Origin of the sequence: Kamptonema formosum PCC 10802 (assembly GCF_000332335.1) — a bacterium.
GTDB lineage: Bacteria > Cyanobacteriota > Cyanobacteriia > Cyanobacteriales > Oscillatoriaceae > Oscillatoria.
Map to the genome: position 1 here is coordinate 6505439 of NZ_KB235948.1, position 57671 is coordinate 6563109.

Genomic DNA, 57671 nt, shown 5'->3' on the forward strand with positions numbered 1-57671 from the left:
TGAGCCCGATGCGCATGAGCCCCATAAGCCATGTCATTAATGTCTTAACCAATATGACTGCTGCTATAATAGCGCTTCCCGCCAATAATATAGCAGTAGCCACTTAGATTAGGACATTAGACCTTCAGGCTCGGCGGACGCCTGCCCTACGTCTATATCCCAGTAGTAATATGGGTTAGGACATTTTATACGAGGAACAATCCGCAAGAAAAAGCGGGCAATATCGCGAGCTCGCAATTTGACACATCTACGACTTTCATCCCCAAATTTTCAATCGGATGCTTGTAGGGAAAAGACATGCTCTCAAAAATAAGAGCCGGTTTGTCAGGGAAGAGACGGCTCCCCCGATCCACATTTTAAGCTGCGTTCATTGAAAGTCCCTCAGATGCGCAAAAACTTCCCCAACAGCTCCCACAGTCAGCCCCTCAGCCGCAATGTCAGCAGCGATTGTGGCAATATATTCGTCCAGGAACTGGTCGCTGTCGTCCCAAATTAAAGGCCGGTCTGCCGAAGGCGGCTTGCCGGCTACCTCGCGCACAGCATTATATAAAAGTGCAGTCGCTTCAGACAGGCACTCGCGAGCGTCGTAATGGCCAGCGACTTGATACGTCCGCAAATCTGCTGCCTGCACCCCAAAAATCAGGGCAATGGCCATATACTGCTGAAAAATTTCGATAGAGCGCCGCGCCAAATTCGCCGAGTTAAACCCCTGGCTGTTGATATTCTGGTTGAACTGTTCCGCGTGCGTGGGAAAGCGATCAGCGATAGAATTCCCGTAAAAGATCAGGAGCGGCATCATGGAATTGCCGGCGATTTGCAACCCCTTCAATCCCATGTTGACTTTCCGCTCTGGGTTGCCGGCTAGAGATGCCGGCAGGCCATTATTAAACTCCGGTGCAACCAGCAAAGCAATTTGTACGTCCAAATGTTGGGCAAGCAGTCCCAACGCATAGCGCAGCTTGTCCATCCCCACGCCCACATACTGTCCGAGAAAATTCCCCCTGTGGTAGCTGGTTTGATTTTCCGCATCAATCAGCGGATTGTCGGTAGCCGAATTTATTTCTATTTGAATGGCGCTGGCAACATGAGCTAAGTCATCCACTATCGGGCCCATGTACTGGGGCAAACAGGACAATAGGAGCTTCGAGAGCGGGGGAGCAAGGGAGGCCGGAATGTACCTTCTTTAAATGCCTACTGCTATATAGACGTAGGCCAGCGTCTGGCTGCCCTGAAAGTCTAATGTCCTAATCTAAGTGGCTACTGCTAGTGCCGACTTAATGCAAAATATAAAGAAATTGAAGTTAATTTACAAGCGATAGATCAACTGCCGGCGGACTTATATGCCGGCAATAAACGGCTGCGGCAAGTGCTGATTAACCTCCTGGGCAATGCCATGGAATCTACAGGTGCCGGCGGCGCGATCTTTAAAGTGGGTGTCCTGGAAAGCCGCACCCCACAAGAAAGCGGACAGGGGAAAATTTACAAACTTCGGTTTCAAATTGAAGATACGGACACCGGCATGAGTCCGGAACAGCTGGACAAGATATTTCAGCCCTTCGAGCAAGTGGGGGACAGCTCCCGCAAAGCGAAAGGCACCGGCTTGGGATTGGCAATTACCAAAAAAATTGTTAACATTATGGGGGGCATCTCCAAGTCAGCAGTCAGAAAGGAGCCGGCAGCACGTTTTGCTTCGATGCGGATTTCCCGGAATCCCCAAACTGGATTCAGTCCGCCCCTGACTGCCCCGCCAACAATATCATTGGATACCGGGGTGAGAGACAGAGAATCTGAGTGGTGGACAGCCGCTGGGAAAATCGCTCCATATTTGTTAATTTTTTAGAACCCGTCGGGTTTGAACGAAGCCGTTGCCGGCAGCGGGCGAGAGGGTTTAGAGCCAGAGGCAGAATTCCATCCCCCTCTTATTATAATAGATTTGGTCATGCCAGAGATGGATGGCTTTGAGATGGTGCCGCAGTTGCGTTCCTTGCCGGCATTCAAACACGTGCCGGTCATCGCCTCCAGCGCCAGCGTGTTTAATTTTAACTCTCAGCGGAGCCGGCCAGCCGGTTGCAGTGACTTTCTGCCCAAACCTGTCCAAGCTGCAGAGTTATTTGAGCCGTTGCAGAAATATTTGCAACTGGAATGGATTTATGAAGCCGAAGAACAAGGGGGGAGAGAGAAGGGAGAAGCAAGCCAGAAGGACGAAAAAATAGTCGCCCCTAGAGCGTGTTCATTTTGTACAGAGCCGCTGAGATTGGCGATATTGAGGCTGTAGAGCGGGAAGGCAGCCGGCGAGCGCCAGTTGGAGCCCAAACGCGGGTCTTTTGCCGCCAGGGTGGTACAATTTGCAGAAGAGTTTGAAGACCAAAAAATCGTGAAGTTGAGCGAGCCGTACTGGAGGAATTATGATTGAAACAGGGCAACACCAAACGGTTTTAATAGTTGACGATAGCCCCATCAATATTAAGGTGCTCTTTGACTTTCTCAAACAATGCGGATATAAGGTGATAGTGGCCATCAGTGGGGAGAGTGCCATTGAGAAGGCGCAACAAACCTTGCCAGATATCATTTTACTGGATGTTGTAATGCTGGGTATTGACGGGTTTGAAACTTGCCAGAGGCTGAAGGCATCTCCTGTCACAGAAGGCATACCCATAATTTTTATGACGTCCCTGTCGGACGCACTGGATAAGGTTAAAGGTCTGCGTTTGGGAGCGGTTGATTATCTCACTAAACCCTTTCAAGAGGAAGAATTGTTTGCGCGCATTCAGATGCATTTAAAAATAAGCAGCCTGACGAAAAAGCTCGCGGAACAAAATGAAATTCTCGAACAGCGAGTGGCAGAGCGAACAGCTAAATTGGCCCAATCTCTGAAAGAACTGCAACAGACTCAACTGCAGCTCGTGCAGAAGGAAAAAATGTCTGTCCTCGGCCAGCTAATGGCGGGACTCGGGCACGAAATCAACAATCCACTCAACTTTATATCTGGAAACATAAGCCTCGCTCAGGAGTATGTCGAAGCCCTCCTGCAGCACCTGCAACGCTATCGCGAAGCCTTTCCCAATCCGGGAGAAGACATTGAGGAACATGCCGGAGAAATTGACTTGGAGTACCTGCTAGAAGACCTGCCCAAAATGATTTCCTCGCTGAAAGAGGGAACTGACCGGCTGCGCCAAATTAGCAGTTCTATGAGACTTTTCTCTCGCGCGGACACCTTGGCGAAGGTAGCCTGCAACATCCACGAAGGCATAGACAGCACATTAATTATACTTAAGCACCGGCTGAAAGAGAACAGCAAGCGCCCCGCGATTGAGGTCATCAAAGAATACGGCGACTTGCCTCCCGTTCACTGCTTTCCCGGCCAGCTCAATCAGGTGTTTATGAATCTGATTGCTAATGCTATTGACGCCCTGGAGGAGTCGAGTGAAGAGCGCTCCTACCAGGAAATTAAAGCCCATCCAAATCGCATTACAATCCGCACCTCTGTGGTGAGATCGCACGAAACAGTTGCCATTTCTATCAAAGATAACGGAGCGGGCATGTCACCGGAGGTGCTCTCTCAGCTGTTCGACCAATTATTCACGACCAAACCAGTAGGCAAAGGCACGGGGTTGGGGCTGTCTATCAGCCAGCAGATTGTGGTGGAAAAACACCAGGGCAAACTGAGCTGTATTTCCGCCCCCGGACAGGGGGCAGAATTTGTCATACAGATTCCCATAAATCCGCCCAACCGTAGCGAGACTGCCCCCGAAACCGCTGCCGGACTCGCAAACTAGCAGTCAGGGATTCCCTCAGGACTGAGCTTTGGGCCAGGGAATTGTCCGGTCTTGGGCTAGCTGGCGAGACACAGCTGCCGCCCCATAGCGGTTGATGTGGCTGGGGTCAGCAAAATAGTCATTGCGGGCGAGAGCCGGCTGGGACAGGTTGCGAAAGAGAAAACCTGTTTGTTGGGCGCGGCGCTGCATGTCCCGCACGAATTGTTGCTCAGCCGACCGGCGCTTGGCGTCCAAGTAGTCCGGGGTGAGGGGCAGATTGACAAAAACCAGGGGAATGTTGAGCGACTTGGTGAAAGTCACAGCTTTATTGAGGGCTGCAGCTTGCTGGCCCCCCAGCTTAAACGATGCGTAGTCGCCGTCGAACGGCCCCGCCACTCGGGGATTTTGCCGGTAGTAGGTGCCTGGACTGAAGCGGGCGGATACGGGGAGGAACCCATTGGCATCGATCGCATTGAACAGCGCCCTCTCCCGACTCGTGGCTTGTGCGACAGTAAATTCAGGCTGACCGTGATCGCTCTCGTTCCCAGTTTCGGGCTGGGAAGGAAGTGACTCTGGGCCCAGAAACCCAGGGGACACAGATGCTGCCTTAGAATATTTTGCCAGAGTCACTGGGCCTTGCCCAACCTGCCTGGAAGCGTTTCCCGGACCTGCCTGCTTCCAAGGGCTAGCAGCGGTAGCTTCTGGCAGTTCTGTCAGACTGGGGCGGATTCCAGCCTGTAACTGCTGGTAGCCTGGGGAACTGACAATCCCGTTGTAGGTCCTGTCCGCACGACCGTTATTAAACGCCCGCACCCCATCAGCCCACAGAATCAGCCGGGGCAGCTGATCTTCGCTCAACAGCTCTCGCAGCTTGAAGTCTACGACTCTGGCCGTCGCGCCATTCACCGAAAAATTAAAGATTTCCAGCCCCCTGTAGCCTCTAGCGGCCAAGGCTTGCTTGAGGGCTTGCGGATCGACGCCCTGCAAGGCGCGCGAGCTCCCCACAATCAGGATATCCGGCGGGCCAAACGCTTCCAAGTAGGACAGGTACAGCAGCAACTGCTGGTCGAGCAAATCGCTGCCAAACGTGGCGAAGGGCAGGCGAGAATCCAGCACGGCTGCTTTTTTTTGGGCTGCGGAAAAGTTCCGCAGATATTCAGCGACCTTCTTCTGCGCGATGGCCCGTTTGGGGCTGCCCGGAGGGACGGTTTGCATCCAAGCAACAGCCTCAAGCCACGCTACGGCTACTTGATTCCATTCCAGCGGAGTTTTCGCAGAGCGGGCCAGATTGGCGGCCCTCGCCGCCCTGCTCATCCCTTCACTAAAGGGATCGGTTTGCTGCGCGACGGTTACAGAAGCGGCCACTGCGGGCCCGGACGCTGGTGTGGCGGCGGAGGCGCGGCTGGCATAGAAACCGCAGCCAACGGCTAGCGCCCACGCAGCCACGCCGGCAGCCCAACGGTTGAGGTGGCTTGATACTGGCATATCGGTCAATAGGGATTTGAGAGTTGAGATTTCAGAGAACAGCCGATGATTCTTTAGCAGCTGAAAGGGGAAATCAATTGTGGATTTTTAATTTTAAGTTGAGTTTCCCTTCCATTTGACTGAGCGTTTTGACTTATCAGGGTGTTTGACGGTTCTTACCCCCCTCCCCAACCAACTTTTAAGCGCATTATATAGCGTTTCTCATATTCGTGAGGTACTGAGAAACCCGGTTTCTTTAAGAAACCGGGTTTCTGGGCAAACACGTTCATCCAACTGAGAGCCGCTATCATCTTACAGCCCGCAGCGGCAAGCCCGCTTCTCAAAGGCCCGACTTGCTCCCAGCTAGCATTGTACGGGGTTTTGCCTTAAAAGCAGCGATACGCCTGGTAGTCGTAGCCATCCACCGCCGGCCAGGACTGAAAAGATTTTTCCGGAGGATCCTTGACAGGAAAGCATTTTTGTGCTAATAAATCTCCCGGCGTGCGGAAATTCACCAGCCACAGCGCAGCCGGTCGCGGCAATTCAGCCAATACCTCCCCCAGGGTGGTGGGGGCGCGACAGGTGGCGTCCTCACAAGAGAGCCGGTCTTCATGCGCCAAGAGAAACTGCGGGGCGGCTGTTCCGCCGAGCGCTGGGTGCTGGCGTCTGAATTCCCAAGCCAGCCCCATCAGTTCGCCGGTCTGGACGTGAGTGAGCTGGGTTGTGGCAATCAGCACCGGCACCCCCGATTTTTTGCTGTCACTTTTATCAGCTGCGGCTTCAAAAGATTGAGAGACTTCTTGAATCACCGGCACCAACAAGTCAGGGCGATAGTATTTCTGATACCCCAAATCGCACACCACCGTCAGCCCGCTCAGCAGCCCCATCAGCCAAATGATCGCCACAGCTTTTTTGCCGCCGATTTTGACCTCACCCCCCACCCCCCTCGTTTCCGAGACAGTGTCCCAACTTTTCGCGAGACTAGCTCCTGCCAGAGCGATAACCGCTGGGAAGTACACAAAATTATACCGAGCGCCGCGCGTGATGTCAATACCAAAAAAGTACGAAATCCCAAAGAACAGGGCAATGGAGCTCAAAACAAAGCCACCCAAAACGCCGGTCGCCAATTGATTTTCCTGCGAGATGAATTGCGCTTTCAGCCCCCGCCACAGAATGGGTGACGCCCATATGAAAAAAATCAGCATTACCAACCCAGAGGCAATCACCACCGGCAGTGCCGGTGACTCCACCGGCAGCAGCGACAGCATCGTGATCCAAGCCGCCAAAGCTTGAAAAATCGGCTCGAACCACGCCCCCCCCGCGTCATTGCGAATCCATTCCGTCAGCCGGCTGTCAGAACCCCCCAACCACACCGGCAGCCAAACCAATCCAGAAGCCAAAGTGCCCAATGCCACCGCGCACACGCTCCACCAATGTCTCATTTTTGTAGAGACACGATAAATCCCCTCGTTCCCAGGCTCCGTCTGGGAAGGAGAATCGGGAGCCTCCGCCTCCCCCTGGGTGCGAGAATTGCTAGGCTCCCCCTCCCTTTTCTTCAGAGAGATTCCAGATATCGGCTTGCCCCAAATTCCCAAATCCCCAACCCACAACCCAAACAAAACCAGCGCTTCCGCGCAGAGGGTGAGGGCGAAAAAGTAGTGGGAGGCAATGCCGAGAGCGTTAACGGCCACCCAGGCTGTGGCCAGCTTCCCAGGCACCGGCTTCCCCTGCTGTAGCGCCCGCGCCGCCACAACCAGACAGCCAAGCGAGCAGATAACCAGTAAAATCGCCAAAGTATAGTGGCGGGCTTCTTGCGCCAGATAGATGCCGTAGGGAGAAACCGCCATCATCGCCGCCGCCAGATGGCCAGCCGAGCGAGAGCTGCATGCCAACAGCCCAAGGGCAAACATAGCTGGAACAGAGGCGACGCCGAGAAGTGCCGGCAGAGATCGCGCCACCCACAGCGAGACGCACTCCCCCGGTGCCGGTGGAAACAGCTGCATCCAGAAGTTCGCCAGCACGAAATAAACCGGCGGGTGGTTGCTGTATGTCAGCAAGTTGTGAGTGACATTTTGTGCCGAGGCGATTAATCCACCCGCAGGGGGTGGCGGAATCAGCGGCTGCAAAAGGGCGTCCAGCCGCACAAGCCGGTCCAGGGGCACTGAGCCATAGTTATTGCCCAGGCTGAAAACCATTGTAGAGAACTCATCCGTCCAGGGGGGCTTGGCGTCGAGCGCCGCAAACCGCAAGCCGGCACCAACCGCCACCCAGAACAGCAGAAGTGTGAAGTCTGAAGGTTGAAAGTTGAAGAGTTTTTTCATACTTTCTATTTATACTTCATCCTTCATCTTTAATTCTGCCAGGGTGCGTCCCCCCCCCAGGGGAACGCACCTAAATATCCTCTTGCCTCAATGCCTGCTCAGCAACAGCTTTTTTACGCTTTGATAAGATTGGGGAAGCGCTTAAAAGTGATTTTTTTCCCGCCAAGACGCCAAGAGCGCCAAGAAAGCTAGAGGTAAGATTTCACAATAATTTGATAAGTCCTGGATTTAGTAAGCGGGTGAAATAGTATTTTGGCCTGCGGCTGAAAAGGCTTTCCTGCTGCCTTGTTCAATCCAAAATCCAAAATCCAAAATCCAAAATCCAAAATTTGCAGGACTGCCCGCTCCTCAATCCTTGACTTCTGTCACACGCCAGCTGAGCTTGAGGTTAATCCAGAAATTCCAGACAGTAACAGCGGCGATGGCAATCAAGTTAGCCAAATACCTGCCATAGGGCAAATATTGGAAGCCCAGCAGATTGAACAGCAAATTCAGCAGCAGTACGTTCAAGACCAGACCGGCAAGGCAAATTATGTTGAATTTCACAAAGCGTTTGACGCGCTTGCGCCACCCTCGCTGCTTGCTGGCAATGTCGCCAAAAGTCCACAGGTCATTCCACAAAAAGTTGTTGACAATCGCCACTTCAGATGCTATAATCTTACTCCGAGTCAGACCCCAACCCAGGGTGGTGGGGTCGCTGAGCAGGAAAAGGATTGCCATATCGACAAATACGCCGCTAAAGCCCACGGCACCAAAGCGGAAGAAGCGGGCAACCGGCCAGCGGGCGAAGCGCAAGCGCAGCAGGTGGCCAATATATTCGACATACTGCTTCCAAGTGACTTTACTTTCGCCTTCTTGGCGCTCTTGAAACACATAGCCGACTTCGCCAATCCAGCGGATATTCCCCCTGCCGATCACTTCAATCAGAATTTTGTAGCCCAGTGGGTTCATGGTTTTGCCTGCAATCGCTTCGCGGCGCACCAAGAAATAGCCACTCATGGGGTCGGAAACGCGCCCCACCACTCCGGGGAGGATAATTAACCCCAGGGTTTGGGCACCGCGAGAGAGAAACCGCCGGATCGGGCTCCAGTCGCTGACGCCGCCGCCTTCTACGTGCCGGCTGGCTGCGGCCAAATCCGCTCCCCGCTGGATTTCTGACCAAAGTTGCAACAGTGTCTGTGGCGGGTGCTGCAAGTCAGCATCAATGACGCCGAGCACCTCTCCGCGCGCCACTTGCCATCCGCGAATCACTGCACTGGAAAGCCCCCGCTCTCCCTGCCGGCGCATGACTCGCAGCTGGGGGTATTCTGGTATCAGTTCTTGGGCGACTTTCCAGGTGAGATCTGGGCTGTCGTCATCGACGACAATCAGCTCGTACTCGTTGGGGATGACTGAATCGAGCAGCTGGCTCAATCGCTCGACGATCTGGGGGATGTTTTGGCTTTCTTTGTAGGTGGGAATCACCAGGGAAAAGCGGAGGGGGGGTTCGTCGGTGCCGGCGGGTGCCGGTGCCAGAGGCGGAACTTGCAAAGGGCCGGCGGGCACCGGCAAGAGTGTGTTAGGCTGGCTCATATTCATTGTTGGTGTTTCCAGTAGCGGAATAGCGCTTGTAGAGCTTGAGGGTAAATTCGTCAAGATCCATAGTTCCCGACAGGGACTGCTGCTGGCTCAGTTGAAATTGATTCTTTAACACCTCTTCAATTTTCTGCCTTTCAGTGTCAGTTGCCGGTGGCGACCACACCGGCGCGGCGCTTTCCAGCCAGACAATCTGAGAATAGGCGGGCTTGCCAGTCTTGAGGGCTTTTTCTAGGGCAGGAGCCAGCTGGGCGGACGGCTGAGCCAGCAGGCTGACCGGCACATCAGGAGGGATGTAATAAGCCAAACGCATAACGTGACCCCACGCTTGGGAGTTCATGGCGATTAAGGTTGGCGCTGCCGGTTCTCTGGCGACGACATCTGCAATTTTGTGAAACATCCAGCGGGATCTGGCACTGAAGTCTGCAATGCTGGCGGACAGATATAGCAGCAGCAACGCCACAGCAGCCGTTGAGCGCCATCGCTGCGGTGTTTGTTCCAGCCAGACAGCCAGCAGCAGCAAGCAGCCCGGTAGAATTACAATCATGCTCCGCCCCCAGCCAAACCCGAGGGTGAACTTGCCGGTGGCGATGTCTGCGCCGAGGGCTAGCAACAGGGGAAAAATTCCCAGGAGCAAAGCTAAGCCTAAACTCTGGCGCTCTCCGTTACGCCAGAGGCTGGCAGAACCTGTGGCGAGCAGCACTATTATGGCGCACCCAGCGATCGCCGCGCTCGTCTGGGGCAAACTGGTTATCCAGTCGCCGAAGAGCAAGTGAATTCCCAAGGTTTGGGCGAGATCTTGCAAGTGCTGCAGTGTGGCGGCGAAAAATCCTGCCGGTGGGGCAAATCGCTGCAAGTCAGCATTGCGCAGCTGCTGGGGGATGCCCCACAGCCCCCAGGGAAGGCACAGCGCCACGCCTGCGCCCAAGCGCAACCCGTGCTGCCACCAGCGCTGCCGGTCGAGGTAGATGGCCACACCGGCCAGAGCGACTGCCCAGTAGGCAAATAGATAAAATGTCAGGCATCCAGCTGCTACTGAGCCAATCAGGAGGATGTCCCAGAGAAATGGGGGAAAGTGAGTGCCGGAGCCGGGATTTGGGGATTTGGGGATGGGTGTTGGGATTTTTGGCTCTTCTGTAGAGATGTTGGGCTTGTTGTTTTGAATTAGCTGCAGCAGCGCCCAAGCGCTGAGGGTTGCCCACAGCACCACTGGGCCATACATGCGCAGGTTCAGGGAGTGAAAGAAATAGAAGGGATTGGTGGCTAAAAGGGCTGCCAGGAGAAGACCGCCGCGATGGCCCAGGACATAGCGACCTAAGCCGTAAGCGCTGCTAATCGCCCCAATGCTGAGCAGAGTGCCAAGGGAGCGCGTGGCGGTTTCGCTGTTGCCGAACAGGCGCAGCCAAAGGTGCTGGCTGAGGAAAAATAGGGGGGGGTGGGGTTCGCCGCCGGCTAAACCCCGCAGGAGGTTTGTTAGGGTTTTTAGGAGGTTGGGAATCCCTGACTCAGGGGGCAAGTTTAATAGAATGGTGTAGTCAGCTAGGGCGACGGGTGTGTCTTTTGGGGTTTGGTAAGCGATTTTTTGTCCGGTGGAGAGCAGCAATGATAGAACTTCGTCGTACCAAAATTCTCGGGAACCCAGATTGAGAATGCGCAGGGCAACGGCGATGGCGATGGCGGCGATGGCTAGCTGTTTTATGGTTAGGGAAGCCGGCGGTTTTTTGCTGGGTGAGTCTTTGTTCATGGGCAGTTTTTAAGTGGAATTATGGTTGGCACAGGTGAGGGCACAGGCGAGACGCCTGTGCTACGGGGGAGCAGAGTTTACCTTCTGTAGGACAGGCATCTTGCCTGTCCCCACTGGTAAGCGAGTTCAAACACCCCTCCCAAGGCGCAGGCAATTGCTGCCACTAAACTCAATCGCAGCCAGTAATTGGAAAGGATTGGGGTCAAGACTGCCCAAAGACCGGCCATGAAATTCATGTGTGTGAGATAGATGCCGTAGGAATAGTCGCCTAAGAGCTTTAAGCTTGGTTTTGCCGGCTCGATGAGATTGAGCAGCTGAAACAACAGGCAAAATTCTCCGACACCTGCAAGGGCGTCGGATGGAACTCTGAAAGTATGCCAGCCGGCATCTGAAGCCCAGTCGAATACTAGACCGGCAGCATAGAGCAGCGCACTCAGCCACAGCCACTGTTTTTCTAGCAATAAGTTTTTGCAAAAGCAGCTGACGCCACTGAAAGGATGCCCCGGCTTTTGGGGTGCCGGTTCAAGCATTGCAACCGCCAGGAAAATGCCGAAGACAAATTCAAATAACCGCGATGGAAACAGGGCACCTCGCAGCAATACATCTGTGGCCATTTCGTTGAGGGGGAGCGCCACAATTATCTCCCGGTCAACTATCTCGATTAAAAGTGAGCTGAGGAGTAAAACCGTCCATCCCCAACGTTTCCCCACTGTCACCAGCAGCGGAAATATCAGGTACAGCTGGACTGCCAGACCAACATACCACCAAGCGGCGTTTAGAAAAAAGTAATAGTCTGGGATAAAATTGCGCAGGGTGGTGAGGCTGGCAACAGTGGCGGCGGTTGCGTCAGTGGCACCGCGATTGAGCACCTCTCGCCCAAACGGCACCCAAGCCGGCTGCACCACCGCCTGCAGCAAAGCTACCCCGTGCGCCAGCCAGTACAGGGGCAACAGCCGCAACAGTCTGCGCCGCCAGAACCCTATGATTTCAAAGGGGCGAGAAACTTTGCCAGGACTTGAAGTTTTGCGCCACCAGGATGACGCCAGCCCAAAACCGCTGGCAATTATGAAAATCGCAACCCCCTGCTCTCCCAGGAGGCAAAAAATATTCAGGATTCCTTCCAAAAATCCCTTGACACCTGAACGAAAAGATGATATAGCGATTTCAGAGGCTAGCTGGTAGCCTTTGGTATATCCCCACAGATGGTAAACAACCACGAGGAAGATAGCCAACCCTTTGAGAGCCGGTAGGCTTTGGCTGAGACGTTTGCAGTCTTGCGGGACAGGTTGAGCCGTCATCTTACATCCGTTGGATTTATTTTGGTTGCAGCAGATATTTCTCCCCTCACACCCCCAGCTCCCCCACCCCCCTCTCTCCTCGCGGGAGAGGGGGAGAGTGAGAGTTTTCTGAAAAAATCTAGCACCCCGTATATAGCAGTATGCACTTAGGTTAGAACATTAGACCTTCAGGGCAGCCAGACGCTGCCCTACGTCTACATAGCAGTAAGCATTTAGGAAACCTACATTCCGGCCTCCCTTGCTCCAGAGCTCCCGAAGCTTCTATTGTTCTAACCAATATGACTGCTGCTATAATTGTAGGAATGGCAAACTGCGAGATTTTGCTTGAGGATACAAAATCTTCTTACAATCTGCCGCGATCTTTAGCGAATCTTAATAATTGAGGCCAGGGGAGGGCAGGTCTTGTACCGTGCGTGCCGGTGGAAATGACGCCTGTCTCTCAGCAGTCATCCCGCTTGAGAGTGCGCTTGAGAAACCCGGTTTCTTAAAGAAACTTTTGCAGTTTAGCAAATTTCTGAATTCCTGACTGTAGGGGGGATTTTATCCTAAAAAGAAGGCACAAGGCTTCTATTTTTTTAGCTCCGAAGTCATCGAGAAAGTCCTCAATGCTGTTTATAGCGTTTCTCATATTAGTGAGACATTGAGAAAGCCGGTTTCTTAAAGAAACCCGGTTTCTGGCCCATAGTTCATCCAACTGAGAACCGCTATATTGAGATGTGTTCCTGTGGGGAGCGCACCATACTTCTTTACAGTTGTTTATAATAACTGCAGATTCCTTCTGTCGTGTAGCTCGCCTTCACTCATGCCCTGTGACTGCCAAAACTGTTGACGCCATTCTCAACCGCGCCAATGCCGGCGCGGATATCTCTCCTGAAGAAGCAGCCGTGTTGCTGCAGCAGACTGAACCATCCGCCATAGAAGCCATTCGCTGTGCAGCTGACGCTCTGCGCCACCGGCAAGCCGGCGATCCCGTCACCTACGTCATCAACCGCAATATCAACTTTACCAATATCTGCGAGCAGCACTGCAGTTTCTGCGCGTTTCGCCGCGATGCCGGTGAGGAGGGCGCATTTTGGCTAGATACCGCCAAAATCCTGGAAAAAGCAGGGGATGCGGTGCGCCGTGGGGCTACGGAAATCTGCATGCAGGGGGGGCTGAACCCCAGCGCGAAGCTTGCCGGCGCTTCATTGCCCTTTTACCTGCAATTGGTGCGAACTATCGCAGATGAATTTCCCCAGCTGCACCTGCACGCCTTCTCCCCCCAGGAGGTGCAATTCATCGCCAGGGAAGACGGGCTCAGCTACGCACAGGTGATAGAAGCGCTGCGGGATGCCGGTGTTGGCTCTATGCCGGGAACGGCAGCAGAGGTATTAGATGATAGCATAAGACGGATTATTTGTCCAGAAAAAATTGACACCGGCACTTGGCTGGAAATTGTGGGAACGGCGCACCGGCTAGGGCTGCACACAACCAGCACCATGATGTGCGGGCACATTGAAAGCCCAGAACAGCAGGTGCGCCACCTGAACCACTTGCGCCAGCTGCAGCAAACCGCCACAGAGCGGGACTATCCGGCGCGGATTACAGAATTTATCCTTTTGCCCTTTGTGGGCGAGCTAGCACCGGCAGCCTTGCGGCGGCGGGTGGGGCGGGATCAGCCGGTGCTGGCTCCCACCCTGCTGCTGACGGCAGTATCGAGAATATTTCTGGGAAATTCCATCCCCAACCACCAGCCGAGCTGGGTGAAACTGGGGCTAGCCGGCGCTACAGTTGCCCTCACCTGGGGCTGCAACGATATCGGCGGCACCTTAATGGAAGAGCACATTACGGCAATGGCCGGTGCTATTGGCGGCAGCTGCATGGAAGTGGAGCAGTTGCAGGCGGCGATCCGTTCCCTGGGGCGTCCCTACCGGCAGCGGGACACGCTGTATGGGGGCGCAGGGCATCGGGCGCAGGGCATTGGGCGCAGGGCATCGGGCAGCGGAAATGCGTTATGGAGCCAGTCGGGGAAAAAATAATAAGTTTTGCTTATAGCCAGAAGTCCGGGAGAGCTGTAGGGTTGACTGAGTGCTGAGGATCGGGGGATGGGACAAGATAGCCGGGCTCCCGGCATTCTTGATTGGCTATGATGCAGGGGTGTCCTGAAGACAGCCGGCAATCGGTTTCAATCCCGTTTCCTTTGATTCGCTGGCCAAAAATCTTCTCCTCCTACCCCCTGCTGAAATCATTATCGCATTGATATGGGCTTGTTTGCACAACCGGGATGCTCCCGGCAATCGCACCCAGCACCCGAGACGGCTGTCAGTCAAATTAAGGGTGCAGGTCGCGATTTGGGCTCAAAACCCGGTTTTTTAAAGAAATCGGCGGTCTGGAGCCAGTTTTTTGTGCCTCCCTTGCCTGTCAGCCTTCAGGGATTGCGGAAAAGCAGATTTGGGATTTCCAGAAAAAAATTGAATCTAAAAGATAAAATCTGCTTGTCTAAAATCCCGCGAGCCATCCCCTGGTAAATTGACCCTTTGGTAAATTGGCTTTCCTCACCGGCTACCCTGTTCCCTTGCAACCATGTTTGACACCATACTTGATAAAACTAAATCCGCACTAGAGAAAACGAAATCGGCGGTAGAGAAAATTGAACCGCAAAAGCGGCGAACCGCAGGAGCTGCCGCCCTGGTGATTGTTGGCGGCGTCGCGATTGTGTGGGCCCTGATTCCCAAAAACCCTGCAGAGAATTACCCCGTCGGTGCCAGCGCTGTCCCCCAAGATGCCTGGATAGCCGTCTCGCTGTCCACCAACTCCGGACAGTGGGAAAAACTGCAAAAGCAAGGCACCGCAGAAAGCCAAAAGCTTCTCAAACAGCAGCTGTTGGAGTTGAGCGAGCGCTTCCTCACCCCTTATGGCCTCGACTACCAGAAAGACATCCAGCCTTGGGTGGGCCGGGAAGTGATGGTGGCCTGGCTGCCGCCGCAGGTGGGTGTGGGGGCGGGGGGCACCAGTCCCTCATCGGGCCAGACAACTGTCCCGAAAGCCAAAGAGCCGGTGGTGGTGCTGCTGCCGGTAGACAATCAAGGAAAGGCCAAGGAGCTGCTGGAGAAGCCCAAGCCGCTGCAGCAGGGCCAGTGGGTGAGCCGGACTTACAAAGATGTCCCGATTAGAGAAATCCAGGGCGCACCCGGAGAGAATTACTCAGCCGCACTGCTCGACAACCGGTTCTTGGCAGTCACCACAGATGCAAAAGCAACGGAGCGCGTCATTGACACCTATAAAGGTGGCCAGTCCATAGCCAAAACTCCGGGATACAAGGAAGCCGTCGCTAAAATTGAGGCTCCCGATCCTTTGGCCCGGGTGTACGTCAACTGGCCCAGTGCTACCAATATGGCCGCGATGAATGCGGTGCGACTGCTTCCCCCCCAAGGGAAAAATCAGCTGCAGAAGTTTCAGGGCTTTGCCGCAACCGTCACCGAAGAGCCAGAAGGCATCCGGTTGCAGGGAATTTCTTGGCTGAAGGCGGATAGCGAGAAAAAGCAGGTGGTGGAAAACAGGGCCAAAAGTGCGCTCAGCCGGCTGCCGGCGGACACTCTGATGATGTGGTCCGGCAGCAACCTGCAGCGGTTGTGGCAGGACTACGCTCTGGGTGCCCAGGGGAATCCCTTCGCGCCCATGAGTCCGGAGTGGCTGCAGCAGGGCGTGGCGTCCAACACGGGGCTGAACTGGGAGAAGGATTTGCTGGCGTGGATGGCGGGGGATTTCTCCGTGTCCCTGATTCCCGCTACTCCCGGATCTTCGACGCAGTTTCCAGCAGCGCTGGTGCTGATGGTGCAGTCCAACGATCGCCGCAGTGCCGAGAACTCTCTCGTGCAGCTGGATAAGGTGATGAGCCAGCGATATAAGTTTAAGGTCGAACCGGTGAAAGTTGCCGGTCAGCCGGTGGTTAACTGGACTTCGCAGTACGGTGGGGTGACGCTCAGTCGCGGCTGGCTGAATGGGAATGTGGCCTTTTTGACCCTGGGAGCGCCGGTTGCCGGTGCCATCAGCCCCAGGCCCAAAGCCCCACTGGTGCTCAGCGAGTCATTCAAAAAGGCTGTCCCTTTAGAATTCGATGCCAGCAACAGCATCTTTTTTATAGATGTGGAGCTTCTGCTCAACTCCAAGCAATTTACTTTGCCTCAACTGCCGCCGGTGCCCCAAACCCTGATCGGTGCCATTCGCACCATTGGCCTCACCTCATCGATCGTCAGTGAGCGCAGCACCCGCTACGAGGTGTTTATCCACCCCAAACAGGAAGGGACACCAGGGGCGTCGCCCAGTCCAAGCCCCCAACCGCAGGCCAAACCCCCTGCCACCCGCAGCCCTGCCCCCTCCCGGTAGGTTCATAAACCCGGTTTCTCCAAGAAACCGGGTTTCTGGCATGGCGGGAAAAGCTGTTACGCATTTAATTTGCGCTAATTCATATATTTTATATATTTTTAATTGCTTAAATAAAGCCTCATTATAAGATATCGCTGAATTCTGAAAACAGCAGATTAAAAGAAAGACATGGCTTCGGGTTCTCAAAGAAACCGGGTTTCTGGTATGGGCTGCGCTGTGGGGTGGATTTTCACCGGCCCCTATCTGGTGGGGGGCTCTGTATCCCTGCAGTCTGGCGGCTGGTGGGGCTGAGGGCTGTCACGCCCCACACCTAACACCTAACAGCTGAAAAAGTTTGCAAAAGAGCTGCGGCTGACTCAGAGGACAAGGTAACAAGGGCATGTACAATTCTGTAATGACCTAGCACAGCATTCCAGGGACCGGCGGCATTGCACCGCTGCGGGCAGCGGTTGACACTCAGGCTCGCAAGCGGCAGCTTTTGGCGTCGGCAGAAAAGTAATCCCGAGCGCAGTTGACGCTCTCCAGTCAATCGTGCCTAGGGATAAGGGATGTCTGGCAGTACATCCAAGGCGTCACACTCCAGCTGAAGGGCGTCAGCCCAACAGCAGAGTTGCTTAAACCCGGATTGAGTAGCCTGTCTATATTTGGCTATGAGAAAGGGAACTGTTTTCAGATTGGAGAATTTCGCGTTCCGAGATTGAGATTGACCATGAGATATCGCGCTATTATCGTTGCTTTCCTAGCCCTGTGCTTGGGTGTGCTCACAGCTTGCAGTCAAGGGCCTGAGACTAATGGCCCCCTGACCTACGATCAGATCAAAGGCACCGGGCTCGCCAATAACTGTCCCACACTGCAAGAAACTTCTCGCGGTGCTATTGCCCTCGAATCGGGCAAGTCCTACGTCTTGTCCGATCTGTGCCTGCAGCCCACTAGCTTTTTTGTTAAGGAAGAACCGGCCAACAAGCGGCAAGAGGCAGAATTTGTTCCGGGCAAGCTGCTGACTCGGTACACCTCCACCCTGACCCAAATCCAAGGGGCACTGAAATTTGGCTCCGATGGGACTCTCACCTTTGAGGAAAAGGATGGGATAGACTTTCAAGCGATTACGGTGCAGCTGCCAGGGGGCGAGGGAGTGCCTTTCCTGTTCACCATCAAAAATTTAGTGGCCACAAGCCAGCCCGGGCTGACCGAGATTAACACTTCCACTGACTTTGAAGGGCAGTTCAAAGTCCCCTCCTATCGGGGCTCTTCTTTCCTCGATCCCAAAGGTCGCGGGGAAGCCACCGGCTATGATAACGCCGTGGCCACCCCAGCCGGTGCGGACCGTGAGGAGCTCATTCGCGCTAACGTCAAGCGTGCTGAGGTCAGCAAGGGCAAAATTTCCCTGCAAATCTCCAAGGTGGACAGCTCCACGGGTGAGATTGCCGGCATCTTTGAAAGCGAACAGCCCTCCGATACGGACCTGGGAGCCCAAGAACCTCTAGAAGTCAAGATTCGTGGCGTGTTTTACGGTCGGGTCCAATCCCCGTCGTAACCGCTGCTCTCTCAATGCTGAGGGTGCTTGCGCGCCCCCAGCAGCCTCTGAGCGCCGGTGAAATGACTGGGAAGGGCGGCAGCCGCTTTCAGCCGGCTCGCCCTCCGCAGGCCAAGCTAGCTCCCAGGCCGATTTCCGTCTGGCAGCCCTGGTGACAGACCCCACAAGGCAGCAGCGAGATCCTAAAAAAATTCAGTACAAATACGGTTGTGGCGGGTTTACGAGATTTAATCTAATAAAGGATGGGCCACTCTGATTGCAGTCTCAAAAAGGCTGGATTGCAGATAGAATATCCCATAGAGAACCGGCCACAGCAGCCAGATTGATTCGTTCCTCGCCTAGCTACAGAATCGGGGTGCTGCTGGGAATGTGCTGCGTATCAGCATCATAACGTGCTTCCGGTCACAGCGGTTCCATCAGCACTCAGTCAGACTGAGTTAGGTGCATCCTTTTTGAAGTGCTCTACCCACAAGAATCTCATCATGGCTACTACAGTCACCAACGAACTGAAAAGTGAGAGCTTGGAACTATTGCGCCAGTACCAGAACTCTCGTTCACAGGAAGTGCGCAACAAGTTGGTTGAACTCAATTTTGGACTGGTCAGAAAAGAAGTCCACCACTGGCTCAACCAGTGCGGGGAAAGCTATGAGGACTTGCTTCAGGTCGGCTGCATCGGTTTGATTCGGGCAATTGAGCGGTTTGACATGTCCAAGGGACACGCTTTCAGTTCGTTTGCCATCCCCTACATCCGTGGGGAAATTCAGCACTACCTGCGAGACAAAAGTCCTTCCGTCCGCATTCCCCGCCAGTGGCTGGAACTGCAAAGTCAGGCTGCAGGGTTGATGCCGGCGCTGCAAGCCAAGCTGATGCGCCAGCCCACCGATGCCGAAGTGGCAGATGCCCTGGGAGTTGCTGTTACCGAATGGCAGGAAGTCAAGCTGGCCACGCGCAATCGCGCCCCTCTCAGCCTGGACGCGCCGGTGCAGGATGAGGAAGAAGGCACCACCTCCCTGGGAGAACTGATGCCAGACACCCACTACCGCAGTTTCCAGCTGGCGCAGGAAGACGTAATTCGCTTGCAGCAAGCCCTGGCAACGCTGGAGGAGAAAACTCGCCAGATTCTTGAGTTCGTGTTTCTCTATGACTTGACCCAAAAGGAAACCGCAGATCGCCTGGGGATTAGTGTGGTTACCGTTTCCCGCCGCGTCAAGAAAGGTCTGGACACGCTCAAGCAGTTAATGGGCGTCGGGGAAATTGAACAGTGAAAATTAAACATTAAAAATTGAAGCAAGATTTCTTCAGTTTTAATGATTAATTTTTTAAGGGATTGCGAGGACATAAATTGGCGACCGCACACCGGTCGCAGGCTGGCTTTTTGGCCTCACACACCGTCCGCCCGTGATAGGTCAGGCAAACAAACCAATTTCCCCACTCGGACTGGGGCAGGATTTGCATCAAGTCTCTCTCAACACGCTCCAAATCGGGCTGTTTGCTAAACCCCAGGCGCTCGCTCAACCGCTTCACATGAGTGTCCCCCGGCACACCGGCATCCATCCCGAAAGCCTAATGCAGCGCCATCGCAGCCGTCTTTCGCGCGGCACCCTGCAATGTGACCAACTCCTGAATGCTTTGCGGCACAAGACCTGCAAATCGCTCCACCCGCAGCCGACAAATTGCTTTAATGTTCTTCGCTTTGTTGCAGTAAAACGCCACCGGCTTGACAATCGCTTCTATTTCTGCTATAACAGCTGCAGCGATAGCCGCCGCATCCGGGAGCCGGCGAAACAGGTCCGGCGTGACTTTATTCACCAGCGCGTCAGTGCACTGCGCCGCCATAATCACGCCAATCAGCAGCTGCAGCGGGTTTTCATAATTGAGGGGACAAGGCGCATCGGAATACAAAGGTTTGAGACACTCCAGGATTTCTAACGCTCGCTGCTTGGTGCTGGAGATTTCCGCAAACACTGTCCTGATTATAGCGATTTTACCATGTAATAAGTGTGCATCTGCGAGACGTTCGCAGGGAGATAGTACAGGCTTTTGAGACAGCAGCCCAATGTCAAAGATGCACAGAATTCTCAAACCCTCCCCGATAGCGATTGTAAATTTGTTAGTGCCGGTGTGGTTAGCGGTGCCGGTGCTAGCTCAAAACAGTGACGATCTCAACCGGTTGCTAGACACAAAAGCATGTCCGAGATGCGATTTAAGTCGCGCCAACTTAGAGGGTGAGTATTTGAGAGAAGCCGACTTGAGGTTCGCAGACTTACATCGCGCCAACCTCAAGAGAGCCTCTATCAGGTATGCCAACCTGAGTGGTGCTGACTTAGAGAATGCCAACCTCAAACAAGCGGAATTAGATGAAGTCAAACTCAGGGAAGCCAACTTGAGGGAAGCCAACCTAAAGGAAGCATTTTTATACGGAGCAGATTTGAGCGGCGCTGATTTAAAAAATGCTAATTTACAGGATGCTACCCTATTTCGCGCCAACTTGAGCAACGCCGACTTGAGCCAAACTGACTTAAGGGGAGCTAACCTCAGACATGCGAATTTAAGGGGAGCCAACCTCTGCGACGCCAAACTGGAGGGTGCCGACTTAAAGTATGCCGATCTCCGAAATGCGGCGTGCGCCTATCAGTGGTGATATAGGAGTATGCACTTAGATTAGGACAGTAGGACAGGCGAGACGCCTGTCCTACGCCTTTTATACCTACGCCATTGATGTCTTAACCAATATGACTACTGCTATAAAACATCTTAGATCGTGTCCCCGGTTTCTGGGGGGTTTAAGAAACCGGGTTTCTGAATCAAGGGTTCGGGAGAGAGGCAAAATTTGTCGCAGAAACCCGGTTTCTCGGGGCTTGGGGATAAGAAACCGGGTTTCTCAATCAATGGTTCGGGAGAGAGTTTAAAAAGTCCGCGCAGGCGGACTTCGTTTGTATAGCGGCAGAATTCATTCTGCCGTGCTTGAGATGCTTCCCTACCAATCATCCCGGCGAGGCGGGCGATCTTCCCAATCATCCTGAGGCGGCAAATCCTCCTCCTCTTCCTCCTCTTCCTCCACCACCGGCTCAATTTCCTCAGAACTCACCTTCAAAGGCTCCACCACCCGCGCAATCGCATCCTTAACAAAAGCCTTGACAAATTCATCCTTTCGTGTTAGCTGAAACTGCCGCTGCACCACTTCCGTAATCCCGCCATCCCCCCAATCCTGATCCTGACGGAAATACTCAATAAAACTCTTCCCCGCAATCCGAGTCAGATAAGCAGCCGTCACCCCTTGAATCGCCTTGCCAATTGCAAACGTGCTCACATTCAGCTGCAGCGCCGCGCTCAGCAAATCAATCGCCCCCTTAACAATCCCCAGACTCGCCAGAGTTTTCGCCAGAGACAGCGCCAGCTCCCGCCCCCGCTCCACATTCAGCTCGCAGCCGTAGATCCTGCCGATTTCCACCACCATTTGGGCGTTAACCGCCGCCGCAGCCAGTAAATCCACAACCGGCAATGGCACAGCCGCAATCGCCCCCGCACCAATCCACTGAAACCGATCCACAATTTTCTCAGCTTGCCGACGGCGCTGGGCGTCAAGCAACCGCCGCGCCTCCTCCCCTACCCGCTGGGATTGCAGGAGGATATTGTCCGCCACCAAATCCTCCCCCTCCGCTCGCAGAATCGCCGCCATGCGCCGGATCAGCGGCATAATGTCCGGTTCGGACTCCAAGATTTGGCCATTTTCCAGCCGCACCGGCTGGGGGTTTGCGGCGATTGCCACCACATCCATCCCCGACACAAACCCCCGCACCCGCTCCCGCAATCTCGCCAGAATCGCTTCTTTATCTTCCTCTAGATAGAGGTCAGTTTTGTTCAAAACGACTATTGAGCGCTTGCCAATCTCTGCCAGCGCCCGCAGCGGAAGGAATTCCGACTGGCGCAAGTCGTTTTCCACGACAAACAGCAGCAAATCGGCTTCCGTTGCCAGCCCTCGCGCCAGTTCTTCCCGCTCGGTTCCCGCCACACCGGCTTCCAGAATGCCGGGGGTGTCGGTAATCAAAATCTCGCGCTCCAATCCCCTTAGCTGCAGACTGTAGGTTTCGCCCACCTCGGTGGTGCCCATCGGTGCCGAAACCCGCCCCACCATCCGCCCCATGAGCGCGTTCACCAGAGAAGTCTTGCCGGCGGAGCCGGTGCCAAACACCACCACCTGCAAGTCTCCCCTGGCCAAACTCGCCTGGATTTCCCGAGTCCGGCTGAGCAAAGCCTGTCGCGCCACTTCATCCTGAATCTGCTCCACCTGCTGGCGCACCGCTTTCAGGGTTTCCTCAGCCGCCTCAGTCTTTTCTACGGGAACCTTGGGCTTGAGCTTGCGCCTTTGCTTTTTGGCCGTCTCGGAGCGCTGCAGCAGCGTCATATAGTAAACAACCGCCCAAATTAAAAGTCCCAGCAGCACAACCAGCAGGAACAGCAGCAGGTTGGCCACAAAGGGAGAGGCAGACCACGAAAGTTGGCTGTAGAGCCAGGAGAGGGAAGAAATCAGCCAGATCATCAGCCCTAGGACTAGGGTGATGCCGGCGATTAGCGTCAGAAGGCGCGACTGAGGCATAGACGCAGTTCCGTTGGGGTAGGGGGGTATTTCCCAGCTTAGGGTTGGCCAAAGGCATTTGGGAGATCCTTTACCTTATTGTCTCTATCCTGTTCTGCGGTTAGCAACAGCGCAGGGAACCCGGTGCCGGTTGCGCCCGATACTGGGGTATATTCCGTATAATTGGTTTTTTTTAGAAAGAACCGCCAAGACGCCAAGGACGCCAAGGAAGAGGAGGAAGATGGAGGTTGCGCAGGATATTTATTGTAGCAATTGGACGGATATGCTCTACCGGGGAGCCACCGGTGCCGGTGCCGGTGGGGTGAGTGGGGGCAGGTTTCTAGCACTGGCCAAATTGGGAGCGGACATCAGACCTTGGGGGTGGGAGGGAACACCTGCCCTACGGTATAAGGCGTAGGACAGGCGTCTCGCCTGTCCCCAGCTGCTCCGCACGCGCAAAAAATTAAGATTTTTAACGAAACCCGGCACTGGAGTGTTTTTCTAATATAAAATTGTGTAATCTTAAAGCACGTCTGTTTCCAGGAGACGCCATGAGTGTGAAACGGGGATTGCTCACGCAAGCGTTTGCGGCCACAGCAGTCGCTGTGGCGGCCACTGCTACATTCAGCCAGCTAAGTACGGCACAGCCGGCACCCGGTCAAAAAGGCTTTTACTGCGATATGTCATCCGGTGTGCCCACTACGATGTACCAAAACAGTCAAGGGATCAGAGAGCCTTGGATTAAATGGGTTTCGGATGTTTTCTCGGCTTCTGGCTACGATCCGGTGCGGCGCTGTCAGGAAGTGAGCGGACGCCTGGAAACTTACCGGCGCAACAAACAGCTAAAGTATATCACGGTTGGGACGATTAATGGCGAGAATGTGGTTTGCACGGCTAGCGCGGTCAATCAAAGGTGTGAGGGGCTGATTTTTACGCTCAAACCGGGTCAAGATGCGGTGAAAACGCTGGATAATCTTTTGACGTGGCGTGAGGGACAAGCCGGTGCGCCATCGCTTTATGAAAGTGGGAAAATCCCCTATATTGATGTTAGCGGACGTTTGGGGGAAGATGGGCCGAGCGCCGCACCGGCTCCCCCAGTGCCTTCTAATCCTGTGCCGGCACCCCAGCAACCAAACAGCAGCGGCGGAATGCGGGATCTTTAAAGTGATTTCTGGCAAACTACTGGCGCTCACAGGTTTGTGCGTTTTGGCGCACATGTTTCCCGCTGCGGTGGCAATATTGCCGGTGTTTGCGGAGGTTGAATTACCATATTCTTCGCCAAATGTCAATGTTCAATTATTAGCTCAGCAAACGACGGTACGCATCCAAACACCCCACGCCTCCGGTTCGGGGGTGATTGTGGGCCGGCAGGGACAAATGTATACTGTGCTTACGAGCTGGCACGTTGTGGCGTTTAGTGATAAGCATACAGTTATCGCTCCGGATGGCCGGCAGTATGTGCCGGTGCGCCCACCGAGGCAGTTGGGAAAGATGGATATGGCGGTGGTTCAGTTTAGCAGTGGGGCTGTGTACGAGGTGGCGCGTACCGCCACGGAGTTGGCAAGGGTGGGGGAGCCGGTGTTTGCGGCGGGTTTCCCGATGTATGAAAAAGGTACATTGAAAACTACTTTTGACCAAGGGATTCGGGCATTTCGGTTTACGCAGGGAGCGATTTCCGTGCTGCCGGCAAAATCTCTCCCCCAGGGCTATCGGTTGGGATATACAAATGATATTGAAGTGGGGATGAGCGGCGGCCCGATTTTCAATAGCAAGGGTTTGTTGATTGGGATTAACGGGCGGGTGAAGAATCGCGATCCAGATTTTGGGGTGTATACTTTTGAGGACGGTACGGAACCGCCACCGGCTCTGTTGGAGAAAATGGTGAATTCTAGTTGGGGAATTCCGATTACGCTTTATTTGCAGTTGCAAAGGGCATAAGGTGGGAGTTAGTTTCTGGGCGATTGGAAAGAGACTGTTGGCGAATGCGTGAGGGGGTTAGACCTCTGGCTAGTTTGCTAGGTTCCTGGCGATTGAAATCGCGGCTATACAGACAAAGCCCGCCTGCGCGGGCTATTGAGAGTTTGTCAATTTCATTTACCGTTTTGAACTTGAATGGAGGATGGCAATGAGTTGGGGTGTTTCTCGGTTTAATTATCTGTCCGGTTTGCTGGCAGGAACGGCAGCGGTAGCGGCAATTGTTATCAGCGAGCCGGCGGTGGCAAAAAGCGCCAAGGAAGTGGCGAAAATTGCTGTTCCGACTACGGTGCAAGTTAACAATACTTTGAGTCCGGGCAATAGTGGTTTGAGAAACCGGGTTTCTGAATCAATGTTTCGTGCCGGAGGCAAAATTTGTCGCAGAAACCCGGTTTCTGGGGTCTTCTGGGGGGCTTCTGGGGGGCTTCTGGGGGGCTTCTGGGGGGCTGAGAAACCGGGTTTCTGAATCAAGGTTTCGGGTGGGAGGCAAACTTTGTCGCAGAAACCCGGTTTCTGGGGGGCTTTTTGGGGGGCTTCTGGGGGGCTGAGAAACCGGGTTTCTGAATTAATGTTTCGTGCCGGAGGCAAAATTTGTCGCAGAAACCCGGTTTCTGCGGGGGCTGAGAAACCGGGTTTCTGAATTAATGTTTCGTGCCGGAGGCAAACTTTGTCGCAGAAACCCGGTTTCTGCGGGGGGTTCTGGGGCTTTCAGAAAGTTGTGCGCGTGTTGAGAGCCTGCCCCTGTCCGGTATAATTAGAGTTGCGCTGTTCAATGATTTTATCAGCTTGCCGGCAACTTTCGGAAACAGAGGAGAAAGCGAAAAGAGCGCCGGCTTCATTGCCGTTGGAGATTTCACTCATTCCCTTTACTACGCCTTGGAGGCAGGTGCTGAGGGTTTCGATTTGTCCCTGGAAAGCTTCCGCAGCGCTTTCGCTTTGACCGAGCTGACCTTGCAAATCGCTGGACCTAACGCGCCGTGGGTGGGTTTCAGATAACAAAATCTTCCGTAATTGCCACATCTCCCACAGCCACCCTGACACTAAACCGCTCTCCCCGATCTCCCCCAAACTTGAGCTGGACGTAGTTATCAGCATGCCGCGCTTCAGTGTCTAAAAAAGTCTCGCCATCTTCATCCAGCACAATCAGCTGCAATCCGGGCGGCAAATAGGTCTTGCCCCGTAAAGGATACACCCGCACGAGAATGGCCACTTTCCCTTCACCCCCTTCACCCTTGGGCAAAAGTGCTACTATCAGCGCCACGGTGTGACCGTCTATCTGCATCCCCAAGTCTGTTACTCTTTGGACACCCAATGCCGGATTGCCCGGATCTATTGTGCGCAAACTCTCAGCCGCAGCCCAGCGAGTTTCCTCATCCTCTGTTGTGCGGATTAGATGAACAAGAGCAGCGCTCGCCCCAGCACTGCCACTCCCAATTTGTCCCAACCTTTGAGCGGCAATTCTCTGCCGGTATTCATCAGAACTGGTATAAATCAGGTCAATTAAATCCCTCACAATTTCTGGGTTTTCCGGTTTTATTTTTAGGCTGCGAAATGCAAAAGATAAATTGGAGTCTGCCATCCCAAAAAGTTCTTCAATCGTTTGCCACCCCTGTTCAACCGCCTTTCTCGCTTTCCTCTCCTGCTCCAACTCTCGCCGCCGGCGCTCCTCCTCTTCTTTCAAGAAGCGATCCCTCGCCGCCTGACTGACAATAATATACCCTCTCGCCACACTCGACAGCGGCACACTCTCCGCCAAATCCCGCAAAAAATTCTCCGCCTCCGCTAACTTTGGCCCTTGCAACAAATAAGCCACATCCTCAGGTTCCCCCTGATTTTGCCACTCTTTTGCCGCCGCCTCAATCGCCCGTTTGCGAATCAGCCCCTCTCGGTTTTCTTCCACCCACCGGCGCAAAAGTGGCCAGTGGCGAATCAGCGCTTCGTGGACAACATCCACCACCGCCGTTCTAGTAAAACCTTCCATCACTTCGCTCGTCACGACTAACTTAGCCGCCGCCAGTTGCTGAATCACCGGCTCCACCAGATCCTCCGAATCCATTTGCAGCAAATCCAGCTTCAGTACCTGCCTGCGAGTGTCTTCTGTTCCCACCCCCAACTGAGTCAGTTCCAAAAAAATCCGCTTAGCCACCCGCTGCTCACTGGAATTGAGCTTATCATAAACCTGCTGAGCGTGTAAAGCTAGCGCCGATTCCACTCCGCCAATTTCCTTGTAAGCTGCGTGCGTCAGCCGGCCATTTCGGGGTTTCTCCCACAGCAAACTTAAAGCAAACTCCAGCAGCGGCAAATTTCCCGGCTCCCCCTCCACTGCATCCAAAATCCGCTCCGTCAATCCCTCCTCAATTAGCATCCCCACCTTTTGCGCCGGCTCGGCGATTGCCCTTTGCAATTCCTCCCGGTTCATCGGACCCAATTTCACGTCAGCATTCTGCAAGGCATCCGCAAAAAGCCGGTCAGACAGAGCGTGACCCAAAAAATCCGCCCGCAGAGTCAGCACCACAGTCACCTGCGGCGCACTTCGCACTGCGGAAATCGCGCTGAAAAGCCACTGCTGGCGTTCCGAAGCGTCGCGACAGAGGGTGTAGAGTTCCTCAAATTGATCCACAACCAGCAGCATCTGAGAAAATCCAGAATTTTTATTCCGGATGCGCTCCACCACATCCGACAGCGCCAAAGAACCTTCCCCCAAAGCAGCGGCGAGTTTGTTAACTTCAACCAGCCGATCTGTCTCACTTAAATTAGGTTCCAGCACCGGCATCAGCGCCGCCGCCAGAGAGCGGAAGGGGCGCACCCCCGGGCGCAGCGACAGGATCAGCCAATTCCCTTGCGCACGCAAACGCGGAATCAGCCCCGCAAAAACCACCGAAGATTTGCCGCTCCCCGAAGCCCCAATTACCGCCACCAGCGGCTTTCTGCCGGCAGCAGAAACCAACTGCTCTGTAAACGTTTCCCGCCCGAAGAAAAACGGCGCATCCTCTTCCCGAAAAGCAAACAAACCCCGGTAAGGACAGGCGGGAATGGCTTGCGAATCGAGCACAGCGCAAATCCCCCCCAACTCTTGCCAAGTCGGAGGCGCTTCCGCCGGATTTTGACAGATAACCGGCAGCCAAGTCGCGCAGGGAAACTTATCTTCTATCCCCTGCAACCGCTCCCGCGCTTCCCGCACCGCCAAATAGAAAGACTCGCCCCGCGCAAAAGCTTTGAGATAATATTTCAAAAACTCCTGCGCCACCGCATCCGGAACCGGCTCTCGCATCACTATCAATTGCGGCACATGCAAATCCGCCAAGTCATTCGCCAATCCCAACCCGTCGCAAGAGTTGAAAATTGCCAAGCGCAACCCCCGCTCTACTGCAGTTCTGAGGGCGTGCTTTAACTCAGCTACCGTTAAACTGTCCGTCTTATTGATAGAAATCCGCCCCGTTTCCCCTTCCGTTTTGCTGTGTCCGGAAAAGCAGAGAATGTCCCACCCCCGCTCCCACAAAGCATCGGTTAGCTCCCGGCGCTGCGGTTCAGGCAAAAACGTGACTTCCGCCCCCGGTAGCTGTTCCAGCAGCGCCCTGTCCTGCTGAGTGTCAATCCCCTCACTATTCCCCAGAATAGCCAGGATTCTCACTCCCTTTTTCGGAGGGGCTTTTGCCGCCACGCGGTCATATTCGGGGGCGCTCAAAGCCACTTCAGCTTTGGTATAATCTTCTACTAATATCTCCCAGAGATGCCAGGGAAGCCGCTGGCGCTGAATGTCTTCCGTTTGGACAATCAGGCGAATGACTTCCGCCGGCTGTAATTTTTTGAGAATCCCTTCCTTGACGGGGCGAAACGCCTCAGAGTTGAGCCATTCATTGAGACTGTCTCTCAAGAGTTTGGCCGCCTCGGTACAGGGTTGAGTTAAGGAAACTTGAGTTGTTTGTTTCTTGGGCTTGTTCAGGCGGAGGGGCAGCCCCAAATTGCGATAGGCTGACTGCCACTGCTTGTAGATTTCGGGAATTTTGGGGGCTGCTGGCAACTTGCCGGTGAGTTCAGTTGAGGGGCGATCCCCCTCTTCCCCAATTTGGAGGGTGACAGTAAACCCTTGGTCGAAGCTGCCTTCCCCTAGTTTGAGAATAACCCATTTACTCATCGCCCTTCCCGGTTCTGCCCTGACAAGTTGATTTAGTCACAACACCAGCATAAAACAAATCCGCTGACAAGAATGTAAATTTTTTTATCATTTTTGTCAGCGGTGGGTTGTGGGATGTGAGGCGGGAGGGGTTCCGTGCCTGTGCCGGTGGGGACAGCCCAGGGGAGTGGACTGTGACAGAGGTGGGGGCGGGCAATTAACGACTGGACTGATCCCCGAACAGCATGGAGAGAACAGCCACACCGGCAGCAAACAGCCCCATAGTTCTCGCAGTTCCCAGCGTCGAGTCAGCGATGATATTCCCTTCCGTATCCACCAGCATCGTCTGCCGGCCATTTGGCCCTTCGTAGTGGATGAGGAACCCGTCTTCTCCGTCTTGATAGCCCAGGTAGTCGGCAAAGGGGTGGTACTGCTCAACGATTTGGCTGAAAATCTGGTGCATGACGATTTCAGAAGCAGACATTTCAAAACTCCTCGTGTTTTTGTCTGACGCCTACTTATCGGGATGGAAACGCGGAATTATGCAGGAGGGAGGAAAAATTCATCTAGTTGCTGGCAAAAAAGGGTATAGTGTTTCTGGCCCAGAAACCCGGTTTCTTAAAGAATAAGGGTTTCTCAGTACAGGACTTATGCAGTGACCTTAATTGTGTGGTGGGTTACGCGCTTCGCTAACCCACCCTACAGATAGAGGCTGTGCCAAAAAAGCTGTAGGACAGGGTGCCAGCCCAACTGCCGGTGTCGTATTCTGACCTGTGTTTGTAAACGTCACCGGCGTCCTTAATGGCTGTGTAAGAAATGTATTTGATAATGCTTGTGGCTGCTTGTGTTTTGTCTGACGCCTACTTATCGGGATGGGAATGCGGAATTATGCAGCGAGAGCTCACAAGTCGCGCAATTTTATGTTAAAATGTGTTTAAGATCCCCTTCCAGCCTGTGGCTGGGAACGCGGATTGGGCTTTAGCCCAACGGCAAACATTTTCAAGTTAGAGCCTACACCCCCGCATTGATTGGCCAACAGCTTCTTTCCAATCGCCAGGAACCTGGCTCAAAAGGAATTGGAACTTGCCATGAACAGCGAAAATCAAATTCCTGACGCCAGGTGCGCCGGCGAGACGCCTGTGCCTACGTCTTGAAGGCGTGGGGTGCGCCGCCGAGACGCAGCCACCGGCACTCCCCTGCCCCCTCCCCATTCCCTTGCCGGCTGTGATATATTGGGAAAAACTAAATCAGCCTTTAGGCAGATGAAATACGACGATAGCCTGGAAGCCTTGCTGCAGCAAGGGCACGACAAATTGGATAGAGGGCAATACCAAGCGGCGCTGGAGATATTCCAGCAGGCGGCGGCGCGGGTGCCGGCAAACGCACCGGCACTGTATGGGTTGGGTTTGGCTTGCTATGGGCTGCAGGAATATGAGGATGCGGTTGAGCATTTGACTGAAGCTTTGGAAATAAAGCCGGTGTGCCCTCTTGCCTTGGCGTGGCGAGGCTGGGCTTACCAACGTTTGGGCGAAGATGAGCCGGCAATCGCAGATTTTGAGCGAGCGATTGCAATTCCTGCCGGGGATTTTGAGGATTGGCGTGGCAGAGGGATGGCGCTGGAGGGATTGGAGTGCTATCAGGAGGCAATTGCCTCTTATGACAGGGCGATTGAAATCAAACCCGACAGCCACGATGCCTGGAATATCAGGGGCTATGCGCTGGGGATCTTAGAGCGCTATTCAGAGGCGCTTGCCTCATTCGACAGGGCGATTGAAATCAAACCCGACTTGCAGGAAGCCTGGTACAACCGGGGCAATGCGCTCCATAACTTAGGGCGCTTTTCAGAGGCGATTGCCTCATTCGACAGGGCGATTGAAATCCAACCCGAAAACGGCGAATCCTGGAATAACCGGGGCTATGCGCTGGGGAATTTAGGGCGCTTTTCAGAGGCGCTTGCCTCATTCGACAGGGCGATTGAAATCGAACCCGAAAACGGCGAATCCTGGTACAGCCGGGGCATTGCGCTGGATAATTTACGGCGCTATGAAGAGTCGATTGCCTCCTACGATAGGGCGATTGAAATCGAACCCGACAGCCCGGATGCCTGGTTCAACCGGGGCTATGGGCTGGGTGTCTTAGGGCGCTTTTCAGAGGCGATTGCCTCATTCGACACGGCGATTGAAATCAACCCCGACAGCGCCGAAGCTTGGTTCAACCGGGGCGTTGCGCTGGGGAGATTAGGGCGCTATGAAGAGGAGATTGCCTCCTACGATAAGGCGATTGAAATCCAACCCGACAGCTGCGAACTTTGGTTCAGTCGGGGCGCTGCGCTGGGGAATTTAGGGCGCTATGAAGAGGGGATTGCCTGCTACGACAGGGCGATTGAAATCCAGCCAGACTTGCATGGAGCCTGGTACAATCGGGGGAATGCGCTGTATACTTTAGGGCGCTATCAAGAGGCGATTGCTTCCTATAACACGGTGATTGAATTTCAATCCGACGACTGCGAAGCTTGGTTCAACCGGGGCGTTGCGCTGCGGGAGTTAGGGCGCTATGAAGAGGAGATTGCTTCCTACGACAGGGCGATTGAAATCCAACCCGACTATCACGAAGTTTGGTTCAACCGGGGCAATGCGCTGGAGAACTTGGGGCGCTATGAAGAGATGATTGCCTCCTACGACAGGGCGATTGAATTCAAACCCGACAAGCCGGAAGCTTGGTTAAATCGGGGCGTTGCGCTGGGGAACTTAGGGCGCTATGAAGAGGCAATTGCCTCCTACGACAGGGGGATTGAATTCAACCCTGACTTTCAGGAAGCGTGGAACAACCGGGGCAGTGCGCTGAGTAATTTAGGGCGCTATGAAGAGGCGATTGCCTCATTTGATAGGGCGATTGAAATCCCACCCGACAACTACGATATCTGGAATAACCGGGGCGTTGCGCTGGGAAACTTAGGGCGCTATGAAGAGGCGATTGCTTCATTCGACAGGGCGATTGAAATCCAACCGAACGACCAAATGCTCTGGAACAACCGGGGCTATGCGCTGGAGAAATTAGGGCGCTATTTAGAGGCGATTTCCTCATATAGTGAAGCCGTCAGACTGACTGGTAATTAAAACTGAAAAGGTTTGTAGTTGGGCTTTAGCCCAACCGGCTCCTGGGCGGAGGAGCCAGTTTTATTATGTGCCGGTGTGCGCAATTCCGAAGCGACTTAAAAAGGTTTGTAGTTGGGCTTTAGCCCAACCTGCTCCTTGGCGGAGGAGCCAGTTTTCTTATGTAGCAACTTGGGTTATATAGCGAGCCGGCTCCACAAACCGGCACCGGCTCGCCTGAAACGGTTCATCCCGCCCTACAGCCACCGGCACTCCCCTGCCCCCTCCCCATTCCCCAGCCGGCTGTGATATATTGGGAAAATCAAATTCAGCCTTTTGGCAGATGACAGACGACGGCAGCGTGGGAGCCTTGCTAGAGCAAGGGCACGACAAATTGGATCGGGGGCAATACCAAGCGGCGCTGGAGATATTCCAGCAGGCGGCGGCGCGGGTGCCGGCAAACGCACCGGCACTGTACGGGTTGGGTTTGGCTTGCTACCGGCTGGAGCGATATGGGGATGCGGTTGAGCATTTGACTGATGCTTTGAGAGTAAAGGAGGAGTACCTCTTAGCCTTGGCGCGGCGAGGCTTGGCTTACCAAGCACTGAACGAGAATGTGTTAGCGACGGCAGATTTTGAGCGAGCGATTGCAATTCCAGCCGGTGATTTTGAGGATTGGCGTGGGAGAGGGATTGCGCTGGATGAATTAGGGCGCTATGAGGAGGCGATTGACTCATACGACAGGGCGATTGAAATCAAACCCGACACCCACGAAGCCTGGTACAATCGGGGGATTGCGCTGGGTAACTTAGGGCGCTATGAGGAGGCGATTGCCTCATTCGACAGGGCGATTGAAATCAAACCCGACTCCCACGAAGCCTGGAACAATCGGGGGATTGCGCTGTATAACTTAGGGCGCTATGAGGAGGCGATTGCCTCATACGACAGGGCGATTGAAATCAAACCCGACTACCACGAAGCCTGGTACAACCGGGGGTTTGCGCTGGGTAACTTAGGGCGCTATGAGGAGGCGATTGCCTCATACGACAGGGCGATTGAAATCAAACCCGACTACCACGAAGCCTGGTACAACCGGGGGAATGCGCTGTATAACTTAGGGCGCTATGAGGAGGCGATAGCCTCATACGACAGGGCGATTGAATTCAAACCCGACAAGCACGAAGCCTGGAACAACCGGGGGATTGCGCTGGGTAACTTAGGGCGCTATGAGGAGGCGATTGCCTCATTCGACAGGGCGATTGAAATCAAACCCGACAAGCACGAAGCCTGGGGCAGCCGGGGCGTTGCGCTGCGTAACTTAGGGCGCTATTCAGAGGCGATTGCCTCTTCTGACAGGGCGATTGAAATCAAACCCGACTCCCACGATGCCTGGAATAATCGGGGGATTGCGCTGTATAACTTAGGGCGCTATGAGGAGGCGATTGCCTCATACGACAGGGCGATTGAAATCAAACCCGACAAGCACGAAGCCTGGGGCAGCCGGGGCGTTGCGCTGCGTAACTTAGGGCGCTATTCAGAGGCGATTGCCTCTTCTGACAGGGCGATTGAAATCAAACCCGACTCCCACTATGCCTGGAATAACCGGGGCGCTGTTTTATGTGATTGCTTGAAGCGCTATGAGGAGGCAATCGCTAGCTTTGATGAAGCCCTCCGACTAACCGGCAATCAATTTTGGCTAGCTTGGAAAAATCGCGGGATAGCACTCCTCAACTCACGAGGATACGAAGCCGCCATCCAAACTTGGACTGCCGGCATCAAAGCCCTCCAGCCGGAATATTCCGAATATCACCTGGGTGTGGGCGAGTTGTATTGCGAAAAAGGCAGTGCGCAGTATGATTACGGAAAGCGACTGCTCAATCCTATAAATAGAATAGCGGGACCGGCACTAGGGGGGCCGGCATTCAGAGCGCCCATCATTGGCGGCGACAAGGATACCCGCCGCACACTGGAACAGATCAACCCCTTCCCGCACTGGCAACAGGCGAGAGAAAGCTATGAAGACGCCCTCACCTTCCTGACGTTCGAGAAGTTCCCCGAACCGCACCTGGAAATCTTGCAAGACTTGATTACAGTCTGTTCCGACTTGGGCGACGCCAAGACAGTCGAGAAGTTGTGGGAAAAGGGGGCGCAACTGCTAGAGAAGTTGTGGCCAACCTGCGAATCTGACACCCAGAGAATCTCCCTGTCGCGGAAGTTTGCCACCTTCGAGCAATTGCTGGTGGATATCCGCGCCGAGTCGGGAGACAGGAACAAGCAAATTGAAGCGCTGGAATTGGCAGAAAAGCGCAAAAATACCTGTCTCGCCTGGATGCGCTACGGCTGGAATTTCCAATTCCCCAGCCCCAATTACCAGGAGATGCGACAGCTGCTCAATCCCCAAACAGCCATCATTTACTGGCACGTCAGCCCCTCCGCCCTCACCACGTTTATCCTGCGCTACGATAAAAAATATCCCATCACCCGCACCCTCAAACCCGTCACCGAGAAGAAGTCTTTTGGCTTTATCTCCCAGCCGGTTGTGCACGAACACAAAGCTCATCTGCCGGCAATCCGCCAGCTAGAAGACTTTGAAAGGTGGGTGGCTGACTGGAAGCGGGATTATCAGGGATACCGGAAAATCTCACCGAAAAGCTCACAGAAAGAAACCCATCCCTGGCGGGTTAAAATGGAGGAGCGGTTAAACGAACTGGCTAGAATCCTGGAGATTGAGAGACTCTTGACTCATCTCACCGGCATCACCCAGCTGATTTTGATTCCCCACCGCGACTTGCACCTGCTTCCCCTGGAATACCTGTTCCGGGGCAAAGGTTTCACCCTCACCCGCCTTCCCAGCGCCCAAGTTGGCATCCAGCTTGCCAACTTTGGAAATGCCGGGGAATTCCCTCTCCTCAATGTAGAGCAAGTGGGCAACCCGCCGTTACAGTTTGTCCACATTGAATCCTCGGTTATTTCCCTCCTCTACCCCAACCACCTGCGCCTCGGTGAAAACGCCACACCGGCACAAGTCATGGAAAGGCTGCAAAGCGATGCCGGTGCTTTTCACTTCACCGGACACGGCGATCACAACCTTGACAGCCCCCTGGAATCTGCGTTAATATTTAAAGGGGGGAAACTCTTGACCTTGCGAGATATCTTCGCGCTGGAAAACCTGCCCAACTGCAAGCTAGTCTGCCTTTCCGCCTGCGAAACCGGCATCACCAGCCCGCAAACCCTTGTCGATGAATATGTGGGCTTAGTCAGTGGCTTCCTAGCAGTTGGAGCCACCCACGTTGCCAGCACCCTCTGGCAAGTAGACTCGCAAGCCACCGCCCTGCTGCTCATCCAATTTTACCGCAATTTGCGGAAAAATAACGCCGTGCCGGCAATCGCCCTGCAACAGGCGCAAGAGTGGCTGCGCACCGCCACTTATGATATACTGGGAAAGTGGTATAACGAGTTGGCCTCCGAGTTTCCCCAAGGCGACCGAGCCATCCAGTTTTTCTTGGAAAAACAAGCCACGCGACAAAAAGAATTAGCTATAATAGAGCCAAATAAGCGCCCCTACGAACACCCTTACTACTGGGCGGCTTTCACCGGCACAGGGAACCTGTAAACAAAACTATGTCCTCGACTGAGTTGCTAACCATTGACCCCGCAAACGCCCTGATCCTCCAAGCTTTTTTGAAGGCGCTGGCGCAACTAGACCCCTTCCCGCAAGCCTTACAGCCGGATCTGAAACAGCTGGCTATCGCCCTAGCTAAAGGTGAGACTAAGCTAGCGGCGGATATTGAAGATATCGCCAATAAAGACAACTCACTCAATCAACTGTTTCAAGACGAATACAGCCGGATGTTACTCCAGTGCGAGTCAGAAGGCGAAAGACCGGGGAAACGGACAAATAAGGTTCAACTAGATCCGAACCCTTCCTACCTGGGGAATGTCGCCGCCGAAATTCTCAGTTCAGACAATCCCAGTAAGTCGGCGCAAAAGAACAGCCATAAAATTGACATGTCTGACCACCTTCTCGACCCCACCATCATTATAACACCTTAGCGCAATGCGTCAAGTTATTTATCCCAGCTTGGATCTGTTTGTTTACCAGCTCGCAGAAGGGTTGGGGGCGGATGCTGATAAAATCAAGGCAGACAAACAGGCATTCCTGGCTAATTTTGCTAATCCAGCCGGCGTTTCCCCAGAAAAGCTCAAAGAGGTTGAAGAAACTCTCGCGCAGGAAAAGCCGGCTCCTTTGGAAGACGTGGACTTTCCCGAAATTGTAACCGAGGATAAATATCGTGCCGGTGGCTATTACACGCCGGTACGGCTGAGCGATACTTATGGCCTTTTGTTTGCCGTTTCAATAGAGGATAACGATCCGCTAAAAGAGCAGCCGGTGAGCAGCTTTAAAGCGCTTAAGTCCCTGGCAAAGACGAAACAAGGGAACTTAGGAAAAACCTGCATTCTCTACGGCTACTTGCCCAAAGGGGAAGATTCCGCAACTCTGGCTAAAGACATTTTAACACAATTTCTGGATGGCGAGCCGGTCAAGTTAGAGTGGCAGGACTTAACTTGGGATTGGGACACAAAACAGGCCAAGCCGGCGAAATTCTTGGGCGCGGATGTGTTTTTCTTCCTTCCCGAACCCGGAGACTCCCAAAACCTGGCAGCCGGTGGTATTTTTATCATCCTCTATCCCCAGGCAGATGACAGACATACCATTCTCAATACTTACGCAGAGTTGCACCGACCTTGGATAGAGCTGTTTTGGTTTCAGAACAAAATCCTCTGGGCTTACGAGCAAGCGAAGCAAATCAAAGAACTGCTGAAACAAGACTTTATAAAAGTTAGCGAAACCTTCAGACAAATCCAAAATCCCGAATTGGGGTTGCAGGAATTACAGGAAATCTTAGAGAAAAAGTCCCAGACGGTTGCCGGTTACGCAATCAACCTCAACTATCTGGAAATTCAGCTGCGCACCATAGAGATTAACTTGCGCAACTTTGACCTGTGCGCCGGCTACCTGGAAAAACAAGCCAATAAAATTTGCCCCACCGAAACCACCGACCTAAAATCCCTCCTGGACAAATTCAGCCAAATTGCCAGAACTGAGTATCAAGAACAAGTCAAACAAGACATTGACAGCCTCAAACCCGGACTCGAAGCCCTAGAAAAGGTAATCAGCGCTGTCAACAGCCTGCACGCGCTCAAACAAGCCGAACGAGATCGCCGGCTGGAACACCTCATCCAATCCGTAGGTGCCGGTGTGGGAACTGCTTCAGCCGCAGCCAGCGTTTTCTCAGCCTTAATCAAAGATTTTACCCCATTTTACCCTATCAAAATCGACAGCAAACAACTTCCCTGGGCTGAACCAGTCTCGAACTTGTTCATTGTCCTATTATTGAGCCTTGGTTTAGGCTTGCTTTCAGGGTGGGGTCTTTGGAAATATTTGGGCCGGCACACCACCAAATAACCCCTTTCCCCCTCCACCTTGGCGACCTTGGCGTCTTGGCGGTTAACGCAGATAATTGCGTCCATCTACTTCGGCGTCCATCTGCGGTTTCAATAACAAATTATTGCCAGTGAACTCCACATGACCGAACTCAACCTAGAAGCCCAACACACCGGCGAACGCCTGGATCGCTACCTCGCCGCCCAACTCAGCGACCTCTCCCGCTCGCGCATCCAAGACCTTATAGCACAAGGCAACGTAAAAGTCAATGGGGAGATTTGCTCATCCAAAAAAGCCACGGTGCTTTCCGGCGATCGCATCCAGCTCACCATCCCCCCGGCGGAACCCCTGGAACTCCAACCCGCCGACATCCCCCTCGACATCCTCTACGAAGACGAGCACCTGCTCATCCTCAACAAACCTGCCGGTTTAGTCGTCCACCCCGCACCGGGACACCAAAGCGACACGCTTGTCAACGCCCTGCTGGCCCACTGTCCCAACCTCACCGGCATCGGGGGCGTGCAGCGTCCCGGAATTGTCCACCGGCTCGACAAAGACACCACCGGCGCACTGGCGATCGCCAAAACCGACCGCGCCCACCAGCACCTGCAAGCCCAACTCAAAGCCAAAACCGCCCGCCGGGAATACCTGGGCGTGGTTTACGGAGCGCCCAAAACGGAAATCGGCACCATTGACCAGCCGATTGGACGCCACCCGATTGACCGCAAGAAAATGGCCATCGTGCCGGTGGAAAAAGGCGGACGCCCAGCGGTCACGCACTGGCGCATCAAAGAGCGCCTCGGCAACTTCACCCTGATCGAGTTCCAGCTAGAAACCGGGCGCACCCATCAAATCCGCGCCCACAGCGCCCACATTGGGCATCCGATCGTCGGCGATCCAGTGTACAGCAGCGGGCGCTTTGCCGGTGTCAACCTTCCGGGACAAGCCCTGCACGCATGGCGGCTGCAGCTGCAGCATCCCGTCACCGGCGAATTGATAGAAGCCGTCGCCCCCCTCCCCCAATCCCTGATCACCCTCTTAGACGTGCTGCGGCGCAGGGCTTCCTCGTAGCTTTTCCCAATTGGGCTTCAGCCCAAAAAGTTCGTAGTTGGGCTTCAGCCCAAAGTTCGTAGTTGGGCTTTAGCCCAAAGTTCGTAGTTGGGCTTCAGCCCAAAAGTTCGTAGTTGGGCTTCAGCCCAAGTTCTTCATGCAAAAAATCTGCGGCGCAAGTTTCTTAAATAAACCTATATTCTGGCGGAACCGCAAAAACAAGGGGGGCTAGACACTAGCGACTAAAGACTAGCAAATCAATCTAGCCTCTAGCATCTAGCTTCTAGCCCCCACTCCGAATGAGCTATCGAAGCGCCAAGCGCTGATTACTTCTTGCGGCTGGGAACCAGGCTGAGGTAATCCATGCTCTGGGTGTTAAGCTTGACAACACTGGTAGGTACTGGGGCGAGCGACTGCGCCATACCCAAATACAGTGCTGGATCGCCAGCCTTAGGCTGCTTTTCTTGCGGGATGAAGCGGCGCACCTGGTTTTGCCAGATGACTTGCGGGAAGCCCAGCTGGTTGCGGTGGTATTCCGCATAGCGAGGAGTCTTCAGGTTGAAAGGCACTTCTCCTTTATTGCGCTGCGGCAAAATCCGCCGGAGCTGGTAGGGAACCGTGTTATCCCCAAAGTTGCTGATGTACTCATCGCTGTCCAGCAAGGCGTTGACAAATCCTTGCAGACCTTTCGTCGCCAGCACAATTGACCAAGCGATCTTTTCGCGCTCGCTGTAAACGTCGCGCCCCAAGATCCGCTGCACGCAGATTTCCACAAACCGGTAGTTGCTGTTGGTTTCGTGGTTCAGCCGGCGGAACGCATCCGAAGTCGCCAGACCGCGAATGAAATCCCGCACCGTGATCTGACCGTTTCTCAGCTGAGATTCCAAGAAAGTTTGGCGGGTGCTCTTGAGAATCTGGTGCTCGCTGAAAATTTGGCGGTACGCCGCCCAAATCACCTCGCCCATTTCTGCCGGTGAGGGCAGGTTTTCGGTTGTGTAAATCCGGGGCTGTTCGTCCCCCGGCTTTTCATATCCAGCTACGCGCTGGTTTTGGCTCTTTGGAGCGTACTCTAGCAAAGGAATCGCCACTTGACAATCTCCGCAATTTCCAACTTTTGTTTGTGATTTGCCGATACTTTGTTGCTAACAACCTTTCACAGTCGCTAACAGCTACATAAGCTGAGAGAGTCTCTCAACCAAGGCGTATCAACCCATGCCCGCAGTCAAATCCCACGAACACTGTGCGTGAGAGCAATTTAGATCCCATTTATCACTTTATAAAGTTAAAGAAACGGGTATCTAAATTCAGTTTTCAGGCTAGTGTCCGCTGCCAATAGCAAAGATAGCATACTTTGGCAAGCGGCACGCTCTCAAGGGCTGCTGCTGGCAGCCCTCAGTCAAAAGTCCTGGGTCATTTGCTTTTAGGCTGTTAGGCTTTCAATCTGCTTTTTGGAGAAAGAAAGCCGAAACCCACAGACCTGTTCTCAGGGGGAACCTGATAACTAGGATATACCGGTGGGTAGCGCAAATTTAACGCGCCACAGCTTAGCCGCTCAGTCCTCAGTCAAAAGTCCTGGAGCAGGCAAATGGCCAATGACCCCTGGCCAGTGACTGACTGCCACTGGCTGATATTTCACCAGCCAACACTCAGATTAGGGGATTGCGGTCACGCAAATCTCATTTTTCTGAAGAAATGCAACAATCTGTAATATTTCTTGACACAGGGGTTCAAGCGCCCCCCTTCCAAAAGGCCAAGGGGTCGGGTGTGGGCCGGCAGTGGGGCCAGTTGCGCAGCCAGGCTTCTCGCTCGCCGGCTTGCCACGCCCGATCCCACACCGGCAGGTCCAGCCCCAGTCCCAGACAGAGGTGAGAGATCGCGGCCAAAAAGTGCCGGTCGTGACCGGGCGCGCCCAAATGGGCGTGAGCGTATTCGTGGGCAACCACGCCCAGCCAGTCCTGCGGGTGGATGCGACCGGCATCAATGAGAATGGCCACCGGCTGGGCCAGGATATTGCACAGGGCGTCCACGCCAAACTGCCCAGCCAGAGGCGCAGCCAGAATGCGCATCACTCGCCGGTCTTGCGGGTAGAAGCAGCTGTGACAGGCATCCAGACAGGCTTCGAGCTCAGCATTCACGGCGTCGATGTTGTGGCCAATCCAAGTGCAGATGCGGATGCGCTCGTTGATGTCATCCGCCACACCGATGGCCTCTGGGTGCAAAGCCAGCCGGCGCACAGCATTCAGGTACTCCGCCCCCCGCAGGAACGGATCACTGGGGATTTTGGATATTGGATATTGGATTTTGGATTGGGGATTGGGGATTGGAGATTGGGGATTGGGCATGGGGCACTCGGCATTCGGTCGGGAGTGGGCATTGAGCATGGGGATAATACGATTTGTTACAGGTGTGACGTTACGGGTTTCACAACACTGTACTGCGCACACCCCATTCCTGCCACCTGACACCCGACGGGGTGCCGGTGGGCTACTCCCGCTTACCAGCCCAACACAGAGTAGAACTCTTTGGTGCCCGCGCCACGCTCAGCCGGCTGGGAAGTCGAATCTGAATGTCCCGAGGCATCTTGGCCAGACTCAATCCGGCTTTCGGTGCAGAACGACGCCGTGCTGAACCCGCCAAAGCGTTTCACCGTGCTGGTGCGCATGCGCAGGTTGGGGCTGGCAAACCAGAAGCGCTCAACCGAACTCATGGTTTCATAGTCCGTGATCAGCACCAGCGCCCCCTCCGAGTCCATCTCATAGCGACCGGCCACCGGCACGATTTCCGCGTAGCCCCTTTCGCGCAGCATCAAACCCTGCTTGGGATTCTCCCCATCGGGGACGATGGCAAACACCGTCGAGCCCTCGTGACTGTCATCCTCTTTGTCCCAAGCCATCGCCGCTTGCCACTTCACGTATGCCCCACCGGCAGCTTTCGCCGGATCTATCTCATGCATTTGGCAGATTTCCGCAACTTTGGGATGATCCGCTCCCAAGGCTTCCACCGTAATCTCTGAGTCGCCCATCTCAGCCCTTCGGAAGGCCAGATGGTGAGTCGCGCGCTGCGAGCGCCACACTCCGGCACTCCGCTGAAAAAATTCCATTGCGTCCATTGGACTGACTGTCTCCCTGTAGTATGAGGCTTCGCAGTTGTTCCCTCCTGATCATAAGGCTTGTGGCGGATTGATGAATTTTTGTAGCACAGATTAGTATGGAAATGTGCATAGCGGACAGTTTGTCAATAGGTATTTACGATAATTTACATTTAGGAGGGTACAAGTCGGCGCACGAGCGCGTCTCTTGTATCAGTCCGCCCTATTTAACTCACGGAGCAATCTTATGGACATCCCCACGGGCCTGACTTTGGAGCAACAGTTCAAGCTGCAAGTGCTGCGGGAACAGGTCAAGACTCTGAGCCGAGAGCAGGCACAGGAGTACCTGCTGGAGGTACTCAGACAAAACATGGTCAAAGACAACCTCTTCAAGCACATGCTCAAAAAAGGCGCTTAACGTGCTTGAAGACAAGAAACCGGCGTGCTCGCCCCCCCTGGCTGTTGCGTTTCCAGGGGTGGCCCACGCCGGCTTACAGTTTGTAGTTGGGCTCATGCCCAAAAGTTCGCACCTGGGCTAATGCCCGACAGCGGTTCTCACAAAATGCCGAATACACGCACTTTTAGCGACTGCGCTGTTCTATATACAATTCGGCCTCTTCGCCGGTATGAAACCCTATCAGGGATTGAAACTCAACTAAAGCTTCTGACCCAAATCCCGGAAACGGATCGTCGCACAAGACTTGGGTTTATCCCGCCCGATCGCCTCTTAAGCTGCTCGCACGAGACTTGGGTTTATCGCGTCTTGTCCCGCGCGGTCGCCTGTGGGGTCGCGGTGAGAGTTAATTCTTGAGCAATTAACCGGACTTCATATAACTGGATGTACTGGGGGCAAAGCCTCGCCTTACCCCTGCCGCGCTTACAGATAGCCTATCCGTTAAATCAGTCATCCGGCACAGGGAGCGGGCGCAGATCAGCCAAAGCGCCCGCTGACATACTCTTGGGTCGATTCCTTGGAAGGATTGTGGAAAATAATCTGCGTCTCGTCGTACTCCACGAGATAGCCGATGCGCCCGCCCTTCTCCGCCGGCTCAACATTGAAAAAAGCCGTCATGTCCGACACCCGCGACGCTTGCTGCATGTTGTGCGTCACGATCACAATCGTGTATTGCTGCTTGAGTTCGTGCAGCACCTCCTCAATCCGCAGCGTCGAAATCGGGTCAAGGGCAGAGCACGGCTCATCCATGAGAATCACGTCAGGCTGGACCGCCAGCGCCCGGGCAATGCACAGCCGCTGCTGCTGGCCCCCAGAAAGGGCCAAGCCACTTTGGCGCAGTTTATCTTTAACTTCATCCCAGAGGGCGGCTTGGCGCAGCGATCGCTCCACCAGCTCATCCATATCCCCCTTAAAGCCATTAATCCGGGGGCCAAAAGCGATATTGTCATAAATCGATTTCGGGAAAGGGTTCGGCTTTTGGAACACCATGCCAATCCGACGCCGCACTTCCACCGGATCGATTTGGGGGGCGTAGAGGTTTTGACCGTGATAGGAAATGTTCCCTTGGACTCGAAAACTCTTGATCAGGTCATTGAGCCGGTTGTAGCAGCGCAGCAGCGTGCTTTTGCCGCACCCCGAAGGCCCAATAAAAGCAGTGATGCAATTTTTGGGGATATCTAAAGAGACATCCCGCAGCGCTAGGAAGTTACCATAGGAGACGGACACATTCTGCGCCCGTAAAACCGTTTGAGTCTGATTTGCAATTCGAGTGTTAGAAGCCATAAAATAGTTGCATTCGCGCCTTTCAGTTGAAACCGGCACCCGCCCTGCAGTCTGGAGCGGGCTCGCTCCTTGCCAGGGGGTGATGCCAGTCAGTCTCAAAACATGGCGGCTAGCTGTTGCAGCGATTTACAGAGGAAAGTGTTCTGTCGAGTGCCGGTGGGAGCGGGAATCCCATCCGCCGGCAGTAGCAGTTGAAAATCTTTCCTGCTTGAGACTCTCCGAAGTAAATTCTCCTGAACAGGATAGCCTCACACCGAGCTAGCATATCAGCTAACCTCTGGCTGTATCCATTATTGCATTATCTGCCGCTCCTGAGATATTAAAATCTGCCCCCTGCCAGCTTAATTTTTCCTCACCAAACTTAACGCTTCATCAATAAACTTTGCGAGCCGTTGCCCAGCGGGCAACCGCACTGGTAATCAGGACCAGGAACACCAGGACTAGGGAAGCCGCCCAGGCTAGCTCCTGCTGATTTTTAAACGGAGAAGTGGCGAAATTATACACCAAAACTGCCAGAGAAGGCGTGGGCGCGGACAGAGAAGCCGGCCAAAATTGCGCGAACAGCGCCGTAAACAGCAGGGGTGCGGTTTCTCCAGCCGCGCGAGCGATTGCCAAAGTCGTGCCGGTGACAATCGCCGGCATTGCTGCCGGCAGCACCACGAACGCCACCATCTGAAAATTGGTAGATCCAATGCCCAGAGCGGCTTGCCGGATCTCTGCCGGGACTAACTTCAGCGATTCCTCTGTGGCTCGCACAATAATCGGCAGCATCAAAATCGACAGGGCAAACCCCCCAGCCCATGCGGAAAAGGTGCCGGTAGCCAGCACCACAACCCCATAAGCAAATACCCCCACAATAATTGAGGGCACCCCACTGAGGACATTAGTGGCGAAGCGAATCCAGTAGGCCAGTTGAGTGTCCGAGGCGAACTCGTTCAAATACACCGCCGCCATAATGCCAAAGGGAACGCTAAGCAGTGTGGCAATTCCCACCACGATCAGAGTGCCAACAATCGCATTGCCAAAACCGCCTCCTGGCACCATCGGCGGCGGCGGAAGTTCCAGAAACAAACTGGGGCTGAACCGGCTCAAGCCCTGGATAGTGACGTAGGACAGTACCGCCAGCAAAGGCAGCAGGGCAAGAGCCGCGCACAGATAGCACAAGCCGGTCATCACTATCCCGAAAAGAGTTCGGGGAGAGGTGGGAGAGCGGGTTAAACCGCTGACAGCAGACCCAGAAGAGGTCGTATTTTGGGAGCTATTCATAGCTTGTGATAAGTAACAGCAGACAGCTTTCCAGCTGGCCGCTAAATCCGCTGGACTCGCTGAATCAGCAACTGAGCCAGGATATTGATCAGCAGCGTCAGGGCAAACAAAATTAAAGCCGCGTACATCAGCGCAGAGACTTGCAAACCGCTCGCCTCGGCAAATTGATTCGCCAGCAGAGAAGCGATGGTGTTGGAGGGAGCCAAAATAGAGAGGTTAATACTGTTGGCGTTGCCAATCAACATGGTCACCGCCATCGTTTCGCCCAAGGCTCGCCCCAGGGCTAGCATGATTGCACCCACAATACCAGAAAAGGCAGCCGGCAGTAAAATCTGGAAAATTGTCTCCCAGCGGGTTGCGCCTAAGCCGTATGAGGCTTGCCGCAGGTCCGGAGGCAGGGAAATCAGCGCATCCCGCGAGATAGCGGCAATCGTCGGCAGGACCATCACTGCCAGAACCACCGCTGCCGGCAGCATCCCCGGACCTCGCAGCGGCGTGCTAAAAATCGGCAGCCAGCCGGCAGACTCATTGAGCCACCCCCCCACCGGCTTTAACAGCGGAATCAGGACAAAAATGCCCCAAAGTCCGTAGACGACGCTGGGAATGGAGGCTAGCAGCTCGACCAGCAGCACCAGCACAGCGTTGATCCGTGGGGGCAAAAAGTCTTCGCTCAGGAAGATGGCCACCCCCACCCCCACCGGCACCGCCAGAAGCAGGGCAATCAGGGAGCTGACCACTGTACCGTATATCTGGGGGAGCGCCCCGTACTCGTCTCTGACAGGGTTCCAGCTGCTGCTGGAAATGAAATTGGCACCAAATTCTTGAATGGCAGGGGAAGCCTGGATCGCCACCTGCACCGTCATCCAGATTAAGATGCCGGCCACCGCCAGCGCAAACACCTGGGTGAGCCGAATAAACCCCCCATCGAGCACCCGCCTCAATCTGGATTGGGACTGGAGGGCTTTCTGAGAGTCTCTCGTGACTGAATTCATGATGATCGCAAATCAACTCTGCAGCCCATTTTGCTATCCGTGGGATGAGTGGCCACTTATAGAGGGGCTGCCTATCAATCATACCGGCTGCCGCTCTCTCCTGAGTTAAGGGCAGATTAAGGCTGCATCTGGCTGCGGGGCGAGATCAGCTGGGGCCAATCCCCACCCTTTCTGGAGCGTTCTGGAGAGAGGATCGGGATTATTCCGTCTGATTGATTTATTGTTTTAATGAACCGCCAAGACGCCAAGAACGCCAAGAAAAAAGAGAGAAGAGGAAGAGGATGGAAAAGGTAATGGGGGGAATTGACCGGATTGGAGAGAGGGCGTGCGGCGGGAGCTTTTGCCGGCTCTCACGCTTGGCGGTATTTTTAGGCAGCTTTTAGGGCCGGCTCTGGGGGGGTGGAGAAGTCCCTGCAGGAAGTGCCGGTGAAAAGGTTTTTGGTGGGCGGATAGGGTGGGCGGCACGGGACGGCGGTCGAGAGGGGTGCCGGTGGCTAAACTTTCTATTCTAAATGATAAAATGCCAGCAATTCAGTCACTGTATCAAAGGGCAAAACGTGGTTCAAGCACCGCTATCAACTTCCTCCCATCCGCCGGCAGGCGCAAGCTCCCCTTCGGAGCGGTGTGGCTCTCCCGCAGGGTGCGCTGATTTTCCGGATCTTGGCGTCGCGCCGGTCGCCTGTTCTCCTGAGCAGCTGCTCCGGTGGCTGCTGTCGCTGGCTGACCGGATTGTCAGCGGCTACCGCATTGAGCGAGAGGAAGCGCTCGCACTCACCCAGATAGAGGGTCAGGAGAATATTTTGCTGCTGTGCGAAGCCGCTGACCGGGTGCGGCAAGCTTGTTGCGGCAATACGGTGGATTTGTGCTCGATTGTTAATGTCAAGTCGGGCAATTGCTCGGAAAATTGCGGCTTCTGCTCTCAGTCGGCTCACCATCCGGGCATCGATTCGCCTGTGTACGGGCTGAAATCGACTGAGGAGATTCTGGCTCAGGCTAAGGCGGCTGAGGCGGCGGGGGCTCGCCGGTTTTGCTTGGTGTCGCAAGGACGGGGAATTAAGTACAGCAGTCCGAAATCCGCTGAGTTTGAGCGGATTCTGGAAACAGTGCGCCTTCTTGTCGCGGAAACGAGTATCAAGCCTTGCTGCGCTCTCGGGGAGGTGACGCCGGCACAGGCGCAAGCGCTTCGAGATGCCGGTGTGACGCGCTACAACCACAATCTGGAGACGTCAGAGAATTTTTTCCCGAATGTGGCGACGACGCACAGCTGGCAAGATCGTGCCGAGACGGTTCGGAATCTGAAGGCGGCGGGGATTCAAGCTTGCACCGGCGGCATTCTGGGAATGGGGGAAACTTGGGAGGACCGCGTGGATTTGGCCCTGGCGCTGCGAGAGCTGGAAGTGGAATCGGTTCCGCTCAACCTGCTCAACCCCCGCACCGGCACGCCTTTGCAGGACCGCCCCAAACTTGACCCCTATGAGGCGCTCAAGGCAATTGCCATTTTTCGGCTAATTTTGCCAGAACAGATTATCCGCTACGCCGGCGGGCGGGAAGCGGTGATGGGCGAGCTGCAAGCTCTGGGGCTGAAAGCCGGGATCAATGCCATGCTGGTGGGCCACTACCTGACAACTTTGGGCCAACCGCCAGAACAGGACCGCACGATGTTAGAATCACTGGGACTCCAGGGTGGAGAAGCGCCGGTTCCCGGACAGCTGCGCGCCCGCCAGCTTTGAAATTTGAGAGGTAAAATTTAGTCTTGAATTTCTTGCGCAATCCTACAGAACGTGATACAATACAAACAGAGTTCAAAATTGACATAGCCCATCAGTCAGAGCCGAACAGGTGAGTCGCGACTTCAGTTAGTGCTTGATTTTCTGTCAGCCTCTCTTGACTTCCGATACGGTTGCCAAGGCCAAACGAAAAATCATATCTAAAACAGTCAGAGCGATGATGAAGAACGGCTATGTCAGCACCCGATTGGGTGGTTCAAAGGCGTCTCACCTGCGTATCCCAGTTGCGGATTTACGCGCTTCACGAGACTAGAATGGTGATGCATGAGATTTTCTTGAAAGCTTTGCGGGATACCGCCTCTATCACTTTTACCGGGGATAGTGCTATCGTTGCATTTTTCGGGAATACCTCGAATAATGTCGCGTAAATGTATCAGTTTCGATGGGTTCAAAGTCCAGAAAGACACCGCCCGTGAGCAGTTCTGTCAGGGGGGAAAACCCCAAATCCCCAATCCACCTATCTCCGACGCTGGAATTGCTGTGGGCTGTGATTGGCTTGCTGCTGACTGTTGGCTGCACGTTTCTCAAAGCCTCTATCGCCAGCCCGTTCTGGGATTGGTGGCCTTCGGGGATTCACACTCAATCCCTGGGCGTCACCTTTCAAATTGGCGCGGTGCTGCTCACCGGCTGTATGGGGGGCAAAAATGCCGGTGCCCTCTCCCAAATTGCCTACCTGGCACTGGGGCTGGCAGGCATGCAGGTGTTTACTGACGGTGGCGGTTTCGGCTATCTGGCCAAGCCGGCGTTTGGCTATTTGCTGGGCTTTGTTCCAGGAGCCTGGGTGTGCGGCTGGCTGGCTTTTCAAACCCCCCGCCGGCTGGAGTTTCTCGCCTTAAGCTGCATGGCTGGCTTGCTGGTGATTCATCTGGCCGGCTTGAGCGCTCTGGCGCTGAAATTCTCGTTTAACGAAGACTTGCTGCTGCCGGCTGCCGTCACCTATTCGCTCGATCCAATGCCGAGCCAGCTGGCGGTGGTCTGCGCTGTCACCGTCCTGGCGTTTGTCCTGCGCCTGCTGATGTTTTATTAAGTGCTGGATTGCGCTGTCGCGGTCTATTAGCTGCCCCAGTTAAGGTTTTATGCTTGAACTCGCTGCCACAACCGGGCACACCTTTTGATAGGAATTTACGGCTGTTTTAAAGAGAAAAATGTTAACTCTGGCGAAAAGAGAGTCAGGATGAGAGTTTGGATTATAATGGAATAAGCTGTCGCGCATTTATGGCGGGGGCTACTAGGAGACAATGTTTGCAGTTGGGCTTTAGGCCAATCGGCGGGCCTAGTAGGGGCGCAGAATTTTTATCTTTGGCGGTGTGCGCAGTTCCGAAGCGACTGCCTGGAAGGGAAATGAGGGAAAAACTCGCCTGTAATAAGCTGTGGGGCAGTGAGGGGTCGTTTCCAGGGGAAATGAGCCAAACGTGAGATGCAAAAGACTAAATGAAAAAAGAGAAACTCTTGATGCGAATGCGCATTAAAAATCGCCTCTTCTGGGTGGCTGCCACAGCCAGCCTGATTCTAGACCGGCTGACCAAATACTGGGTCGTGCAAAATTTTCGGCTGACGGAGACATGGCCCCTGTGGCCAAATGTCTTTCACTTCACTTATGTCACCAACACCGGCGCGGCGTTTAGCCTGTTTAGCGAGGGGGCGAGTTGGCTGCGCTGGCTGTCGCTGGGAGTGAGTTTGCTGCTGGTGGCGTGGGCGTGGTTTGGCCCCAACTTCAATCGCTGGGAGCAGGCGGGGTATGGCTTTATATTAGGGGGAGCGCTGGGAAATGGCATAGACCGGTTCGCTGAGGGGAAAGTGGTGGATTTTCTGGATTTTCGCCTGATCCGATTTCCGGTGTTTAACTTGGCGGATGTCTTTATCAATGTGGGCATTATTTGCCTGCTGATCGTGGCATTCTCGCAAGCGCCGGCAGCCAAGCGACGGCAGTAAGGGAGAAGCGGCAGGGGTGACGGCTGTTGGGCCAGAAATCAGCGCAGCGAGTGGCCACAAGTTGAGGCGAGACATGCCGGTGCGAGATTCTTGGCATTTAATTTACTCCAATTAAATGCGGTTAAATGTAAAAAGTTAGAGTGGGAAAGAACTGAGGATTTTGAATTAAGGTGAAAGAAGCAAATTATATGTAGGAATGGGAGTGGCGGTCACGATGCCTCTGGGCTCTTGGACTGGCAGTGCGAAGGTGCCCCACGCGATTATGCGATTATGCCCAATGCGATTATGCCCCATGCGATTATGCCCCATGCGATTATGCCCCACGCGATTATGCGATTATGCCCAATGCCCAGTGCCCCGACTCAGAGATAATATAGGTACTCAACGGAACCTGATATTAGATGTGCCGCAGGCTGATTTCTGGGATTCATCCGGCACAGATGGCGCAGCTGGAAGTGCGGCATCCGGAGCAGGCGGAAGAAACCCGACTGTCGGCTGTGGCGCACCGGCGCTCGGGCGGATTACGATCGGAGCAGCAGACATGCTGCAGTCAGGCAGCTTTGTTGCCATGACTTGCCAGCGCGTTTCAGGAAAAGCTCTTTGGCCAAGTGTAGTTGCAGCCAGACTGGCATCAATCCCGGGTGCAATTTTGGCAAGACTGGCCCATATCGTACTTGAACAACTACCTGGATTTGGCGCATGAATTCACCCCAGCCCCCTCAACAGCCGAACCCCCAACAGCCCAGGACGATCTTCAACACCATCACCAAAGCGGTGCAGACGATCGCCAACGTGAATTTCGCGCAGCTGGCGCTCAAGCCCAATGCCAGGGTGGCAGAACTGTGGGTGTTCGATGCCGGTACGGGCTCTCAAGAGAAATATCCGCTGTTGGGAGAGCGATACCTGCTCGGACGCAGTTCCAAATCCTCCGATATAGTGGTGCGCAACCCAGTCGTCAGCCAGACTCACCTGTCTCTGACGCGGGACAGTCGCAGTCCCAATGCGCCGTTCATCATTAGAGACGAGAAATCCACTAACGGCATTTATAAAGGCAAGCGGCGGATTGCGTCTATGGCCCTGCGCCACGGCGATGTCCTCACCCTCGGACCGCCAGAACTCGCCGCCTCCGTGCAGGTTAAGTTTGTCGATCCGCCGCCCTGGTACCTGCTGGCTGTTCGCTACCTCCTTTACGGTGCCGGCGGGCTCACTGCCCTGCTGGCGCTGTGGATTCTGGCGGAGTGGCAAAAATTCCGGGTGCGCCCCCTGCCGACTTCGACAAACGGGCCGGTGGTGGTGTACGCCCGCGATGTCACTACTCCCCTGCGCCCTCGCTACAACAGCGCTCACCGAGAGCTGCGGCGACTGCCGGACTTTTCCCGCTACCTGCCAATGGCGCTGATCGCCTCTGAGGACAGCCGCTTCTACTGGCACATGGGTGTCGATCCGGTTGGGGTGCTGCGGGCGGTGACGGCCAATCTTCGCGGCGGCGGCATCCGCGAAGGGGCGAGCACGATCACGCAGCAGCTGGCGAGAAGTCTGTTCCGAGACTTTGTCGGGACTGAGGATTCTGCCGGTCGCAAGGTGCGGGAAGCGGTGGTGGCGCTGAAGTTGGAGTGGGCTTACAGCAAACAGGACCTGCTAGTCACTTATATGAACCGCGTTTTCTTGAGCCTTGACCTGTACGGGTTTGAGGATGCGGCTCAGTTTTACTTCGGCAAGTCAGCGGCGGATTTAACCCTGTCTGAGGCGGCGACGCTGGTGGGGATTTTGCCGGCACCCAACAGTTTCAATCCGGTTCAGGACTATCAGGCGGCGGTCAAGCAGCGCGATGGGGTGATCTACCGCATGCGGGCTCTGGGCATGATTACTCAGGATGAGGCGGACCGGGCCCGCCGGTCGCGGATTGAAATTAACCCCAAAGCTAAGGAAATCCTCAGCAAGACGATCGCACCCTATTTCTACAGTTATGTCTTTGACGAACTGGAGGTGTTGCTGGGAAAGGAGCTGGTTAGAGAGGGCAATTTTATTGTGGAAACCGGCCTCGACCCGCAAATGCAAAAGCAGGCTGAGGTGTCGCTGCGCAATGCCGTGAAGAATGCCGGTGCCAGTTACAGATTTTCTCAAGGTGCGATTGTCACCCTCGACAGCAGCACCGGCGAAATCCTCGCCCTCCTCGGCGGCACTGACTACAGCGAAAGTCAGTTCAACCGCGCCACTGACGCTTTGCGACAGCCCGGATCGACGTTCAAAGTCTTCGCCTACACCGCTGCGATTGAGAGGGACATCCCGCCGGGAAAGTCCTATTCCTGCGCCCCGGTGGACTGGGGCGGCCAATATTTTGAAGGCTGCCGGTCGGGCAGTTCAGCTTTAGATATGTACACCGGCATTGCCAGATCGGAGAATCCGATCGCCCTGCGCGTGGCTCAGGATGTGGGCCTGGAGCGGGTGGTGAAGATGGCCAGACGGATGGGCATCAAGTCTAAGCTCAATCCCGTGCCGGCGCTGGTACTCGGTCAGAGCGAGGTGAACGTGCTGGAACTCACCGGCGCGTTTGCGGTGCTGGCCAATAACGGTGTGGCCAACCGCCCCCACGCCATCAAGCGGGTTCTGGACAGCAATGATTGCAGCAATCCCAAAGATCCTAAAACCTGCCGGGTGATTTACGACTACGCCCAAGATACCTCGGCTAGCCGGCCTGTTCTCCAGTCTTATGTCGCAGATACCATGACCACTCTGCTGCGGGGTGTCGTGGAGTCGGGCACCGCTCGCAGCGCCTATTTGGGGCTGGGGGAGGCGGGCAAAACCGGCACCACAAACAACAATGTTGACCTGTGGTTCGTTGGCTATCTCCCCAACCAGCAGATCGTCACCGGCATTTGGCTGGGCAATGACGACAACTCCCCCACTTCTGGCAGCAGCGGGCAAGCGGCGCAGCTGTGGGGCGATTATATGGGCCAAGTGGTGAAGTAATCGTTCCTTTTGAGATCGACAGTCACAGACATAGCAATTGACACCCCACTCAGGGTTTGAGCAACGCCTGTGCCTTCCCCCAAGTATGAGGGGAACACAGGCGTTATAGCAGTATTCACTTAGGTGAGGACATTCTAGCCGGAGTCATATTGGGCACCCGCATGACATCGCCAATGAATGCCAGCGTTACCGGCTCTTTCATAAGACCTGCGCCGCTCAGTTTTGGCCGCTGTCCCACTCTTGATTCCAAAGCGTTATAAATCCGGCACCGCATTCCGGACATTCGTCTTTCACCGGTGCGATTGTCTGGCCGCATTTGGGACAGGTCACTGCCCCTGTTGCCCTTTTCAATTCAGCTTTAAGCTTTTGATAGTCCCTGTACAGGTCTTCGACGCACAGAGCCCGCCGGTAAGCCCCCTCATCCGTAATATTGTCGCAATAGTTTCCGTACCGGCCATAATCCCTGTACAGCCGCCAAGTAGATTTCATCGTTTCGATAATTTCTGCTTTTTCTAACATAATTTACCTCATTTATTAGGGCAATTCTTGCGGTTTTGGCAAAAATTGCAATATTCACTTAGGTTCGCACACGCTCCTCAGAAAGAAACGCCTATCCTACGAGATCCTGACGTAGGGCAGGCGTCTCGCCTGCCCTAACCTAAGTGGCTAGTGCTAGATTTATATTTTACAAGCCGCCAGAATTGGAGGCAGATCCTCCCTTGCTCGTTCCCTGGCTCCGCCTGGGAACGAGGGGAAACTGAATAATGAATAGCTAATTGCTAGTCACGAATGACTGCTTTGCCAGCAGGGAGCGGACTTCATCGTCGGTGGTTTGCGAGAAGTCGCCGTACCAGAGACTGATGGCGCGGAATGGCTCTAGCGCTCTCAGACACACGATTTCGTCCGCCTCGGCTTTCAACTCGTTGCAGGTGGAGAGGGGTGCCACCGGCACAGCCACCACAACCCGCTCAGGCTTTTGCTGTCGCAATGTGGCAATAGCTGCGCGCACAGTTGAGCCGGTGGCAATTCCGTCATCCACCAGAATCACCGTGCGATTTTGAATGTCGGGAGCGGGGCGATCCCCTCGGTAAGTGCGGTTGCGCCGCTCCAATTCCTGCTGCTCCTCTGCAGCGACGCGCTCAATGTTTTCTTTGGAAATTCTCAGTTCTCCCACCACATTCTGATTGAGCACCATCACGCCGCCGGGAGCAATGGCTCCCATCGCCAATTCTTTGTATCCGGGTGCGCCCAGCTTCCTCACCAGGCAGATATCCAGTGGCGCATTTAGCCTGCGAGCGACTTCAAAGGCAACAGGCACGCCGCCACGGGGAAGCGCCAGCACCAGCACCTCCGGGCGGCTGGCATAAGCCTGTAGCTGCTCAGCCAGCAGCCGCCCCGCTTCAGTTCGATCTCGATATCGCATGTTTGTTATGTCACCTCCATTGCCTGAGGGGGCTGCTGAACCCGAGTCAGCTCAAGGCTGTTTCCAGCCCCTGTTTCCGCTGGGCTGCCATTCCCATCCAGCACAGCAGCCCTAGGGCTTGCCCGATTTGCGCGGCCAGACTCCCCGCATTCCAAGCCCTCAGCTTCAGTTCGTCTTGCAGCAGCACCCGCCCCGCGCTCAGTTCAGGGGCTGCTGTGGATGGAGGTAACAGCAGTGCGTTTGGGTTTCCTGCAGGGCCAATCAGGGGGTGAGGTTCTGCCGGCAATTTGCAAAAATTACTAATGCTAGCCCTCACCGCTGGGCTGGGCACTGCCCAAGGATCGGCCATCTCTTCACCGGCATCTGCGGCAGCTTGACCCGGCGGATCTCTCGATAAATTTTCCAGCATAGTTCTAGCCTCGTTTTTTGCAGGTTAAACGATCGCGTTGCTCTATTATTATTATAATAGCACTTTTTTTATCAAAGAATCAATTTGCTAGCCACTCTATGAAAACTTCAGGTTTTTTTAAGGAAGCGGGGTTTGAGGAGATCGATCACACGGCGGACTGGGCCTATCGAGTTTGGGGGCAAAATTTGGAGGAGCTATTTATCCAAGCGGCGCTGGGGCTTTTCGCTCTCGCCGGTGCGGATCTGGAGCCAGAGCCGGTGGTGGTGCGAGAGCTGGAACTGCGAGGGGTGGATAGCGAAAGCCTGCTGGTGGCTTGGCTGAATGAACTGCTCTACCTGCACGAAAGTGAGGGTTTGGGGTTCAACCAGTTTGACATCGGGCATCTCGACCGGCAGAGCTTCCAGGTTCGGGTGACGGGAGCGCCGGTCAGGAGCTGGCTGAAGTTTATCAAGGCTGTCACCTATCACGACTTGTCCATTCGGGCAACACAAGCCGGTCTGGAAGCTACATTAGTAATAGACGTGTGAGGCGTCTCGGGCTGTGCCGGGCAGAATAACAGAGCCGACACCCTGCCGTCTGGTGCGCTATAGTTGCAGGAGTGAGATACTTTCGGGGAGAACGGCCAAAGGGGGGAACCCCACAAACCCATCTAGAAAATCGGAGACATGGTTAACAAACAAGATTTTCGCAAAATAAACGATAACCTGTGGGAAATTCCTACATCCTTTCAGGCAGATATGAAAGTGCCGGTGTGGATTTTTGCGGATGAGGCTCTCCTGGAAGACGCCCTGGGAGACTTATCGGTAAAGCAAGCGGTGAATGTCGCCTGTTTGCCAGGTTTGGTGGGGCGCGTTGTTGTGATGCCCGACGTGCATCAGGGGTACGGCATGCCGATTGGCGGCGTCATGGCATCGCGAGTGCCGGGAGGGATTATCTCTCCGGGAGCAGTCGGTTATGATATCAACTGCGGCGTGCGAGTTTTAGCCTCAGAAATTAGCTACAAAACCGCCAAACCCTATCTGAATGATTTGGCAACGGCTCTCTACCGCAACTGTCCGAGCGGTGTGGGGGAGAAGGGCAGTTTTTCGCTGTCTGCCAAAGAATTAGAGGAAGTGTGCGAGCGAGGATCTCGCTGGGCGCTTGCCAAGGGGTACGCTACTGACGAGGATGTGGAGCGCACGGAGGAATTTGGCTGCTTGTCAGGAGCAGATCCGGATTCCGCCAGCAAGCGGGCTAAAGATCGCGGAAAAGGTCAAATCGGCAGCCTCGGTGCCGGCAATCACTTCGTGGAAGTGGATGTGGTCGAGGAAATTTTCCACCCTGAAGCTGCGGAAGTGATGGGTTTGCGGTCAGGCTGTCTCGCTTTGCAGATTCACTGCGGCTCTCGCGGTTTCGGACACCAGATTTGCACGGATTTCGTTCAGGATTTCCAGCTGGCAGTTATTAATTATGGCATTCAGCTGCCTGACCGAGAGCTGGTTTGCGCCCCGATTGAATCTGAGGAAGGGCAGGCGTATTTGGCGGCGATGAAGTCGGCAGCGAATTACGCTTTCGCCAACCGGCAAATCTTGGCTTGGCACGCGCGGAAAAGTTTTCAAGAAGTGTTTGGCGATAAAGCCAGAGATGGAAATCTGCGCCAGGTGTATGATATTGCCCACAATATGGCAAAGATTGAAAACCACATCGTTGATGGGGAAGAAGTCACGGTTTGCGTTCACCGCAAGGGGGCGACGCGAGCTTTCGGACCCGGATTTGCTGAACTGCCGGCGGAGTACCGCGATTTGGGACAGCCGGTACTCGTTCCCGGTTCGATGGGAACAGAAAGCTGGGTTTTGTTGGGAACAGAAACCAGCGACCGGCTTTCTTTTGGATCGAGCTGTCACGGTGCCGGTCGGGTGATGAGTCGCGCTAAGGCAAAGCGGGAAGTTCGGGGCGATAATTTGCGGAAAGAATTGGAGAAAGAGGGCATCCGCATCCGCGCCGGCTCGATGTCTGGGTTGGCGGAAGAAGCGCCCCAAGCTTACAAAAATGTCAGCCGAGTTGTGGAGGCGGTCAGCAATGCGGGGATTGCCAGAAAGGTAGCCCGACTGCGACCAGTCGCCGTGGTTAAGGGATGAGCGAGAGGAGCTGTGCGTTGAGCTAGCCGGTCAGTACAAATTGGGCGTTGCATATTCCACCGGATGAAGAACCCCACCCCCCAACCCCCTCCCCGCGCTTCGGGGAGGGGGAGTAAGAGATAGGGGTTTTGGTGACATCATCTTGTCTGACTGCAACGCCACAAATTGACCGGCTTTCTCCCTTGCTGGCTCAGCTTCCCGAGCGGTTGAAAAAGCGATTGCCTAACTGCATCGCGTCCGCAATATCCACATCCCCATCTCCATCCGCATCCAAGAAGCTACTCAGCACAGGATTTCCACTTTGCTGGGTATTTTGAGCGTTCCCTCCCATTTTCAAGAAATTTAACACCACCGGCACCAGCATGGGCAGCATCTCTTGAATGCTCTCCACATTCAAACCTGTCCGCTGGTTTATTTCCTGAACGAGCCGCGCTTGCATTTCAGGGGGAAGTAAAGCTGCGACAGCTTGATAGTTGGGCAGCATGCCGCTAAACTGACTGACAATCGCTTGCGCCTGCTCGAAACCGGCTGTCTCGCGCCGCTCCTGCAACGCAGAGCGCACATAGGTGCCAACCGTTGACAGAACGGTTTGCGCGGTGCCTGGATCTAAGCCGTACTGACTTCCCAGCTGCTGTACCGTGCCGAGAATATTCTGTAGCTGATTTGGACTGCCCTCCTGGCTAGGATTGTTGATGGCACTCATAATTTGGTCAAACAGCCCCATTTGGTTTTTCCTCCGTTGAAAGGGATATTATAATCCGTTAACCCATCAATTGTAGCAAAAGTCCTGCCGGCGGCAGGCGCGGGCAATATAGATAAACGACTCTACCGGATATAAATTAATTCCTACCTCTCTTGTTCCGCCAAAGCGGCTTTTACAAGCTTTGGCCATACAAAAATCCGGATAATAGCTCTTAAATAGTTATCTGTGCGGCCCCCCCACTCGACAGCACGCACACATGATAAAAAAGTAATTTAAATTAATAGTGTAACCCAAGTTGCTACTTAAGGAGGCAGAGCCTCCTTTCACGGCGTTCCCAAAATCCAAAATCCAAAATCCAAAATCCAAAATGGATATTACTCGGCTTTACCAATCAGCGTAAAGCCAGCCCATTCTCTGGGATCGGGGTGCTGTTTCATGGTAGCGAGCATGGCGTTGCGCAGGGCTTTAGCTTTATCAGAAGTCAGCTGCAGCTGGCGGTAAAATTCAGTCATCAATTCAGCGGTGGGGGCGTCTGGCACATACCACAAAGAGACAAGCACACTGGAAGTGCCGGCAGAAATAAACGAGCGCGACAGCCCGATAACGCCATCGCCGGTGATTCGCCCCTTGCCGGTGTTGCAAGCGCTGAGCACAACTAAATCGGCATTAATTTTCAGGTCGAGAATCTCACCGGCACCCAGCAAACCGCTATCCGTGCCGGTGGGGGCGAGAGCGAGGGCACCCGGCACACCGGAACCCAAATCATCCAGCAACCCGTGAGTGGCTAGATGCACAATTCTAGCTTGAGAGAGCCGCTGCAAAATAGCCTGCTTGGTGGCGCGATTGCCGGTGAGGGCTTCCGTTGAGAGCAACTTAGCAATTTCCAGAGCTTCGCGCTCAGCGCCGGGAAGCTGTGACAGCGGTTGCGCCGGCGCTCC

At 54.5% G+C, this 57671-nt stretch carries 53 protein-coding genes (1 of these 53 cut by a window edge); 28 read left to right on the plus strand and 25 right to left on the minus strand.

Features of this window, described 5'->3' with window-relative positions; translation table 11 throughout:
- Window positions 1–367 precede the first annotated feature (367 nt).
- The gene (locus OSC10802_RS42255; protein WP_017720215.1) at window positions 368–1114 is read right to left on the minus strand and encodes an aromatic amino acid lyase; all 747 of its coding nucleotides are present in this window, start codon (window positions 1112–1114) and stop codon (window positions 368–370) included.
- 243 nt (window positions 1115–1357) lie between these two features.
- Between OSC10802_RS42255 and OSC10802_RS44930 the strand changes: the two genes are divergently transcribed.
- From OSC10802_RS44930 to OSC10802_RS42265, 3 genes are all read left to right on the plus strand, one after another.
- Entirely contained in the window at window positions 1358–1840 is a 483-nt protein-coding gene (locus OSC10802_RS44930; protein WP_255349206.1) for an ATP-binding protein, read from the plus strand.
- A gap of 12 nt (window positions 1841–1852) precedes the next feature.
- Window positions 1853–2275 carry a response regulator gene (locus tag OSC10802_RS44935; protein ID WP_026098903.1) on the plus strand — a complete coding sequence of 141 codons (423 nt, stop codon included), beginning with the start codon at window positions 1853–1855 and terminating at the stop codon, window positions 2273–2275.
- Window positions 2276–2405: 130 nt separating this feature from the next.
- The gene (locus OSC10802_RS42265; RefSeq protein WP_017720216.1) at window positions 2406–3776 is read left to right on the plus strand and encodes a sensor histidine kinase; all 1371 of its coding nucleotides are present in this window, start codon (window positions 2406–2408) and stop codon (window positions 3774–3776) included.
- Window positions 3777–3791: 15 nt separating this feature from the next.
- On the opposite strand, the gene OSC10802_RS42270 is transcribed toward OSC10802_RS42265, so the two are convergent.
- The 6 genes from OSC10802_RS42270 to OSC10802_RS53370 form a co-directional block, all read right to left on the minus strand.
- A complete protein-coding gene (locus OSC10802_RS42270; RefSeq protein ID WP_017720217.1) occupies window positions 3792–5240 on the minus strand; it encodes a hypothetical protein in 1449 nt (482 codons plus the stop codon).
- Window positions 5241–5605: 365 nt separating this feature from the next.
- Window positions 5606–7540 carry a glycosyltransferase family 39 protein gene (locus tag OSC10802_RS54990; protein ID WP_017720218.1) on the minus strand — a complete coding sequence of 645 codons (1935 nt, stop codon included), beginning with the start codon at window positions 7538–7540 and terminating at the stop codon, window positions 5606–5608.
- A 348-nt stretch (window positions 7541–7888) separates the two neighbouring features.
- Window positions 7889–9112 carry a glycosyltransferase gene (locus OSC10802_RS0128680; RefSeq protein ID WP_017720221.1) on the minus strand — a complete coding sequence of 408 codons (1224 nt, stop codon included), beginning with the start codon at window positions 9110–9112 and terminating at the stop codon, window positions 7889–7891.
- Window positions 9099–10859 carry a glycosyltransferase family 39 protein gene (locus tag OSC10802_RS0128685; protein WP_017720222.1) on the minus strand — a complete coding sequence of 587 codons (1761 nt, stop codon included), beginning with the start codon at window positions 10857–10859 and terminating at the stop codon, window positions 9099–9101. Before OSC10802_RS0128685 ends, OSC10802_RS0128680 begins: the two co-directional genes overlap by 14 nt.
- Window positions 10860–10936: 77 nt before the next feature.
- The gene (locus OSC10802_RS0128690; protein WP_017720223.1) at window positions 10937–12157 is read right to left on the minus strand and encodes an acyltransferase family protein; all 1221 of its coding nucleotides are present in this window, start codon (window positions 12155–12157) and stop codon (window positions 10937–10939) included.
- Window positions 12158–12641: 484 nt separating this feature from the next.
- Window positions 12642–12785, minus strand: a complete 144-nt coding sequence (locus OSC10802_RS53370) for a hypothetical protein (RefSeq protein WP_017720224.1) — start codon at window positions 12783–12785, stop codon at window positions 12642–12644.
- Window positions 12786–12966: 181 nt separating this feature from the next.
- Between OSC10802_RS53370 and cofH the strand changes: the two genes are divergently transcribed.
- The 4 genes from cofH (at window position 12967) to OSC10802_RS0128730 (ending at window position 19321) form a co-directional block, all read left to right on the plus strand.
- On the plus strand, window positions 12967–14175 hold the full coding sequence (gene cofH, locus OSC10802_RS0128700; RefSeq protein ID WP_017720225.1) for a 7,8-didemethyl-8-hydroxy-5-deazariboflavin synthase subunit CofH: 1209 nt from the start codon (window positions 12967–12969) through the stop codon (window positions 14173–14175).
- Window positions 14176–14719: 544 nt separating this feature from the next.
- Window positions 14720–16522: a DUF3352 domain-containing protein gene (locus tag OSC10802_RS42275; RefSeq protein WP_017720227.1), complete on the plus strand. Its 1803-nt coding sequence runs from the start codon at window positions 14720–14722 to the stop codon at window positions 16520–16522.
- A gap of 709 nt (window positions 16523–17231) precedes the next feature.
- Entirely contained in the window at window positions 17232–18056 is an 825-nt protein-coding gene (locus OSC10802_RS0128720) for a photosystem II manganese-stabilizing polypeptide (protein WP_017720228.1), read from the plus strand.
- A gap of 482 nt (window positions 18057–18538) precedes the next feature.
- Window positions 18539–19321 carry an RNA polymerase sigma factor SigF gene (locus tag OSC10802_RS0128730; RefSeq protein ID WP_017720230.1) on the plus strand — a complete coding sequence of 261 codons (783 nt, stop codon included), beginning with the start codon at window positions 18539–18541 and terminating at the stop codon, window positions 19319–19321.
- A gap of 46 nt (window positions 19322–19367) precedes the next feature.
- On the opposite strand, the gene OSC10802_RS56785 is transcribed toward OSC10802_RS0128730, so the two are convergent.
- Together OSC10802_RS56785 and OSC10802_RS56790 are read right to left on the minus strand one after the other, a co-directional pair.
- On the minus strand, window positions 19368–19610 hold the full coding sequence (locus OSC10802_RS56785; RefSeq protein ID WP_017720231.1) for an endonuclease III domain-containing protein: 243 nt from the start codon (window positions 19608–19610) through the stop codon (window positions 19368–19370).
- Between the two features lie 9 nt (window positions 19611–19619).
- The gene (locus OSC10802_RS56790) at window positions 19620–20021 is read right to left on the minus strand and encodes an HhH-GDP family DNA glycosylase (RefSeq protein WP_017720232.1); all 402 of its coding nucleotides are present in this window, start codon (window positions 20019–20021) and stop codon (window positions 19620–19622) included.
- A gap of 91 nt (window positions 20022–20112) precedes the next feature.
- On the opposite strand from OSC10802_RS56790, the gene OSC10802_RS42285 reads away from it, so the two are divergent.
- Entirely contained in the window at window positions 20113–20697 is a 585-nt protein-coding gene (locus OSC10802_RS42285; RefSeq protein ID WP_017720233.1) for a pentapeptide repeat-containing protein, read from the plus strand.
- A 336-nt stretch (window positions 20698–21033) separates the two neighbouring features.
- On the opposite strand, the gene OSC10802_RS0128750 is transcribed toward OSC10802_RS42285, so the two are convergent.
- Window positions 21034–22653, minus strand: coding sequence for a YcjF family protein (locus OSC10802_RS0128750; RefSeq protein WP_017720235.1), 1620 nt, complete (start codon window positions 22651–22653; stop codon window positions 21034–21036).
- Between the two features lie 220 nt (window positions 22654–22873).
- Between OSC10802_RS0128750 and OSC10802_RS51415 the strand changes: the two genes are divergently transcribed.
- The 4 genes from OSC10802_RS51415 (at window position 22874) to OSC10802_RS51420 (ending at window position 25072) form a co-directional block, all read left to right on the plus strand.
- A complete protein-coding gene (locus OSC10802_RS51415; protein WP_017720236.1) occupies window positions 22874–23050 on the plus strand; it encodes a hypothetical protein in 177 nt (58 codons plus the stop codon).
- 133 nt (window positions 23051–23183) lie between these two features.
- Window positions 23184–23795 (plus strand): COP23 domain-containing protein, encoded by a 612-nt coding sequence (locus OSC10802_RS0128760; protein WP_017720237.1) that lies wholly within the window; start codon window positions 23184–23186, stop codon window positions 23793–23795.
- Between the two features lies 1 nt (window position 23796).
- Window positions 23797–24570 (plus strand): S1 family peptidase, encoded by a 774-nt coding sequence (locus OSC10802_RS0128765; protein ID WP_232731774.1) that lies wholly within the window; start codon window positions 23797–23799, stop codon window positions 24568–24570.
- A 187-nt stretch (window positions 24571–24757) separates the two neighbouring features.
- Window positions 24758–25072, plus strand: a complete 315-nt coding sequence (locus tag OSC10802_RS51420; RefSeq protein ID WP_155968530.1) for a hypothetical protein — start codon at window positions 24758–24760, stop codon at window positions 25070–25072.
- Window positions 25073–25314: 242 nt separating this feature from the next.
- On the opposite strand, the gene OSC10802_RS51425 is transcribed toward OSC10802_RS51420, so the two are convergent.
- The 3 genes from OSC10802_RS51425 to OSC10802_RS0128785 form a co-directional block, all read right to left on the minus strand.
- Window positions 25315–25563 carry a hypothetical protein gene (locus OSC10802_RS51425; protein ID WP_155968532.1) on the minus strand — a complete coding sequence of 83 codons (249 nt, stop codon included), beginning with the start codon at window positions 25561–25563 and terminating at the stop codon, window positions 25315–25317.
- A 31-nt stretch (window positions 25564–25594) separates the two neighbouring features.
- Window positions 25595–28741 (minus strand): DUF1822 family protein, encoded by a 3147-nt coding sequence (locus OSC10802_RS54995; protein ID WP_017720241.1) that lies wholly within the window; start codon window positions 28739–28741, stop codon window positions 25595–25597.
- 196 nt (window positions 28742–28937) lie between these two features.
- Complete coding sequence (locus OSC10802_RS0128785; RefSeq protein ID WP_155968534.1) at window positions 28938–29204, minus strand: hypothetical protein; 267 nt, start codon at window positions 29202–29204, stop codon at window positions 28938–28940.
- Window positions 29205–29982: 778 nt separating this feature from the next.
- Here OSC10802_RS0128785 and OSC10802_RS42295 point away from each other — a divergent pair.
- From OSC10802_RS42295 to OSC10802_RS0128815, 6 genes are all read left to right on the plus strand, one after another.
- Window positions 29983–31836, plus strand: a complete 1854-nt coding sequence (locus OSC10802_RS42295; protein WP_017720244.1) for a tetratricopeptide repeat protein — start codon at window positions 29983–29985, stop codon at window positions 31834–31836.
- Between the two features lie 111 nt (window positions 31837–31947).
- Entirely contained in the window at window positions 31948–32121 is a 174-nt protein-coding gene (locus OSC10802_RS55000) for a hypothetical protein (RefSeq protein ID WP_155968536.1), read from the plus strand.
- A 34-nt stretch (window positions 32122–32155) separates the two neighbouring features.
- Window positions 32156–35425 carry a CHAT domain-containing protein gene (locus OSC10802_RS0128800; RefSeq protein WP_017720245.1) on the plus strand — a complete coding sequence of 1090 codons (3270 nt, stop codon included), beginning with the start codon at window positions 32156–32158 and terminating at the stop codon, window positions 35423–35425.
- Between the two features lie 8 nt (window positions 35426–35433).
- Window positions 35434–35865 (plus strand): hypothetical protein, encoded by a 432-nt coding sequence (locus OSC10802_RS0128805; protein WP_017720246.1) that lies wholly within the window; start codon window positions 35434–35436, stop codon window positions 35863–35865.
- 4 nt (window positions 35866–35869) lie between these two features.
- Complete coding sequence (locus OSC10802_RS0128810) at window positions 35870–37279, plus strand: hypothetical protein (RefSeq protein ID WP_017720247.1); 1410 nt, start codon at window positions 35870–35872, stop codon at window positions 37277–37279.
- Between the two features lie 120 nt (window positions 37280–37399).
- Complete coding sequence (locus tag OSC10802_RS0128815) at window positions 37400–38329, plus strand: RluA family pseudouridine synthase (RefSeq protein WP_017720248.1); 930 nt, start codon at window positions 37400–37402, stop codon at window positions 38327–38329.
- Window positions 38330–38634: 305 nt separating this feature from the next.
- On the opposite strand, the gene OSC10802_RS0128820 is transcribed toward OSC10802_RS0128815, so the two are convergent.
- The 3 genes from OSC10802_RS0128820 to OSC10802_RS0128835 all read right to left on the minus strand — a co-directional run bounded on the left by OSC10802_RS0128820 (window position 38635) and on the right by OSC10802_RS0128835 (window position 41417).
- The gene (locus OSC10802_RS0128820; RefSeq protein WP_017720249.1) at window positions 38635–39396 is read right to left on the minus strand and encodes a phycobilisome rod-core linker polypeptide; all 762 of its coding nucleotides are present in this window, start codon (window positions 39394–39396) and stop codon (window positions 38635–38637) included.
- A gap of 639 nt (window positions 39397–40035) precedes the next feature.
- Window positions 40036–40689, minus strand: coding sequence for a hypothetical protein (locus OSC10802_RS0128830; protein WP_017720251.1), 654 nt, complete (start codon window positions 40687–40689; stop codon window positions 40036–40038).
- A 113-nt stretch (window positions 40690–40802) separates the two neighbouring features.
- Window positions 40803–41417 carry a phycobiliprotein lyase gene (locus tag OSC10802_RS0128835; protein WP_017720252.1) on the minus strand — a complete coding sequence of 205 codons (615 nt, stop codon included), beginning with the start codon at window positions 41415–41417 and terminating at the stop codon, window positions 40803–40805.
- Between the two features lie 226 nt (window positions 41418–41643).
- On the opposite strand from OSC10802_RS0128835, the gene OSC10802_RS0128840 reads away from it, so the two are divergent.
- Window positions 41644–41814: an NblA/ycf18 family protein gene (locus OSC10802_RS0128840; RefSeq protein ID WP_017720253.1), complete on the plus strand. Its 171-nt coding sequence runs from the start codon at window positions 41644–41646 to the stop codon at window positions 41812–41814.
- 513 nt (window positions 41815–42327) lie between these two features.
- Here OSC10802_RS0128840 and pstB read toward each other — a convergent pair.
- Entirely contained in the window at window positions 42328–43134 is an 807-nt protein-coding gene (gene pstB / locus OSC10802_RS0128845; protein ID WP_026098907.1) for a phosphate ABC transporter ATP-binding protein PstB, read from the minus strand.
- A 7-nt stretch (window positions 43135–43141) separates the two neighbouring features.
- Between pstB and OSC10802_RS51435 the strand changes: the two genes are divergently transcribed.
- Entirely contained in the window at window positions 43142–43396 is a 255-nt protein-coding gene (locus tag OSC10802_RS51435; RefSeq protein WP_155968538.1) for a hypothetical protein, read from the plus strand.
- Window positions 43397–43506: 110 nt separating this feature from the next.
- Here the strand turns inward: OSC10802_RS51435 and pstA are convergent, their stop codons facing one another.
- Together pstA and pstC are read right to left on the minus strand one after the other, a co-directional pair.
- Entirely contained in the window at window positions 43507–44400 is an 894-nt protein-coding gene (pstA, locus tag OSC10802_RS0128850) for a phosphate ABC transporter permease PstA (RefSeq protein ID WP_017720255.1), read from the minus strand.
- Window positions 44401–44441: 41 nt separating this feature from the next.
- Entirely contained in the window at window positions 44442–45392 is a 951-nt protein-coding gene (gene pstC, locus OSC10802_RS0128855) for a phosphate ABC transporter permease subunit PstC (protein ID WP_017720256.1), read from the minus strand.
- A gap of 512 nt (window positions 45393–45904) precedes the next feature.
- Between pstC and bioB the strand changes: the two genes are divergently transcribed.
- From bioB to OSC10802_RS0128885, 6 genes are all read left to right on the plus strand, one after another.
- Window positions 45905–47122, plus strand: coding sequence for a biotin synthase BioB (gene bioB, locus OSC10802_RS0128860; protein WP_017720257.1), 1218 nt, complete (start codon window positions 45905–45907; stop codon window positions 47120–47122).
- Window positions 47123–47352: 230 nt separating this feature from the next.
- Window positions 47353–47547: a hypothetical protein gene (locus OSC10802_RS55005; RefSeq protein WP_044170220.1), complete on the plus strand. Its 195-nt coding sequence runs from the start codon at window positions 47353–47355 to the stop codon at window positions 47545–47547.
- A 44-nt stretch (window positions 47548–47591) separates the two neighbouring features.
- The gene (locus OSC10802_RS0128870) at window positions 47592–48206 is read left to right on the plus strand and encodes a biotin transporter BioY (RefSeq protein WP_017720258.1); all 615 of its coding nucleotides are present in this window, start codon (window positions 47592–47594) and stop codon (window positions 48204–48206) included.
- A gap of 404 nt (window positions 48207–48610) precedes the next feature.
- On the plus strand, window positions 48611–49111 hold the full coding sequence (gene lspA / locus OSC10802_RS0128875; RefSeq protein WP_017720259.1) for a signal peptidase II: 501 nt from the start codon (window positions 48611–48613) through the stop codon (window positions 49109–49111).
- A gap of 401 nt (window positions 49112–49512) precedes the next feature.
- A complete protein-coding gene (locus tag OSC10802_RS51440; protein WP_017720260.1) occupies window positions 49513–49683 on the plus strand; it encodes a hypothetical protein in 171 nt (56 codons plus the stop codon).
- Between the two features lie 127 nt (window positions 49684–49810).
- On the plus strand, window positions 49811–52081 hold the full coding sequence (locus OSC10802_RS0128885) for a transglycosylase domain-containing protein (RefSeq protein WP_017720261.1): 2271 nt from the start codon (window positions 49811–49813) through the stop codon (window positions 52079–52081).
- Here the strand turns inward: OSC10802_RS0128885 and OSC10802_RS51445 are convergent.
- The 4 genes from OSC10802_RS51445 to OSC10802_RS42305 all read right to left on the minus strand — a co-directional run bounded on the left by OSC10802_RS51445 (window position 52057) and on the right by OSC10802_RS42305 (window position 53913).
- The gene (locus OSC10802_RS51445; RefSeq protein ID WP_155968540.1) at window positions 52057–52200 is read right to left on the minus strand and encodes a hypothetical protein; all 144 of its coding nucleotides are present in this window, start codon (window positions 52198–52200) and stop codon (window positions 52057–52059) included. The two genes, OSC10802_RS0128885 and OSC10802_RS51445, sit on opposite strands and share 25 nt — an antisense overlap.
- Window positions 52201–52297: 97 nt before the next feature.
- Window positions 52298–52600 carry a hypothetical protein gene (locus OSC10802_RS0128890; RefSeq protein ID WP_017720262.1) on the minus strand — a complete coding sequence of 101 codons (303 nt, stop codon included), beginning with the start codon at window positions 52598–52600 and terminating at the stop codon, window positions 52298–52300.
- A gap of 253 nt (window positions 52601–52853) precedes the next feature.
- Window positions 52854–53504, minus strand: coding sequence for a phosphoribosyltransferase (locus OSC10802_RS0128895; RefSeq protein ID WP_017720263.1), 651 nt, complete (start codon window positions 53502–53504; stop codon window positions 52854–52856).
- A 46-nt stretch (window positions 53505–53550) separates the two neighbouring features.
- Window positions 53551–53913, minus strand: coding sequence for a hypothetical protein (locus OSC10802_RS42305; RefSeq protein ID WP_017720264.1), 363 nt, complete (start codon window positions 53911–53913; stop codon window positions 53551–53553).
- A gap of 98 nt (window positions 53914–54011) precedes the next feature.
- On the opposite strand from OSC10802_RS42305, the gene OSC10802_RS0128905 reads away from it, so the two are divergent.
- Both OSC10802_RS0128905 and OSC10802_RS0128910 read left to right on the plus strand, forming a co-directional pair.
- A complete protein-coding gene (locus tag OSC10802_RS0128905) occupies window positions 54012–54440 on the plus strand; it encodes an archease (RefSeq protein WP_017720265.1) in 429 nt (142 codons plus the stop codon).
- A 138-nt stretch (window positions 54441–54578) separates the two neighbouring features.
- Window positions 54579–56030, plus strand: coding sequence for an RtcB family protein (locus tag OSC10802_RS0128910; protein ID WP_017720266.1), 1452 nt, complete (start codon window positions 54579–54581; stop codon window positions 56028–56030).
- Window positions 56031–56220: 190 nt separating this feature from the next.
- On the opposite strand, the gene OSC10802_RS0128915 is transcribed toward OSC10802_RS0128910, so the two are convergent.
- Both OSC10802_RS0128915 and OSC10802_RS44940 read right to left on the minus strand, forming a co-directional pair.
- The gene (locus tag OSC10802_RS0128915; RefSeq protein ID WP_017720267.1) at window positions 56221–56754 is read right to left on the minus strand and encodes a DUF937 domain-containing protein; all 534 of its coding nucleotides are present in this window, start codon (window positions 56752–56754) and stop codon (window positions 56221–56223) included.
- A 353-nt stretch (window positions 56755–57107) separates the two neighbouring features.
- Window positions 57108–57671, minus strand: the end of a protein-coding gene (locus tag OSC10802_RS44940) for a CHAT domain-containing protein (RefSeq protein WP_052334339.1). The gene runs 4293 nt beyond the window's last position; the window shows 564 of its 4857 coding nt (coding positions 4294–4857); its start codon lies off the right edge, out of view; it ends in the stop codon at window positions 57108–57110.

Coding starts and splice junctions, on each gene's coding strand:
- OSC10802_RS42255 (WP_017720215.1), bottom strand. CDS start 1,114: ATGGGCCCGATAGTGGATGACTTAGCTCATGTTGCCAGCGCCATTCAA.
- OSC10802_RS42265 (WP_017720216.1), top strand. CDS start 2,406: ATGATTGAAACAGGGCAACACCAAACGGTTTTAATAGTTGACGATAGC.
- OSC10802_RS42270 (WP_017720217.1), bottom strand. CDS start 5,240: ATGCCAGTATCAAGCCACCTCAACCGTTGGGCTGCCGGCGTGGCTGCG.
- OSC10802_RS54990 (WP_017720218.1), bottom strand. CDS start 7,540: ATGAAAAAACTCTTCAACTTTCAACCTTCAGACTTCACACTTCTGCTG.
- OSC10802_RS0128680 (WP_017720221.1), bottom strand. CDS start 9,112: ATGAGCCAGCCTAACACACTCTTGCCGGTGCCCGCCGGCCCTTTGCAA.
- OSC10802_RS0128685 (WP_017720222.1), bottom strand. CDS start 10,859: ATGAACAAAGACTCACCCAGCAAAAAACCGCCGGCTTCCCTAACCATA.
- OSC10802_RS0128690 (WP_017720223.1), bottom strand. CDS start 12,157: ATGACGGCTCAACCTGTCCCGCAAGACTGCAAACGTCTCAGCCAAAGC.
- OSC10802_RS53370 (WP_017720224.1), bottom strand. CDS start 12,785: ATGAGAAACGCTATAAACAGCATTGAGGACTTTCTCGATGACTTCGGA.
- OSC10802_RS42275 (WP_017720227.1), top strand. CDS start 14,720: ATGTTTGACACCATACTTGATAAAACTAAATCCGCACTAGAGAAAACG.
- OSC10802_RS0128720 (WP_017720228.1), top strand. CDS start 17,232: ATGAGATATCGCGCTATTATCGTTGCTTTCCTAGCCCTGTGCTTGGGT.
- OSC10802_RS0128730 (WP_017720230.1), top strand. CDS start 18,539: ATGGCTACTACAGTCACCAACGAACTGAAAAGTGAGAGCTTGGAACTA.
- OSC10802_RS56785 (WP_017720231.1), bottom strand. CDS start 19,610: ATGGATGCCGGTGTGCCGGGGGACACTCATGTGAAGCGGTTGAGCGAG.
- OSC10802_RS42285 (WP_017720233.1), top strand. CDS start 20,113: ATGTCAAAGATGCACAGAATTCTCAAACCCTCCCCGATAGCGATTGTA.
- OSC10802_RS0128750 (WP_017720235.1), bottom strand. CDS start 22,653: ATGCCTCAGTCGCGCCTTCTGACGCTAATCGCCGGCATCACCCTAGTC.
- OSC10802_RS51415 (WP_017720236.1), top strand. CDS start 22,874: ATGGAGGTTGCGCAGGATATTTATTGTAGCAATTGGACGGATATGCTC.
- OSC10802_RS0128760 (WP_017720237.1), top strand. CDS start 23,184: ATGAGTGTGAAACGGGGATTGCTCACGCAAGCGTTTGCGGCCACAGCA.
- OSC10802_RS51420 (WP_155968530.1), top strand. CDS start 24,758: ATGAGTTGGGGTGTTTCTCGGTTTAATTATCTGTCCGGTTTGCTGGCA.
- OSC10802_RS54995 (WP_017720241.1), bottom strand. CDS start 28,741: ATGAGTAAATGGGTTATTCTCAAACTAGGGGAAGGCAGCTTCGACCAA.
- OSC10802_RS0128785 (WP_155968534.1), bottom strand. CDS start 29,204: ATGTCTGCTTCTGAAATCGTCATGCACCAGATTTTCAGCCAAATCGTT.
- OSC10802_RS42295 (WP_017720244.1), top strand. CDS start 29,983: ATGAAATACGACGATAGCCTGGAAGCCTTGCTGCAGCAAGGGCACGAC.
- OSC10802_RS0128800 (WP_017720245.1), top strand. CDS start 32,156: ATGACAGACGACGGCAGCGTGGGAGCCTTGCTAGAGCAAGGGCACGAC.
- OSC10802_RS0128805 (WP_017720246.1), top strand. CDS start 35,434: ATGTCCTCGACTGAGTTGCTAACCATTGACCCCGCAAACGCCCTGATC.
- OSC10802_RS0128810 (WP_017720247.1), top strand. CDS start 35,870: ATGCGTCAAGTTATTTATCCCAGCTTGGATCTGTTTGTTTACCAGCTC.
- OSC10802_RS0128815 (WP_017720248.1), top strand. CDS start 37,400: ATGACCGAACTCAACCTAGAAGCCCAACACACCGGCGAACGCCTGGAT.
- OSC10802_RS0128830 (WP_017720251.1), bottom strand. CDS start 40,689: ATGCTCAATGCCCACTCCCGACCGAATGCCGAGTGCCCCATGCCCAAT.
- OSC10802_RS0128835 (WP_017720252.1), bottom strand. CDS start 41,417: ATGGACGCAATGGAATTTTTTCAGCGGAGTGCCGGAGTGTGGCGCTCG.
- OSC10802_RS0128840 (WP_017720253.1), top strand. CDS start 41,644: ATGGACATCCCCACGGGCCTGACTTTGGAGCAACAGTTCAAGCTGCAA.
- pstB (WP_026098907.1), bottom strand. CDS start 43,134: ATGGCTTCTAACACTCGAATTGCAAATCAGACTCAAACGGTTTTACGG.
- pstA (WP_017720255.1), bottom strand. CDS start 44,400: ATGAATAGCTCCCAAAATACGACCTCTTCTGGGTCTGCTGTCAGCGGT.
- pstC (WP_017720256.1), bottom strand. CDS start 45,392: ATGAATTCAGTCACGAGAGACTCTCAGAAAGCCCTCCAGTCCCAATCC.
- bioB (WP_017720257.1), top strand. CDS start 45,905: ATGATAAAATGCCAGCAATTCAGTCACTGTATCAAAGGGCAAAACGTG.
- OSC10802_RS55005 (WP_044170220.1), top strand. CDS start 47,353: ATGTCAGCACCCGATTGGGTGGTTCAAAGGCGTCTCACCTGCGTATCC.
- lspA (WP_017720259.1), top strand. CDS start 48,611: ATGAAAAAAGAGAAACTCTTGATGCGAATGCGCATTAAAAATCGCCTC.
- OSC10802_RS51440 (WP_017720260.1), top strand. CDS start 49,513: ATGTGCCGCAGGCTGATTTCTGGGATTCATCCGGCACAGATGGCGCAG.
- OSC10802_RS0128885 (WP_017720261.1), top strand. CDS start 49,811: ATGAATTCACCCCAGCCCCCTCAACAGCCGAACCCCCAACAGCCCAGG.
- OSC10802_RS0128890 (WP_017720262.1), bottom strand. CDS start 52,600: ATGTTAGAAAAAGCAGAAATTATCGAAACGATGAAATCTACTTGGCGG.
- OSC10802_RS0128895 (WP_017720263.1), bottom strand. CDS start 53,504: ATGCGATATCGAGATCGAACTGAAGCGGGGCGGCTGCTGGCTGAGCAG.
- OSC10802_RS42305 (WP_017720264.1), bottom strand. CDS start 53,913: ATGCTGGAAAATTTATCGAGAGATCCGCCGGGTCAAGCTGCCGCAGAT.
- OSC10802_RS0128905 (WP_017720265.1), top strand. CDS start 54,012: ATGAAAACTTCAGGTTTTTTTAAGGAAGCGGGGTTTGAGGAGATCGAT.
- OSC10802_RS0128910 (WP_017720266.1), top strand. CDS start 54,579: ATGGTTAACAAACAAGATTTTCGCAAAATAAACGATAACCTGTGGGAA.
- OSC10802_RS0128915 (WP_017720267.1), bottom strand. CDS start 56,754: ATGGGGCTGTTTGACCAAATTATGAGTGCCATCAACAATCCTAGCCAG.